The sequence below is a fragment of the Pseudomonas sp. FW305-7 genome, assembly GCF_058786735.1.
Genome location: NZ_JBYSZA010000001.1, coordinates 287,650 through 345,320, shown reverse-complemented (window position 1 = coordinate 345,320; position 57,671 = coordinate 287,650). Strand labels below are relative to the sequence as shown.

Sequence of the window (57,671 nt, the reverse complement as noted above, 5' to 3'; positions counted from 1 at the left end):
CGACACGCAACTCGCCCAGCGTTTGCAGCACTCGCCGCTGTGGCGCCTCTATCAAGTCGCGGTGAAAGAGATCCGCACCCGCCGCGAGCAGGGCGCCGATACCTCGTCGGTTTCCGCTGCGACCATCGAAGCCATCCGCTGCTCCATGGACGGCGTGCGTACCCGTGAAAACCAGCAACTCAGCTCGAAACTCTCGACCCTGTCCAACGCCATCGCCGGCGGCCCGTACATCGGCCTGCTCGGCACCGTGCTGGGGATCATGGTGGTGTTCCTCGGCACGGCGATGGCCGGCGACGTCAACATCAATGCGATCGCCCCGGGCATGGCAGCGGCATTGCTCGCCACAGCGATGGGCTTGTTCGTCGCGATCCCGGCGCTGTTTGGCTACAACCGCCTGATCACCCGCAACAAGGAAGTCAGCGCCGACATGCGTGTGTTCGTCGACGAGTTCATCACCCGTCTGGCCGAGATGCACGGCGAGAGCCAGTTCAGTGAGGCATCGCATCAGCGCGGCCATCACGCCAACCACTCCGTACCGGCCTGAGGAGCACTGACATGGCGTCTGTAAATGCCTCCCACGACGATGACGAAGATGCAGCGGTGGACAGCATCAACATCACTCCGCTGGTCGACGTGCTGATGGTGGTGCTGGTGATGTTCATCCTCACCGCCACGGCGCAGGTCTCGGGGATTCAGATCAACCTGCCCAAGGCCAGCGCTTCGGTGTCGTTGTCCGAGGCCAAGACCAAGGCGATTTCGGTCAACGACGGCGGTCAGGTGTTCCTCGATGCCTACCCGGTGACCCTGGCCGAGCTGGAAGAGCGCCTGCGCATCGAGAAGGCGCAGAGCCCGGACTTCCCGGTGATCGTGCGCGGCGATGCGACGGTGCAATACCAGAAAGTCATCGAAGTGCTGGATCTGCTGCGCCGGCTCGAACTGTCCCAGGTCGGTCTTGTGACCGGCAAACCGAGTCAGGGCTGAGTCATGACTGCACAAATGCCCTTCGAGCCGCTGCCCGTGAAACGGTCGCCGTTGCGTTTTGTGAAATGGGGCGCCGGGCTGCTGCTCGGCGCCATCGCCGCGTATCTGCTGTGGCAATGGGCCAACGACATGAGCGGCATCCGCCGCGAAGCGCCGAAGGTGCCGACGATCATTCCGTTGCCGCCCCCGCCACCTCCGCCGCCGGAGAAACCACCAGAGCCGGAAACTCCGGTGGAAGAAAAAGTCGTCGAGCCTGAGCCAACGCCTGAACCGGAAGAGGTCAAGCCCGAGGAAGAAGCACCGCCATCGCCGGCGGACGATCTGGCCAATCCGATGCAAATGGACGGCGACGCTCAGTCCGGCAACGACGCGTTCAACATCGGCGCGGGCAAGGGCGGCGGCATGGCCGGTGCCGGTGGCGGACGACTGGGCAACGGCACTTACAGCCAGTTCCTCGCGTTCACCTTCCAGAAGCTGCTGCGCGAGAACCCTGATCTGCGCAACCTAGCGTTCACGTTGCAGGCCGATGTGTGGCTGAGCAGCGTTGGCGAGATCACCCGGGTCGAGCTGATCAAGTCCAGCGGCAACCCCGAAATCGACACTCAGGTGTTGGCGGCACTGCGTAACGCGCCGCACCTGAGCGAACGGCCGCCGGCCTCCATCACCCTGCCTGTGCGCATGTCCCTGCAAGGGCGGCGTCCGGGTTAACCGAATTCATAAAGCTGTATGAAAAGGAGTTGTGTGCAGATGATTTCCAACGTGAATCGATTGTCCCTGGCGGTCGGCATGGTCATTGCGACCCTGGTCGGTCAGGCCGTGGCAGCGCCTGCGCCCTCGGAAAACGCCACGATCAATCTGATCCGCTTGCTGGTCGAGCAGGGCATTCTGAAACAGGACAAGGCTGACGCGCTGATCGCTCAGGCGCAGAACGAAGCGGCGCAGGCCAAGCAGGCCGCTGCCTCCAGCGCTGTAGTGGCTGCCGGACCCGTCGCCGCGCCGGGCGATGTACGCGTGCAATACGTACCGGCCGCCGTGCGCGACCAGATCCGCGATCAGGTCAAAGCCGAAGTCATGGCCACCGCCAAACAGGAAAACTGGGCAGCGCCGAACAGCTTCCCGGAATGGGCTGCGCGCATCAGCTTCGACGGCGACATTCGTCTGCGTGACGAATCGCGCTACTACTCCGACAGCAACAGCAACGAGATCGTCGACTTCGCCAAGCTCAACAACAACGGCCCGTACGATGTGAACCCGAACAGCAGCACCAATCTGCCGCCGCTGCTCAACACCCGCGAAGACCGCACCAACCAGTTCCGCATTCGTGCACGTCTGGGCATGAAAGCGGAGATCTCGCCGCAATGGACTGCCGGCATCCGCATCGGCACCGGCTCTGACAACAACCCGGTGTCGACCACGCAAAGCCTCGGCGGCGGTTTCGCCAAGAAAGACATCTGGCTCGATCAGGGTTACCTGAACTGGAAGCCTACGGATGAATTGACCCTGACCGGCGGGCGCTTCGCCAACCCGTTCATGTCCACCGACATGCTCTATTCCAACGACTTGAACTTCGACGGTGTGGCGGCGATTTTCGATCACAAGCTCAGCCGCGACTGGGGCGTGTTCGGCACCGTCGGCGCGTTTCCGGTGGATTACACCAACGACACCGCCAGCAGCAACGGCTTCGACAAGGAAGAAAGCGACAACAAGTGGCTGTACGGCGCGCAGATCGGCGCCAAATGGGCGATCAACAGCAACAACCGCTTGAAAGGCGCACTGGCTTACTACCGTTTCGACGACATTCAGGGCCAGCGCTCCAGCCCTTGCGAACCGTGGGCCGGCGCCCCGGGATGCGACAGCGATGGCAGCCGCGCGGCGTTCATGCAGAAGGGCAACAGCGTATTCCTGCTGCGTGATATCACGCCGAACCCGCTCAACCCGACCACCACGCCGCAGCCGCAATTCGTTGGCCTCGCGTCCGAATTCAACCTGCTCGATCTGAACCTGGTCTGGGATGCCGACCTGCCAGAAGATTTCAAACTGCGTAGCCAGGGCAACTACATCCACAACCTCGCTTACGACGAAGGCGACATGCGCAAGCGCTCGGCCGGACAGATCGTCAACAACCTCGACAGCAATGGCGACATCGAAAGCGGCGCCAATGCGTGGATGGTGCAGTTCACCCTCGGCAGTGCGCTGGACCTGAAGAAGCAGGGCGACTGGAACATGTTCGCCGGCTACAAGTACATCCAGCCGGATGCCTTGCCGGACGGTTTCAACGACTCGTCGTTCCACCTCGGCGGCACCAACGCCAAGGGATACTTCATCGGCGGTAACTACGGTCTGGCGAAGAACGTTTACGCGACAGGTCGCTGGATGAGCACCGAAGCGGTATACGGCGCGCCGTTCGACATCGACGTCTTGCAGCTTGAGATCAACACGCGCTTCTAAGGCGCCGGGAGAGGGTGATGAAAATCCGCTTTTTATGGCTGGGGCTCGGCATGTTGATTGCCACCGGGGCAACTGCTGAAGGCATGGAAGAACGCCTGCGCACGCAATTGCGCAGCACCACGCAGCAGTTGCAGGCCCTGCAAAGTCAGCAGGCCCAGGCCAGCGCCGCGCAACTGGCGGCGCAGAACGAGGCGAAGGCTGCGCAGGCGCAAATCAGGCAATTGAGCGCTGAACTGGCCAAGGCCAAAGGCGTTGCCGAGCAACTGGCCGGGCAGCAGCAGAGCCTGCACAGCCAGGCGCAGGCGCAAGTGGCGGCCAGCAATGAGCAGACCGGCAAGTTCAAAAAGGCCTATGACGAGTTGCTGGTCATGGCCCGTGCCAAAGAGGCAGAACGGTCTAAGCTTCAAGCGCAATTGGCTGAACGTGACACACAAGTGCAGCAATGTTCAGTCAAGAATCAGCAGATGTACGGCGTCGCCAAACAGATCCTCAGCGCCTACGAAAACATCGATGTGGCCGAGGTGATGAAGATTCGCCAGCCCTTCGCGGGCAGTGCCCGGGTCAAGTTCGATGAATTGGCCCAGGGGTTCGGTGACGACCTCTACAAGACTCAATTCGACGCGCCGCAAGCCGCGCTCGCACACTGAAAACAAGGAAGAAACAATGACTAAATTGATCAGCCACGTATCGCCAAAATCCCTGACCGAAGTTCTGCAAGCAGCCGGTTATCGCGTCAACGAAACCGAACAAAACGGCATCGTTCAGTTGCTCAGCGCCAGCCAAGGCATTGGTTACGCTGTGCGTTTCGGCAACCCGGCAGTGGAGCAGGGCAGCTTTGTCGATTTCACTTTCAGTTGCGCGCTGCGCGTGCAGGGTGAGTTGCCGCAGGGTGTGGCCGAACAGTGGAACGCGACCCGTCGTTTTGCGCGGTTGTCGTTGCAGGGCGAGTTTCTGGTGATGGAAATGGACGTGGTGGTCGCGGCAGGCGTGAGCAACGATCACCTGCGCGGCAATCTGGAACTGTGGGATCGTCTGTTGCAGGAATTCATCGTCTATCTGCGTGATTTCACCCAGAACGGCGCCGCCGCGCAGACCGCCAAAGTGGCCGTGGCCGAGCAAGAGGAAGTCGCGCTGTGAAAAAGCCTGCCATGGTGATCAGCGCCGCTGCGGTGGCGCTGTTGGTGGTGGCCGTGGCGTTGGCCGTGCGACCGGGCAGTGACCCGGTCGCCGCTCAGCAATCGGCGCCGGTGGCGGCGGTTGCCGGGGGGCCGGCGGTGGCAAGGTTGGGCAATCAGCAGGTGTCGCCGGCCGAATTGCAGGCACTGCTGGCGACTGTCCCGGCCGAAACCCGCGAGCAACTGCGCGGCAATCGTGAGGCGCTGGAGCGCTGGATTCGTACGCGCCTGGCCGAGAAAGCGGTGCTGGAGCAGGCCGATGCCCAGGGTTGGGCGCAGCGGCCCGACGTCGCACGGCAGACGCGTGCGGCGACTGAACAGATTGTCTTCCGCGATTATTTGCGTTCGGTCAGCCAAGTGCCGGCCGATTATCCCAGTGCGGCCGAGTTGCAGCAGGCGTATGACGCCGGCAAAGCCAATTGGCAGACGCCGGCGCTGTATCGGGTCAGTCAGATTTTTCTGGCCGTGAATGAGCCGCAGAACCTTGAGGCAGTGCGCAAACAGGCGGGGGAATTGAGCAAGAAAGCTCAGGCCGCACCGGGGGAGTTTGCCGCGCTGGCGACGCAATATTCGCAGGATCGCGTCACCGCCGAACGCGGCGGCGACACCGGGCTGCAACCGTTGCAGCAACTGGTGCCGGAAGTGCGCGGCGCGGTGGCACGGCTCAAGGTCGGCGCAGTGTCTGACCCTGTGCAAAGCGCGGCCGGGTTTCATGTGATCAAACTCACCGAACAGCAACCGGCCCGTACGGCGACGCTGGATGAATTGCGCGATCAACTGACCCAGGCCTTGCGTGCACAACGGCAGGAGCAGATTGCCCAGGCGTACCTGGACGGCATGCTCAACACCGCGACCCTGAGTATCGACGGCGCTGAACTCAACAAGGTCCTTGAGGAAAAACTCTGATTTCACTTTCACCACAACCCCTGTGGGAGCTGGCTTGCCAGCGATAGCGGAATGTCAGTCTAGCGATGTTGAATGTGCCCACCTCATCGCTGGCAAGCCAGCTCCCACAGGTCCCTCACAGGGTTCAGATGTTTATCAAGTGCTGGAAGCCATCAAACAACAAAGATCGACAGGGAGTCATCGATGTCATTCACCGAACCCGCAGGACGACAGGGCAGCGCCGAATTTCGCTGGGCGCAGGACGCCAGCGAATCCTGGCTGGCGCAAGCCGCGACGATCGACGCCGAAGTCGCGCAATACTTTCTGGTCAGCGCCCGCTGCGGTTGCTTCATGCAAGCCGCGCGCAGTCTCAATGTGCGTTCGACCTTGTTGCGCAAGCAACTGGCGCAGCTTGAGCAAACCCTGCAACACACCTTGTTCAGCTTTCAGGGCAGCGCCCTGAGCCTGACCCGCGAAGGCCAGCAACTGCAGGCCAAACTGGTCGCCCTGGCCAACGAACGCAAACTGCCGGTGGTCGAGCAGCCATTGATACGTCTGGCCGTCGCCGAATCGATCCTGCATGACATTCTCGGCCGTGACTTGATCGCCCTGCTACGGCGCAACGCCAGCGTGCGTCTGGAAATCATCGCTCTCGACAGCGAGTTGTCCCTGCGTGCGGTCAGCGCCGACATCGTGCTGTGGCTCGCCCACGGCGACACCGCGCATCCCGGCCCGACCTTTGCCACCAGCGAACCGCAGCGTCTTGCGAGCCTGGCCTATCTGCCGCACATCGCCAAACGCTACTCCCGCGTTACCGCGCGCCCGGACAGCGCTGACGACCTCGCCGATTTCATGCTGGTGCAATGGCAGCACGATCGTCAGATCGACAGCTTCCGCCCATGGAACAACCTCGTCGAGCAACGCCTGGCCGGGGTGGTGCAGATGCAGTCTTACGAGCTGATGCTGGAAATGATCCGGTGCAGCGCCTGCATCGGCCTGCTGCCCATTTACATGAGCCGCTACGACCGTGGGTTGGTGGCATTGCCGGGGTTGTTCGAGGAGTCGATGCAGTTGCAGGCGTGGCTGGCGGTGAATGCCGAGTCGCAACATATCGCCGAAGTGCAGACGCTGGTGGAACTGATCCACCACACCTTCAATGAACGCCAGGAATGGTTCCAGAGCTGACCTTATTCCCTCTACGCCGACATTCCCTTGTAGGAGTGAGCCTGCTCGCGATAGCGGTGTGTCAGATTAACCAATTTCGACTGATACACCGCTATCGCGAGCAGGCTCGCTCCTACAAATATCTACCTATGGCAGACAACGTGTTGATCGGTTTAGAGTGGGCGGCCACACATCGATCACGGACCGATCCGCCATGCCCGAGCACAAACCCGCCATTCATATCGAGCGCTTCAACGAATCCCACGTCGAGGGCATCACCGCGCTGTACAACGATCCGGCCGTGACCCGGCAGGTGTTGCAAATGCCGTTTCAAGCCACCGAAATCTGGCGCAAGCGACTGATGCCGGACAACGAGCGTGTGGTGCAACTGGTGGCGCTGCACCAGGGCGTGGTGATCGGCAATCTGGGGCTGGAAAACTATTCGCGGATTCGCCGCAGCCACGCCGGCAACGTCGGCATGGCCGTTGCGGTGGCGTGGCAAGGCAAGGGTGTGGGCTCGGCCTTGCTGGCAGCGGCGCTGGACGTCGCCGACAACTGGATGAATCTGCACCGCGTCGAGCTGTCGGTGTACGCCGATAACGAGGCGGCCATCGGTCTCTATCGCAAGTTCGGTTTCGAGACCGAAGGCCTGTTTCGCGACTACGCGGTGCGCGACGGGCAATGGGTCGACACCCTGAGCATGGCTCGTTTGCGCAACCGTCCCAAAGCCTGAGTCAGTCGCCCAGCGCGAACGCCACCGCCGACTGCGCATGCAGTTCGGTGGTGTCGAGCAAGGGCAGGGCGCTGTGTTCGGGTTTGATCAGCAGGCCGATTTCCGTGCAGCCGAGAATAATCGCCTGGGCGCCACGCGCCGTCAGTGACTCGATCACCTTTTGGTAGATCTTGCGGGATGCCTCGCTGATCACCCCGACACACAGTTCGTCGTAGATGATCCGGTGCACCTGCTGGCGTTCAGCATCATCGGGCACCAATACCGTCAAACCCTGGGCAATCAGGCGCTGCTTGAGAAAGTCTTGTTCCATGGTAAATGCCGTACCGAGCAAGCCGACCGTTCGCGCGTCAATTGCAATCGCGGCGTGCGCGGCCGGTTCGGCAATGTGCAGGAACGGGATGCTGATCGCGGCCTGAATCTGCTCGGCGACCTTGTGCATGGTGTTGGTACACAGCACGACGCATTCGGCGCCGCCGGCCTCAAGCCTGCGCGCGGCATCCACCAGAATCGCCGCCGCGTCTTCCCAGCGCCCGGCATGCTGGGCTTGTTCGACCGGGCCGAAATCGACGCTGTACATCAGCACTTGTGCCGAGCGCAATGGGCCGAGACGATCACGGACCTGTTGATTGATGAGTCGATAGTATTCGGCGCTGGACTCCCAGCTCATGCCGCCGATCATGCCGATGGTGCGCATTGGACTTCCCTTGGTGATGAAGGTTGGGCTTGGGCAGAGTGTCCATTTGTTCGCGAGCGCATGCCAGTGCCAGGCAAACTGTACCGTTGATCCTTCTGCAAAGTGTCCCGGTGCCGGGTTCTGAGGTTTAACGTACGCCGGCGCTTCGATCTGTCACTATCGGAGAACGCAGGCTCACCGAGGAACGTACCGATGAACGACGTACAACAGCTGGGCGAAATGCTTCGTCACTATGCCGAGAGTGAAGCGCACAAGAAGCAATTGTTCGAAACGCAGTCACAGACCTGGGCAACCCGCATCAGCGAACTGTTCAGCCATATCCAGCAATGGCTGGAGCCGGTGCAGGCACCGAATCTGCTGGAAGTGAGCCGCGAGGTGTATGTCGCTTTCGGCCCGAGCACCCCGGTAGAGACTTCGACCTTCAAGACTGAAAAGCTGAGCATCGTGATCGCCGGCAAACCGGTGGAGTTCGTGCCCGACGTGATGGGCAGCGCGGGCCAGATTTCGCTGGCGGTGATGGGCCTGACGGCGGCGCGCTACGGCAGTATTTCGCTGGTGGGGTTGCCGAACGGCGAGTGGCAGTGGCGCAAGACCAATGGGCTGAAGGACCCGGATACCTTTGTGTTTGATGCGGATTTTCTGGCGCAGCAACTGCAGAGCCTGATTCCCCGGGACCGCACCTAGATCGCAGGGATTCACACATTTCTCAGTGTGAGCGAGCCTGCTCGCGAATGTGATACATCATTCAACATCGATGTCGAGTGATCTACCGTATTCGCAAGCAGGCTCGCTCCCACATTGGTTTTGGGTGACTTACATATCGAGGTTAATCCAGCCGGGTTTGGCTATTTCTGGCGCCACAGCCTTCACGGTTTTACCCGTGGCCAGCTCAACCCGCCGCGCCACCTCCGGATCATCGGCAAACGGCACCATGCTCGCATCCTCCAGACTCTGTGCGGTCTCCCGCCGCAGGCAGTACTCCACCGCCAGCCACAGAAAAACCACCCCCAACACATTGAAGAAAATATCCATATTCACCGGCTCCCTGTCTCAGGCGATCTGCGCTTCACGGTGGGCGATGGCCACATCGGCGACGCGTACCGTACGCCAGACGTTGTAAGCCATCAGCAACATGCCGCTGAGGAAGAACACCCCGCCGGCAAAGCGCACGATGAACCCCGGGTGACTGGCCTGCAGTGCCTCGACAAACGAGTAAGTCAGCGTGCCGTCCTCGTTGATCGCCCGCCACATCAGGCCTTGGGTGATGCCGTTGACCCACATCGAGGCGATGTAGAGCACCGTGCCGATGGTCGCCAGCCAGAAGTGCAGGTTGATCAGCGGCGTGCTGTAGATCTGCTCGCGGCCAAAGACCTTGGGCACCATGTGATAGGTCGCGCCGAAGGTGATCATCGCCACCCAGCCGAGCGCGCCGGCGTGGACGTGGCCGATGGTCCAGTCGGTGTAGTGGGAGAGGGCGTTGACGGTCTTTATCGCCATCATCGGCCCCTCGAACGTCGACATGCCGTAGAACGCCAGCGACAGCACGAGGAAGCGCAGGATCGGGTCGGTGCGCAATTTATGCCAGGCGCCGGACAAGGTCATCATGCCGTTGATCATGCCGCCCCAGCTCGGTGCCAGCAGGATCAGCGACATCGCCATGCCCAGCGATTGCGCCCAGTCCGGCAGGGCGGTGTAGTGCAAATGGTGCGGGCCGGCCCAGATGTACAGGGTGATCAGCGCCCAGAAATGCACGATCGACAACCGGTACGAATACACCGGCCGGTTCACCTGTTTCGGCACGAAGTAATACATCATCCCGAGGAACCCGGTGGTCAGGAAGAAGCCCACCGCGTTGTGCCCGTACCACCACTGCACCATGGCGTCGGTGGCACCGGAATACACCGGATACGACTTGAACCAGTCCACCGGAATCGATAGGTGATTGACCACGTGCAACATGGCGATCACCAGAATGAACGCGCCGAAAAACCAGTTGCCGACGTAGATGTGTTTGGTCTTGCGCTGCACCACGGTGGTGAAAAACACGATGGCGTAAGCGACCCAGACCACAGCCATCCACACGGCGCCGGAGAATTCGATCTCGGCGTATTCCTTGGTGGTGGTGTAGCCCATCGGCAGGGTGATCAGCATGATCACGATCACCGATTGCCAGCCCCAGAAAGTGAACGCGGCAAGTTTGTCCGAGTACAGCCGCACCTGGCAGGTGCGCTGCACCGCGTAGTAACTGGCGGCGAATTGCGCGCTGCCGGCAAAGCCGAAAATCACCAGGCTGGTGTGCAAGGGCCGCAAGCGACCGAAGGTGGTCCACGGCAAGTCCAGATTCATCTCCGGCCATACCAGTTGCGAGGCGATCCATACCCCCATCGCCATGCCCACGACACCCCAGAAAACCGTCGCGATAACGAATTGGCGGACGACCTTGTAGTTATAAGCCTGTCCGATTGTTGCTGTGCTCATGGTCAGTTCATCCACGGTTGCAAAGTCTTGCCAGGCCACCCGGTCTGGCATGGGTTGCACTGTAGAAACCCCACCGGAAACAAAACAGGCTCAGGAATCTTTCATTTATGCGGATCAGATTGAGGTACTGCCTGCGGCGTTCTGCCGCGTCCTGATACGGTTTTTATCGTTTCAGGTGAATCTGTTGCGTGCTGCGCCGTAGTGCCATAGTCCTCGCAAAATCTGTAGGAGTGAGCCTGCTCGCGATTGCGGTGTGTCAGACAACAGAGATGTCGACTGACACACCGCAATCGCGAGCAGGCTCACTCCTACAGGAATTGTGTGCGTCTTGATGAGGTGGCAGTTGCATGTACCAATACGATGATTACGACCGCGCACTGGTGTTTGAGCGCGTTGCGCAGTTTCGCGATCAGGTCGAGCGTTTCATGGCCGGGGAATTGAGCGAAGAAGAGTTTCTGCCGCTGCGTCTGCAAAACGGCCTGTACATGCAAAAGCATGCGTACATGCTGCGCGTAGCGATTCCCTACGGCACGCTAAGCGCCGAACAGATGCGCACCCTTGCGAGCATCGCCGCTGATTACGACCGTGGCTACGGCCACTTCACCACGCGGCAGAACATGCAGTTCAACTGGATCGAACTCGCGGAGGTGCCGGACATTCTCAAACGTCTGGCCCAGGTCAACATGCATGCGATCCAGACCTCCGGCAACTGCGTACGCAACATCACCACTGAAGCCTTTGCCGGCGTTGCAGCGGACGAGTTGATCGACCCGCGACCGCTGGCGGAGATCCTGCGGCAGTGGTCGACGATCAACCCGGAATTCCTCTTCCTGCCACGCAAATTCAAGATCGCCATCTGCTCGGCGAAGCAGGATCGCGCGGCGATCATGATGCACGACATTGGCCTGTACCTTTACCCCGGCCGCGACGGCCAGATGCTCCTGCGAGTGATCGTCGGTGGCGGATTGGGGCGCACGCCGATCCTCGGTTTGCAGATTCGCGACGGGCTGCCGTGGCAGCATCTGTTGTCGTATGTCGAAGCGGTGCTGCGGGTCTACAACCGCCACGGCCGGCGCGACAACAAGTACAAGGCGCGGATCAAGATTCTGGTCAAGGCGTTGGGCATTGAGGCGTTTTCCAAAGAAGTCGAGGAAGAATGGCAGCACCTCAAGGACGGTCCGGCGCAGCTCACCGATGGCGAATATCAGCGGGTTGCCAGCGCCTTCGTGCCGCCGACCTATCGGGCGTTGCCGGATACCGATCTGGACTTCGGCACGCGCCTCGCCGAAAGCCCGGCGTTCGCCCGCTGGGTGGCGCGCAACGTGCAGCCACACAAGGTGCCGGGTTACACCAGCGTGGTCCTGTCGACCAAGCCGGGCGGGGTATCGCCGCCGGGCGACGTCACCGGGTTGCAGATGCTGGCAGTCGCCGACTGGTCGGAGCGTTTCGGCTTCGGCGAGATCCGCATTGCCCATGAACAGAACATCGTCCTGCCGGATGTGCCGAAAGCCGATCTGTATGCCTTGTGGCAACTGGCGTGCGAGCGAAATCTGGGCAGCGCCAACGTTGGCTTGCTGACCGACATAATTGCCTGCCCCGGCGGCGACTTCTGCGCGCTGGCCAATGCTAAGTCGATCCCGATTGCCCAAGCGATTCAGGCGCGTTTCGACAACCTCGACTATCTGCACGATCTGGGCGACATCAGCCTGAACATCTCCGGCTGCATGAATGCCTGCGGCCATCACCATATCGGCAATATCGGCATCCTTGGCGTCGACAAGAACGGCAGCGAGTGGTACCAGATCACCCTCGGTGGCGCGCAGGGCAAGCACAGCGCACTGGGCAAAGTCATCGGTCCGTCGTTCAGCGCCGCTGAAGTGCCGCAGGTCATCGAGCGGATCATCGGCACCTTTGTGCGCTACCGCGAGAGTGAGGAGTTGTTTGTCGATACCTTGGCGCGGATTGGCCTGGAACCGTTCAAGGAGCGGGTGTATCCGAAAGCACTGGAGGTCTCGGCATGAATAATCTGCTGCGGCTGGAGCAGGGCGTAGCGCGGATGGTGGCGGATGATCCGTGGACATTGATTCGTGAACCATCAACACCGCGACCCGCAGGATTATTGATTCTGCCGCTGGCGCACTGGCTGGAAGCGCCGTCGACCCACGCTGTGTGGTTGGGGCCGGACGACGACGTCGAAAGCCTGGTTCCATGGTTGGCCTCGCTGCCGCTGATTGCCCTCGACTTCCCGAGTTTTCGCGACGGCCGCGCTTACAGTCAGGCGTATTTGCTGCGCAGTCGTTTCGGCTGGGCAGGGGAGTTGCGCGCGATTGGCGATGTGCTGCGCGATCAACTCAGCCACATGCGCCAGTGTGGCTTCGACAGTTTTGCCGTGCGCGAGGACAAATCGGCCGAAGATGCCCTGAAGGGATTGGCGGGAATGAGTGTGCTGTATGGCCGCTCAGTCATCGAACCACGTCCGCTATTCCGTCGACGCTGAGTACGGGATTTACTCCCTGTGGTGTGTAACGTTGTGGTGAGGGGATTTAGCGAAACGTCGCACCGCCCCGATGGGCTGCGCAGCGGCCCCTAAACCTGCCAACTGGCTCTCGCAGCTCAACCGCGTCCGCCGGGATTGCGACTGCTGCGCAGCCGATCGGGGATAAATCCCCTCGCCACAGGGTGTTACGCATGCAGGGGAAACCCTTACAACCTTCGCCGATCAGGCATTTTCCCTTGGGTCGATGATGGCCTTTTGTTAGAGTCGCCGTCGCCAGCGGGTTTTCGGCTGGACGATGGAACCGAAGAAGGGAGTCTGATCAGTGAGTCCGGGCAAGAAAATCCTCGGCCTCACAGCGTTTCTTTTGCTGCTGACGCTGTGGGCCAGTTACTTTTATGTATTCAAGGAAAACCGCGACGGCCAACTCGGCGGCGCGGGCGAAAGCACAGCGTGGTGCGGCACTCCGCCGACCAACGAAGCGGCGTTGCTGGGCAAGGATCAGTTGACCTTGCGCGTCACCAACAACCTGCGCGGCGAGTTCATGCTCAGCGGTTCGCTGGTGGTTTCCGAACGCACGTTCAACCGTTATGACCTGAGCCGCAACGAACTGCGCCTGCGTCTGGAACCGTTGCAGTGGACCTACGGCGCCACGCCGATCTTCCTTGAGCAGGTCAAGGTGCAGCCACTGAGCCGCAACCTCTCGGCCACCAACAAAAGTGCTTACGCGGAACTGGAGCCACGCCCGATCGGCGTTCAGGGCCAGGTCACCGAGTTCCCGTTCGATACCTACCGTTATGGCTATAAACCGGTGCTTTATTACCTCAAGGGCAGCGAACGCATCGACCTGCGCTTCAAGAACATCACCACGCTGATGGAGATGTCCAATACCTTCACACCGATCCAGAAGTACAACCGCGTCGACTACATCAACGAGAAAACCTCGATGATCCGTGACGAAGACTACAAGGCCTACGGCCCGCACGAATGCGCGTTCAGCGTCGAGCGCAAAGGTTCGTTCAAGGTGGTCGTGCTGATGCTTCTGCTGGTGCTGTGCCTGCCGTTGATGCTGGTGTTCTATCGTGACGCGCCAGGGATCGACTTCCTGGCCACGCTGGTCGGCGTTGCCGTGGTGCGAGGGTTGTTGATCGGGCCGGTGCAGGACTTCCAGCTGTACAACATCGACTTCCTGTTTGGCGCGGCGATTCTGATGGTCGGGACGGTGTCGCTGATCAAGGCGATGCGCATCCACAGCCGACGCGAAATCGCCCTGCGCAGCGGCGAATCTTCCTGGTAATCGCGTAGAGATCAAGAGCCCCTCACCCTAACCCTCCCGAAACGTCGGACCGCCCGGAGGGAGAGGGGACTGACCGAGTTGTCTTGAGTCCTGCACCGACGTGAAGAACCGAGTTGATTCTGGATTCAAAGCACTTCGTTCAGGTCGCTGTATCTCTCGAATATCCCACAATCGGTCCCCTCTACCTCTGGGCGGTCCGACGTTTCGGGAGGGCTGGGATGAGGGCCAACAATCCTCCGCCGATCACTTAAGGGCCGGATCCCCCATGTTCATCTTCTTCCAGCCCTGCAACAGCACCTGCGCTTTCGGTTCCTGACCGCTGTCGAGATACCACTGAATCAACGACAGCCGCGCATTGCGGTTGGCCGGCTGGACCTTGAGCAGGCCTTCCAGTACCGCGTACGCCTCTTCGACTTTGCCACTCTCGTGCAGGGCCACTGCCAGCACGTAACCGTACTGCGCGTTCTGCGGCTCGAGTTCAGCGGCTTTTTCAGCGGGGTCATCGCCTCGGCGGTTCTCCCGGCGCGGATCAGCCACAGGCTTTCGTCTCAAATGACGCGTGTGAGGCGCCGCGCAGTCTTGCATGAATTTTGTGATTTCGAATCGCAATTGCCGAGGTTTTGGCTATACCTGTAGCACCCCCTCAAGCAATACATTCAGGCCTTCTGACAGGAGTTACAGCATGAAGCTAGCAGTAATGATGGGCACGCTTTGCATCGCCACCCTCGGCGTGGTCGGCTGCTCGAGCAAAACCGTTGCTCCCGATGAATACTCCGGGTTTCTCAAGGACTACAGCCAGCTCAAGGAGGCCAAGTCGCCGTCCGGCGCCGAAGTGATGCGCTGGATCGATCCGAAAGTCGATATCAACAAATTCACCAGCGTCTATATCGAACCGACCCAGCTCTATCCAAAACCGCAACCGACCACGAAGATTCCGCAGCAGACCCTCAACGGCATCACCAGCTATTACGATCAGGCACTCAAACGCGAAATCGGCAAGTCGCTGCCACTGGCCGCCGGTCCTGGCCCAGGGGTGATCGTGGTGCGTGCGGCAATCACTGCGGTGAGCAGCAAGACCGAAGGCCTCAAGCCTTACGAAGTCATTCCGATTGCGCTGGTGGCAGCAGCGGTCAGTACCGCCAGCGGCATCCGCGATCAGGAAACCACCCTGGCCACCGAAGCGGTATTCCTCGACGGCGGCAACAACAAAGTCGTCGCCCAGGTGGTGCGCAAAGGTACCGGTAAACCACTGGAAAACGATTCGCAAGTGATGAAAGCCAATGACGTCAAAGGCGTGATCGATGGCTGGGCTTCGGACTTGCATCAGTCCTACCTCAAACTCAAGGCGAAGTAAGATCCGGCAGCGGGATCGTTCAGGGTGAGCGATCCCGCGTGCGGCCTCAAAACTCGGCTCTGGCCCTGCGGTTGTAGTAGCTGAGCAGCCCATCGTAACTGCGGCCGACCGTGTAGAAGTCGTCGCTCAGGCGCTGCGGTGGGGCGTGTTCCTGCCAGTCCTTGTGCAGGGTGTTCAACGCCTGTAGATAGACGGTCGACGGCTTGCCGATGTACAACCACAGATCCCGTGCCGCGTCAGTCTTGGTCTGGAAACCGCCACTCGTTTGCGCGACAAGAAAGGGTTCCCGACGATCCCAGGCTTGTTGCAGTTTTGCCGTGGTGTCGGCCAGCAGTTGCGGAGTCAGCGTGCGGTTTTTCATGGCTGCATCGAGCAAATCGATGGTCTCTCGCGCCTGGATCATATAGGCCAGCAAATACCAGTGGATGTCCTTGCCCACGCGTTCTTCCAGGCGCTTCAACTGTTCGGGTCGCTGCGCGGCATCGAGGGGCAGCAGGCTTTCTCTCAGTGCGATTGAAGCGCTGTTGTAACTGTCTGCCACGGGCGGAATAAAAACATTTTCGACAATGAGGGCCGCGGCATTCTGTGTCCCGGTGACAAAGCTCGCTTCCCGGTCAAACCGGCCGCTTGGTATCGTCATCGCCACCTGGTCCAGCGCGCGAGCGTAGGCATTTGCCGTTTGTGCCAGTTCCGGCTGATAGGCCAACAGCTCGAGCTTTTCAGCGAGACGCCTGGAGCACAGGTCACGCTGGATGTCGCGCACATTGTGCGCATCGCTGTCTTCGAAATCGCTGAGGCTGCGCAACCATTGCTCGGTGATCTGCCGAGGTGGCTGTGGGGTCTTGTAGAGGTCATAAGCCACGCGCCATTGCACGTCGACCCGATTAACGCAGGCAATCAGCGGGCTCAAGGCATTGGCTTGGGCGGTGACCGGCGCATCGCGTTGATCGAGCCAGAGGTCGAGTTGGGAGAAGGGGCGACTGGCGCCGGTCAAACCCATGACGACGATACCGATCACCAGACCGATCGGGAACAGCAGTTTGGTATTCATGGGTGCGCCTCCTTGCCGTACCACTGTTCAACGGTTGCCGGTGCGCTGCATTCAGCGGTGGTCGCCGGCATGCGACTGCACAAACGTTCGGTCCAGGGTTGCAGCCCCTGGTTGCGCTTGACCGTGCCTTGGCTGCCGATCACATTGATCACGCCGAGCACAACGATCAACAGCATGGTCGCGAGGGTCGTCAGACAGACTTTCAGCAGCGGGTTGGTCTGTTCCCAGGAAACGTGTGGCTTGACCTGCCGCCGACGTATCAGCCCGAAAGTCGCCAACGTCGTGGCGTACACTACGCCGGCGATCGGGCCGAAAAACCAGCTCAACCCGGCCACCATCAGTGCACAGGGAATCAGATCGCGCAGGACCCCGAACGGCGGTGACTCAGCGGCGAAACCCAGGCAAAGCCGCGCACTGAGCCGGTCATCCAGCACCCACCAGCGATGGGCAAAATCATGCACCAGCCAATTGAGGCCGGCGCCGATCACCGCAAACACCACCGTTGTGATCATGACGATATTGATCAGCCCGCTGAGACGCAGACCCTGGGGGATGAAGTGGGTAAATGCGCCGATCAGGCAGGCCAGCACGACGCCCACGTAAGTTGGCCAGTCGTTGAAACGGGTTTCCCAATCGCGCCAGAAGAACGCGGTGCCGCCGGGCATGTCCGCCCAGATCTCGGGCGTGTTGGCGTACAGCGCTGAACTCAACTGACGGCACTGGGCCCAGTCCTCCTCGTGCAGGCGCCGGGCCAGCGCCCGACGCTGACTGAAGGGGCTGTTGCCGAGCAACAGGCGTGCGGCGCGGTGTTGCGGCGTGGCGAGCGGTTCCTGGGCGAGCTGGCGCTGTCGCGCGAGAAAAATCGGCGCCTCATGGCGCGCGACCAGTCGCTTCCACTCGCTTTCGGGGCAGCGGTTCGACGGGCCTGCGTGCCAGTCCTGGCCGGCGCAAACCTGCTCGAAAATGTGCGCAGACCAGTAACGGCTGTCCAGCAGCAACTGACTCAAAAAGCGGTTGAACCATTGTCGGTGCACTTCGCCTTCAAGCCAGAGGACGTTGACGCGATCCTGGTAAGCCTGCAAAAAAGCTTCACTGTCTTGCTGCTCAAGTGCATCGCACAGGGGCTGGGTGACGCGCTCACGCTGTTGAGCCAGCAGCAGTTCAACGGATTCTTCGTCCAGCTCAAGGCGTTGCCAGGCACTGAACCAGTGATACTGCTGCACCGCCCAATCCACCAGCGGCCCGGACGATTGCGGTTGTTCGATGCAATGCTGCAACAGGGTTTCTTCGAGGATGTGCGCACACCCTTGCTCGACGGCGAGTGCGTGACGCTGGCGCAGTTCTTCGAGGCTGATACCGTCCAGCGAGCGCGTGACCAGTTGCAGGGCATCGGCTTCGACCACGGTCAGGCCGGTCAAGTCCCATTGGCTGGCGTCAGGCTCGGGGGCTTCACGGTCTGCGTGGAACTGTGCCCATTCCTTGTCATTGAGGGCTTGTTCATACGCATCGCGCAGGCGCTGAAACCCCTCCGGATCTTCGTCCGGACGGGTTTTTTTGAGCAGGGCGGCGTATTGGCGTTTGATACTGCGCGTATCGGCGTCGGCCGAAAGGCCAAGGACGGTCCAGCAACTCATTGCGTGTACAACTCCATGAAAACCTGCGACGCGGTCCAGTGGTGGCAATTTGATTTTGCGCACCCTACCTGTTTCGCGTCAGAAAGTCCTCAGACGTTGTTCATTTCTTGAGTTCGAGCGGTCGCATCAACTCCAGATACGGCATTTGATACCGGATGTACATTTAAACGTCAGTCAAAGATTTTTCTTCGCCTGCTCGCGAATGCGCTCTTCCTGCGCACGGGCTTCAGGGGTGAACTCGGCACCGAAGTCCTCAGCAGAGAATATCTGGCGAATCTCGATTTCAGACTCGCCCGGCATCGGGTTCGGGCAGCGCTTGACCCATTCGATGGCTTCTTCTTTCGATTTCACTTCCCAGATCCAGTAACCGGCCACCAGCTCCTTGGTCTCAAGGAACGGGCCGTCGATGACCGTGCGTTTGTCGCCGGAGAAGTGCACGCGGGCACCTTTACTGCTGGGGTGCAGGCCATCGCAATCGACCAGAATGCCGGCCTTGACCAGCTCTTCATTGAAGTTACCCATCGCGGTGATCAGTTCTTCGCTGGGCATGATGCCAGCTTCAGAGGCGGCGTTGGCTTTTACAAGGATCATGAATCGCATGGCGGTTACTCCGTGGAGTGTGGGGGATTCACTGCTTGGTCGAACGGGCAGGGCATGAATCGACAGGTTCACTGAATAAAGATGCAGTCCGGCGTTTTAACAAGCAGCAAAAGCACTGCTGACCACAGAGATCTCCTGTAGGAGTGAGCCTGCTCGCGATGGCGTCGTGTCAGTTAACAAATAGCTGCCTGATTCACCGCCATCGCGAGCAGGCTCAATCCTACAGAGGATCGGTTGCGCGGTTGTATACAATTTTTCCCGCAGGCACCCAACAATTTCCAGACAGGGCATAGGTCGTCGGACAATTTCGTGGTTAACTTCGGCCTCTTGCATGCTTTCCAATCAAAACATCAGAAGGACTCAAGTCATGGCTCAAGTCACCCTTAAAGGCAATCCGGTTCAAGTCAACGGCCAGTTGCCACAAGCCGGTTCCAAGGCGCCAGCCTTTTCCCTGGTTGCCGGCAATCTGTCCGATGTCACCCTGAAAGACTTCGCCGGCAAGCGCAAAGTGCTGAACATCTTCCCAAGCGTTGACACCCCGACCTGCGCCACTTCCGTACGCAAGTTCAACGCTCAGGCCAACGAAGTCGCCAACACCGTAGTGCTGTGCATCTCGGCTGACCTGCCGTTCGCTCAGGCCCGTTTCTGCGGTGCCGAAGGTCTGGAAAACGTGCAGAACCTGTCGACCCTGCGCGGTGCCGAGTTCATCGAGAACTACGGTGTGGCCATCGCTGACGGCCCGCTGAAAGGCCTGACCGCTCGCGCCGTCGTGGTTCTGGACGAAAACGACAACGTCCTGCACAGCGAACTGGTCAAGGAAATCGCTGAAGAGCCTAATTACGAAGCGGCTCTGGCCGTTCTGAAATAAGTGTTCTGAAACAAGCGGTTTACAATTGTTAACGGCCTGGCCCTGTCCAGGCCGTTTTCATTTGTGTATCAGTGTTTTGCCTCACACCTTGAAACGTAAGTTGAAGGTAAATTGCCGGTAAAGCTGCTTTGCTTTACCCCCACCAGTGCTTATCGTTCAGCCTCCTGTAAAAGAAGCCCACGCGCCCAATGGTTAATCAATCCATGCAATCGTCCCCCCGTCACTCCCGTCGCTGGCTGATCAGCCTGCTGGTCTTGTTGGTTATCGCCGTCCTGTGCTGGAAATTCTGGCCGGCCGGTTCAGCCCACAAGGAGGGCGCAGACAAGGCTGCGGCCGGGCACACCGGGCGTTCGGGGATGATGCGCCCAGGCTTCGGCGGTGGCTCCGGACCGATTCCGGTGCGTGTGGCGCCAGCGGTCACGGGTGACTTCCCGTTGTATTACAAGGCGCTGGGCACAGTGACTGCGTTGAACACCATCAACGTGCGCAGCCGGGTCGGCGGCGAACTGGTGAAGATCAATTTCGAAGAGGGCCAGATGGTCAAGGCCGGCGACCTGCTGGCGGAGATCGATCCGCGCCCTTACCAGAACGCCTTGCTCCAGGCCGAAGGCACCTTGCTGCAGAATCAGGCGCAGCTGAAAAACGCACAGGTCGACGTCGAGCGTTATCGCGGTTTGTTCAAAGAGGACAGCATCGCCAAACAGACCCTCGATACCGCCGAAGCGCTGGTCGGTCAGTACCTGGGCACGGTCAAGACCAATCAGGCAGCGGTCAACGACGCCAAGCTCAATCTCGAATTCACCAAAATCCGCGCGCCAATTGCCGGTCGCGTAGGCCTGCGTCAGGTCGACGTCGGCAACCTCGTCACGGCGAACGACACCACGTTCCTCGCGGTGATCACCCAGACCCAGCCAATCAGTGTTGCCTTCACACTCCCGGAAAACAGCCTGGAAACCGTGCTCGCCCGCTATCGCAGCGGCGCCAAACTGCCGGCCGAAGCCTGGGATCGCGGCGACACCAAATTGCAAGCCACCGGCGTGCTGCAAAGCCTCGACAACCAGATCGACGTCGCCACCGGCACGCTGAAATTCAAGGCCCGTTACGAGAACCGCGATCAGTCGCTGTTCCCCAATCAGTTCGTCAACGTGCACCTGCTCGCCGATACGCTCAAAGGCGTGGTCCTGGCACCGTCCGCCGCCATCCAGTTCGGCACCAACGGCACCTTCGTCTATGCGCTGGACGGTGACAGGAAAGTCACCATCCGCCAGTTGAAAATCGGCGCCAGTGACGGTGAAAACACGGTCATCACCGAAGGCCTGGCAGCGGGTGATCGCGTGGTGCTGGAAGGTACCGACCGCCTGAAAGAGGGCAGCGAAGTGGAGGTGGTCAACGACAGCAACCAAGTGCCGACCACGCCGACTGAACACTTGCAAGGCAAGTCTGCCGCGACCCCGACTGACGCCGCCGTCACTGACAAGGCCAAGAAGGGCGCATGAACATTTCGCGGCTGTTCATCCTCCGTCCGGTAGCCACTACCCTGAGCATGCTGGCCATCGTGCTGGCCGGTCTGATCGCTTATCGCTTGCTGCCCGTGTCGGCGCTGCCTCAGGTCGATTACCCGACCATTCGCGTCATGACCCTGTACCCCGGCGCCAGTCCGGACGTGATGACCAGTGCCGTCACCGCGCCGCTTGAACGTCAGTTCGGGCAGATGCCGGGCCTGACGCAAATGGCCTCGACCAGTTCCGGCGGCGCGTCGGTGCTGACCCTGCGTTTCAGCCTCGACATCAACATGGACGTCGCCGAACAACAGGTGCAAGCCGCGATCAACGCCGCGACCAACCTGCTGCCGACCGACTTGCCGGCGCCGCCGGTGTACAACAAGGTCAACCCGGCGGACACCCCGGTGCTGACCCTGGCCATCACCTCGAAAACCATGCTCCTGCCCAAACTCAATGACCTGGTCGATACGCGCATGGCGCAGAAAATCGCCCAGATCAGCGGCGTCGGCATGGTCAGCATTGCCGGCGGTCAGCGTCAGGCAGTGCGGATCAAGGTCAACCCGGAAGCACTGGCCGCCAACAGCCTGAACCTGTCGGACGTGCGCACACTGATCAGCGCCTCCAACGTCAACCAGCCGAAAGGTAACTTCGACGGCCCGACCCGGGTGTCGATGCTTGATGCCAACGATCAACTGACGTCGCCCAAGGATTACGCCAACCTGATCCTCGCCTACAAGAATGGCGCGCCGCTGCGGCTCAAGGACGTCGCGGAAATCGTCGACGGTGCCGAGAACGAGCGTCTTGCCGCGTGGGCCAACCTGAATCAGGCCGTATTGCTGAACATCCAGCGCCAGCCGGGCGCCAACGTGATTGAAGTGGTCGACCGGATCAAGGCCTTGCTGCCGAGCATCACCGACAACCTGCCGGCCGGTCTCGAAGTCACGGTGCTGACCGACCGCACTCAGACCATCCGCGCCTCGGTCACTGACGTGCAGCACGAACTGCTGATCGCTATCGCCTTGGTGGTGATGGTGACGTTCCTGTTTTTGCGCCGTTTCAGCGCGACGATCATTCCGTCTGTGGCCGTGCCGCTGTCGCTGATCGGCACCTTCGGCGTGATGTACCTGGCCGGGTTTTCGGTCAACAACCTGACCCTGATGGCCCTGACCATCGCCACCGGTTTTGTGGTCGACGATGCGATCGTGATGCTGGAAAACATCGCGCGCTTCATCGAAGAGGGCGACAGTCCGATGCAGGCTGCGCTCAAGGGCGCCAAGCAGATCGGCTTCACCCTGATTTCCCTGACGCTGTCGTTGATTGCGGTGCTGATTCCGTTGCTGTTCATGGCCGACGTGGTCGGACGGCTGTTCCGCGAATTCGCCATCACTCTGGCGGTGGCAATCCTGATTTCCCTCGTGGTCTCGCTGACTTTGACGCCGATGATGTGCGCGCGCCTGCTCAAGCGCGAGCCGGAAGAGCATGAGCAGGGCCGTTTCTACCGGGCCAGTGGCGCCTGCATCGACTGGATGATCGCTGCTTACGGGCGCAAGTTGCAGTGGGTGCTCAAGCATCAACCGCTGACGTTGCTGGTGGCCATCGGCACACTGGCGCTGACCGTGTTCCTTTATATGGTCGTACCCAAAGGTTTCTTCCCGGTGCAGGACACCGGGGTGATTCAGGGTATTTCCGAAGCCCCGCAGTCAATTTCCTTCGCCGCGATGGGCGAGCGTCAGCAGGAACTGGCCAAGGTCATTCTTCAAGACCCCGCGGTGCAAAGCCTGTCGTCCTACATCGGCGTCGATGGCGACAACGCCACGCTCAACAGTGGTCGCTTGCTGATCAACCTCAAGCCTCACGGCGAGCGCGATCTGACCGCTACCGAAGTGATTGCACGCCTGCAACCGCAACTGGACAGACTGGTCGGTATCCGTCTGTTCATGCAGCCGGTGCAGGACTTGACCATCGAAGATCGCGTCAGTCGCACGCAGTACCAGTTCAGCATGTCTTCACCTGACTCTGAGTTGCTCAGCCAATGGAGCGTGCGACTGGTCGAAGCATTGGCGCAGCGTCCGGAACTGACCGACGTCGCCAGCGATTTGCAGGACAAAGGCTTGCAGGTCTATCTGGTCATCGACCGTGATGCCGCTTCGCGCCTCGGCGTTTCGGTGGCGAACATCACCGATGCGCTGTACGACGCCTTCGGCCAGCGGCAGATTTCGACTATTTATACGCAGGCGAGTCAGTACCGCGTGGTCCTGCAAGCGCAGGCCGGGGAGAAGATCGGCCCGCAGGCGCTGGATCAGATTCACGTCAAAACCACCGACGGTGCGCAAGTACGCCTGTCGAGTCTGGCCCACGTCGAAGAGCGTCAGGCGCAACTGGCGATCACTCACATCGGCCAGTTCCCGGCAGTGATGATGTCGTTCAACCTCGCACCGGGTGTGGCGCTGGGGCATGCAGTGGACGTTATCGAACAGGTGCAGAAAGACATCGGCATGCCGATTGGCGTGCAGACCCAGTTCCAGGGCGCGGCCGAAGCCTTCCAGGCGTCGCTGTCGAGCACCTTGCTGCTGATTCTGGCGGCAGTGGTGACCATGTACATAGTGCTCGGCGTGCTGTACGAGAGCTACATCCATCCGATCACCATTCTCTCGACCCTGCCGTCGGCGGCGGTCGGCGCCTTGCTGGCGTTGCTGCTCAGCGGCAACGACCTGGGCATGATCGCGATCATCGGCATCATTCTGCTGATCGGCATCGTCAAAAAGAACGCGATCATGATGATCGACTTCGCCCTCGATGCCGAACGCAACCAGGGCATGGCGCCCGAGGAGGCGATCTATCAGGCGGCGCTGTTGCGGTTCCGGCCGATTCTGATGACCACACTGGCGGCGTTGTTTGGCGCCGTGCCGTTGATGCTGGCCACCGGCTCCGGGGCTGAATTGCGTCAACCGTTGGGTCTGGTAATGGTCGGTGGATTGCTGGTGAGCCAGGTGCTGACCTTGTTCACCACACCGGTGATCTACCTGTACTTCGATCGCCTGGGCCGTCGTTTTGGCAAAACCGATGCCGACACCGAAGAGGTGGCGGTATGACCCAGTACAAAACCTGTAGGAGTGAGCCTGCTCGCGATGAGGCCGCCGAATCCGACATCAGTGTCGGCAGACACACCGCTATCGCGAGCAGGCTCGCTCCTACAATGGAGCGGTGTGAAGTTGGGGATCGCGGTCAATGAATCTGTCCGGTCCTTTCATCAAGCGCCCGGTCGCGACAATGCTCCTGAGCCTGGCGATCATGTTGCTCGGCGGTGTGAGTTTCGGCTTGTTGCCGGTTTCGCCGTTGCCGCAGATGGACTTCCCGGTGATTGTCGTGCAGGCGAGCCTGCCCGGCGCCAGTCCGGAGGTCATGGCGTCCACCGTGGCCACGCCGCTGGAACGCTCGTTCGGCGCGATTGCCGGCGTCAATACGATGAGCAGTCGATCCAGTCAGGGCTCGACGCGGGTGATTCTGCAGTTTGACCTCGACCGCGACATCAACGGCGCGGCGCGGGAAGTGCAGGCGGCGATCAACGCTTCGCGTAATCTGCTGCCGAGCGGGATGCGCAGCATGCCGACCTACAAGAAGGTCAATCCGTCACAGGCGCCGATCATGGTGCTGTCGCTGACCTCGGACGTGCTGGAAAAAGGCCAGCTCTACGATTTGGCCTCGACCATTCTTTCGCAGAGCCTGTCGCAGGTTCAGGGCGTCGGCGAAGTGCAGATCGGCGGCAGCTCCTTGCCCGCCGTGCGTATCGAACTCGAACCGCAGGCGCTCAACCAATACGGCGTAGCGCTCGACGATGTGCGCAAGACCATCGCCGACGCCAACGTGCGTAGGCCCAAAGGTTCGGTCGAGGACGGTCAACGGTTGTGGCAGATTCAGGCCAACGACCAACTGGAGAAAGCCAAGGATTACGAGTCGCTGATCATCCATTACGCCGACGGTGCTGCGTTGCGCCTCAAGGACGTGGCCAAGGTCAGCGACGGCGTCGAAGACCGCTACAACAGCGGTTTCTTCAACGACGACGCGGCGGTGTTGCTGGTGATCAACCGCCAGGCCGGGGCCAACATCATCGAGACGGTCAACGAGATCAAGGCGCAGCTCCCTGCGCTGCAAGCGGTGCTGCCGGCCAGCGTGAAGCTGAATCTGGCGATGGACCGCTCGCCGGTGATCAAGGCGACATTGCACGAAGCCGAGATGACTTTGCTGATTGCCGTGGCACTGGTGATTCTGGTGGTGTTCCTGTTCCTCGGTAACTTCCGCGCCTCGTTGATTCCGACGCTGGCAGTGCCGGTGTCGCTGGTCGGCACCTTTGCGGTGATGTACCTCTACGGGTTCTCGTTGAACAACCTGTCGCTGATGGCGTTGATTCTTGCCACCGGCCTGGTGGTGGACGACGCCATTGTGGTGCTGGAGAACATTTCCCGGCACATCGACGAGGGCGTCAAACCGATGCAGGCCGCGTACCTCGGGGCCAAGGAAGTCGGCTTCACGCTCCTGTCGATGAACGTCTCGCTGGTGGCGGTGTTCCTGTCGATCCTGTTCATGGGCGGGATTGTCGAAAGCCTGTTTCGCGAGTTTTCCATCACCCTGGCAGCGGCCATTGTGGTCTCGCTGGTGGTGTCCCTGACACTCACGCCGATGCTCTGCGCCCGCTGGCTCAAGCCGCACACGCCGGGGCAGGAAAACCGCTTGCAGCGCTGGAGCCGCAAGACCAACGACTGGATGGTCGGCAAATACGCCACCAGCCTTGATTGGGTGCTGCGCCATCGGCGCCTGACGCTGCTCAGCCTGATCATCACTGTTGGCGTCAACGTGGCGCTCTACGTGGTGGTGCCGAAAACCTTCATGCCGCAGCAGGACACCGGGCAGTTGATCGGTTTTGTGCGCGGTGACGACGGTCTGTCGTTCAGTGTGATGCAGCCAAAGATGGAAACCTTCCGCCGTGCGGTGCTCAAGGATGACGCGGTAGAGAGTGTCGCCGGGTTCATCGGCGGCACCAACGGCACCAACAACGCGTTCATGCTGGTCCGCTTGAAGCCGATCAAGGAGCGCCAGTTGTCGGCGCAGAAAGTCATCGAGCGCCTGCGCAAGGAAATGCCCAAGGTGGCCGGTGCGCAATTGATGCTGATGGCTGATCAGGACCTGCAATTCGGCGGTGGCCGCGAACAGACCACTTCGCAGTACAGCTATATCCTGCAGAGCGGTGATCTGGGCGAGTTGCGCAAGTGGTATCCAAAGGTCGTCGCGGCATTGCGAGCGTTGCCGGAACTGACCGCGATTGATGCCCGTGAAGGCGCGGGCGCGCAGCAGGTGACGTTGATTGTCGACCGCGATCAGGCCAAACGCCTGGGCGTCGACATGAACATGGTCACGGCAGTGCTGAACAACGCTTACAGCCAGCGGCAGATTTCGACGATCTACGACAGCCTCAACCAGTATCAAGTGGTGATGGAGGTCAATCCGAAATACGCCCAGGACCCGGTGACGCTCAAACAGGTGCAGGTGATCACGGCTGACGGTGCGCGAATTCCGCTGTCGACCATCGCTCACTACGAGAGCAGCCTGGAAGACGACCGGGTCAGCCACGAAGGCCAGTTTGCCTCCGAGGACATTTCCTTCGACATGGCCGAAGGCGTGACGGTGGAGCAGGGTAGCGCTGCCATCGAGCGGGCGATTGCCAAACTCGGTTTGCCGGAAGATGTGATCGCGAAAATGGCCGGTACCGCCGACGCCTTTGCCGCGACCCAGAAGAGCCAGCCGTTCATGATCCTTGGCGCGCTGTTGGCGGTGTATCTGGTGCTGGGCGTGCTGTATGAAAGCTACATTCACCCACTGACGATTCTGTCGACGCTGCCTTCGGCCGGGGTCGGCGCATTGCTGTCGATCTATGCGCTGGGCGGCGAGTTCAGCCTGATCTCGCTGCTCGGGTTGTTCCTGCTGATCGGTGTGGTAAAGAAAAACGCGATCCTGATGATTGATCTCGCGCTGCAACTGGAGCGCCATCAGGGACTGTCCCCTCTGGAGTCGATCCGCAGCGCCTGTCTGCAACGTCTGCGGCCGATTCTGATGACGACGCTGGCGGCGATTCTGGGTGCCTTGCCGCTGCTGCTCAGCCGTGCCGAAGGTGCGGAAATGCGCCAGCCATTGGGCTTGACCATCATCGGCGGGCTGATTTTCAGCCAAGTGCTGACGCTTTACACCACCCCGGTGGTTTACCTCTATCTCGACAAGCTGCGCCATCGTTTCAACAAATGGCGTGGCGTGCGTACTGATGCCGCTCTGGAAACTCCGCTATGACTGACCGTTCGCTTATCCATCTGGCCACTGTTCGCGGCTCGCGTCTGTTGAGCCTGTCGCTGTGCGTGGCGATGCTCAGTGCCTGCGCTGTCGGCCCGGATTACCAGCGCCCGCAGACTGCCGAAATCGCTCAATACAAGGAAGCCGAAGGCTGGCGTCAGGCCAACCCGAGCGATTCGCTGGCCCGTGGCGCCTGGTGGGAACTGTATGGCGATCAGCAGCTCAACGGCCTGGTCGAAAAGCTCAACAGTTCCAACCAGACGGTCGCTCAATCGGAAGCGCAATACCGTCAGGCCCAGGCTTTGGTACGCAGCGCACGTGGGGCGTTTTATCCGAATGTCGATCTGAGCCTGGGCAAAACCCGCTCCAGCCAGGGTACTGGCAGTAGCAGTTCGAGTCTGAGCAGTTCTTCCAGCGGTATCCGCGACACCTACAACGCGCAGTTGGGTGTCAGTTGGGAAGCCGATATCTGGGGCAAGCTGCGTCGCGGGCTTGAAGCCGACAAGGCCAGTGCGCAGGCCAGCTTTGCCGATCTGGCGGCAATGCGTCTGAGCCAACAGTCGGAACTGGTGCAGAACTACCTGCAACTGCGGGTGATCGACCAGCAGAAACGTCTGCTGGAGTCGACGGTGGCAGCTTACGAAAAATCGTTGAGAATGACCCAGAACCAGTACCGTGCGGGTGTGTCCGGGCGGGACGCGGTGGCTCAGGCGCAAACGCAGTTGAAGAGCACCCAGGCTGATCTGGTCGATCTGATCTGGCAGCGGGCGCAATTCGAGAATGCCATCGCCGTGCTGACCGGGCAGGCCCCGGCGGATTTCAACATTGCGGAAACGCAGAGCATTCCGAACTTGCCGCAGGTGCCGTTGAGTCTGCCGTCGCAGTTGCTCGAGCGGCGCCCGGACATCGCCTCGGCCGAGCGCTCGGTGATTGCCGCCAACGCCAACATCGGCGTGGCGAAAGCAGCGTACTACCCGGACCTGTCCCTGAGCCTGAGTGGCGGTTATAGCAGCAGCACCTCAAAAGACCTGATCAGTCTGCCGAACCGGTTCTGGTCGGTCGGGCCGAAACTCGACCTGCCGTTGTTCGACGGTGGCATACGTTCGGCGGAAGTCGACCGCACTGAGGCGGTGTATGACCAGACAGTGGCCAAATACCGGCAGACCGTGCTCGATGGTTTCCGCGAAGTGGAAAACTATCTGGTGCAGTTGAAGGTTTATGAAGACGAAGCGGCGGTGCGCCAGGAAGCCCTCGATGCCGCGCGGGATTCTTTGCGTCTGACGGAAAACCAGTACAAGGCCGGGCTGATTGCCTATATCGATGTGGTGGTGGTGCAAGCCACGGCGCTGAGCAACGAGCGTACTGTGCTGAACATTCTGCAGAGCCGATTGATTGCCAGCGTGCAATTGATTGCCGCGCTGGGCGGTGGTTGGGATGGCCAGCTTGATGTGAGCGATAACACCCGCTGAAGGCTGGCTTTGATCGTTCCCACGCAGAGCGTGGGAACGATCGGGTAAAGCCGTGAACACCGGGCTAGAGCCTTTTAGGGCAATGGAACAAGCGTTTCATCGGGTTGATGGCAAATTGCTCACTTTGTCAGTGCGTTCTTCTGCGCAATCAGTACAATCGCCGCATTTGCCCGACCGAGAATGGACGCTATCGGGGTTGGGTGGCCACGAGAATTCGCATGCTCATCGGTACTTATTCCTCCACGCTGGTTTTCATTTCGCTGTGCGTAGCAATCCTCGCTTCGTACACCGCGCTCGACCTCACCGGGCGCATCGCTACGGCAAAAGGGCGGGCAGTGCATTTCTGGACGGCCGGTGGCGCGTTCGCTATGGGTGTCGGCGTCTGGTCGATGCACTTCATCGGCATGCTTGCCTTCAAACTGCCAATCAACCTCGGTTATGACGTCACGCTCACAGCACTGTCGCTGCTGATCGCGATGCTGTCCTGCGGGTTTGCCTTGTGGCTGGTGAGCCAGCCGAAACTGCCGGTCCTGCAATTGGCGTTTGGTGCATTGATCATGGGCACCGGCATCAGTGCCATGCATTACACCGGCATGGCGGCCATGCGCATGACCCCCGGGATCGACTACGACCCGACGCTGTTCGGCGCATCATTGCTGATCGCCGTCGGCGCTTCCGCCGCCGCGTTGTGGATCGCTTTTCGTCTGCGCCAGCATTCACCCTATGTTCGGCTGATTCGCGCTGGTGCTGCTGTGATCATGGGCATCGCGATTGTGGGCATGCACTACACCGGCATGGCGGCCGCGCAGTTTCCCGACGGCAGTTTCTGCGGTGCGACGCTCAACGGTTTGAAGGGCAATGGCCTCGACAGCCTGGTGCTGATCACCACGTTGGCGGTATTGTCGATTGCCTTGCTGACTTCGATTCTCGACGCGCGCCTCGAAGCGCGCACGGCCGATCTGGCGCACTCGCTGACGGTGGCCAATCGCGAACTGACGCAACTGGCGCTGCACGACACCTTGACCGGTCTGCCCAATCGCATGCTGCTGGATGACCGGATCAATCAGGCGATGAAAAAGGTCAACGAGCAGGGCGGTTGCTTTGCGCTGATGTTCATCGATCTGGACGGTTTCAAACCGGTCAACGATGCCTTCGGCCATCACATGGGCGATCAACTGTTGCGCGAAGTCGGTGTGCGTCTGCGCGAAGACTTGCGCAGCCTGGACACGCTGGCGCGAATCGGTGGTGATGAGTTCGTTTTGCTGGTGCGCCTGAGCGAACCCAACGATGCATTGGGGCTGGCCGCGCGTCAGGTAGGCCTGATCGCCCAGTCGTTCCGCGTGGCTGAACATGATTTGCAGATCTCCGCCAGCGTTGGCATCGCCCTGTATCCGGGCAATGGCCAAACCGCCCAGGAACTGTTGATGAACGCCGACGCCGCGATGTATCACGCCAAGGGTGGCGGCAAGAATGGTTACAGCTTCTTCGACGCCTCGATGAACAACAACGCGCGCAAACAACTGCAATTGTTGCAGGACTTGCGCGCCGCGCTGGAACACAGCCAGTTCAGCCTGCATTACCAGCCCAAGTTCAACGCCGCCAACGGGCATCCGGTCGGCGCCGAAGCGTTGCTGCGCTGGCAGCACCCGAGCCACGGCATGTTGATGCCGGACAAATTCATTGATCTGGCGGAGAAATCCGGCCTGATCATCCCGATCGGCGAATGGGTGCTCAATGAAGCCTGCCGTCAGATGCGCGAGTGGTACGTGCTGGGCTACACCGACTGGCGCATCGCGGTGAACCTCTCGGCCTTGCAGTTCTGCCATGCCGGGCTGGTGCAAAGTGTTGCCAAGGCGCTGGCGACGCACCATTTGCCGGCCAACAGCCTGACCCTGGAAATCACCGAAACCACGGCCATGAGCGACGCCGATGCGAGCATGACGGTGTTGCAGGAGTTGTCGGACATGGGCGTCGACCTGTCCATCGATGACTTTGGTACTGGCTATTCGAGCCTGATGTACCTCAAGCGCCTGCCAGCCAATGAGCTGAAGATCGACCGCGGTTTTGTCCGCGATCTGGAGCACGACAGCGACGATGCCGCCATTGTTTCGGCGATTGTCGCGCTGGGCCAGGCGTTGGGGTTACGGATTGTCGCGGAAGGGGTAGAGACGGGCTCGCAGCAGGATTTTCTGACGCAATTGGGCTGTGATTCGTTGCAGGGTTATCTGCTCGGGCATCCGATGCCGGCAGATCAGTTCATGCAGGGCATTGTCCGGGGCGAGAAGCACACGACTGCTTGATCGCCACAATTCATATCTGATGAGGAAAACTCTGTGGTGAGGGGATTTAGCGAAACGTCGCACCGCCCCGATGAGTTGCAGAGCACCCCCAAAACATCCGGCACGGTTTGTCAGCAATATTTGATTCGCAGGGTTGGGGGCTGCTGCGCAACCCATCGGGGATGAATTCCCTCACCACAAGTGTTCAACTCAGGTTTCGCTTCGCACACACCTCATGCAAAACCCGCCAATGGCGGTTATTCTTCCCCCCGACTGTTACGTGTGCATTGGGGGGAAAGGCCAGCATGGATAAAGTCATTGTGATCACCGGCGGCGGGCGCGGGATTGGCGCCGCGACGGCGTTGTTGGCGGCCGAGCAGGGCTATCGGATCTGCATCAATTACCAGTCAGACGAACAGGCCGCGCATAGCGTGCTGGAGCAAGTCCGGGCGCTGGGCGCACAGGCTATCGCGGTGCGTGCCGACGTCAGCATCGAAGACGAAGTGGTCGCGATGTTCCATCGGGTCGACACCGAGCTGGGCCGGGTCACCGCACTGGTGAACAACGCCGGCACTGTCGGGCACAAATCGCGAGTCGATGAAATGTCCGAATTCCGTATCCTGAAAATCATGAAAACCAATGTCCTGGCGCCGATCCTTTGTGCCAAGCACGCGATCCTGCGCATGTCGCCCAAGCATGGCGGGCAGGGTGGCAGTATCGTCAACGTATCTTCAGTGGCTGCGCGTCTGGGGTCACCCAATGAATACGTCGATTACGCGGCGTCCAAAGGTGCGCTCGACACTTTTACCATCGGTCTGTCCAAAGAAGTGGCGGGCGAGGGGATTCGGGTCAACGCGGTGCGCCCGGGTTACATCTACACCGATTTCCATGCGTTGAGCGGTGATCCGGATCGGGTCAGCAAGCTGGAATCGGCAATCCCGATGGCCCGGGGCGGGCGGCCGGATGAGGTGGCGGAGGCGATTGTCTGGTTGCTGTCGGACAAGGCTTCTTATGCAACCGGGACGTTTGTTGATCTGGGTGGCGGGCGTTGATCTTCAGGATTTTTATTGCTTGTTAGGGCCTCATCGCTGGCAAGCCAGCTCCCTCAGTGTTTTGTATTGAACACAAGTTTTGTGATCGACTTCGAAACCTTTGGGAGCTGGCTTGCCTGCTCCCAGAACAATCGATGCCAGTCGCAAATATTGTGTACGACACTGAAACCTGTGGGAGCTGGCTTGCCAGCGATAGGGCCAGTGCAAACACCCTCAGCTTGTCAGAACGACCGCACAATCCGCCCCAGCGTCTCCATGGCTTTCTCCGAATCCTCGGTCCACGGGCTGCCATAGTTCAGTCGAATGCAATTGCGAAACCGCTGCGTCGGCGAAAAGATCGGCCCCGGCGCGATGCTGATGCCTTGCGCCAGCGCCATCTGAAACAACTTCAACGAATCCATCTGTGGCGGTAGTTCCAGCCAAAGAAAATAGCCGCCTGCCGGTTGACTGACCCGCGTCTGCGCCGGGAAATATCGGGCAATCGCCGCCAGCATCGCGCTCTGCTGTTCCTCCAGCGCATAACGCAGTTTGCGCAGATGCCGATCGTAACCGCCGTGTTGCAGGTAATCGGCAATTGCCGCTTGCGCCGGCATCGACGCGCACAACGACGTCATCAGTTTCAACCGCTCGATCTTCTGCGCGTAACGCCCGGCAGCGACCCAGCCGATGCGGTAGCCGGGGGCCAGGCTCTTGGCGAACGAGCCGCAATGCATCACCAGTCCTTCGGTGTCGAACGCCTTGGCTGGTTTCGGGGCCTGTTGGCCGTAATAGAGTTCGGCGTAGACGTCGTCTTCGATCAACGGCACCTGATGGCGGCGCAACAGTTCGACCAGTTCCTGCTTCTTGGCCTCCGGCATGGTCGCGCCCATCGGGTTCTGGAAACTGGTCATGCACCAGCAAGCCTTGATCGGGTGGCGTTCCAGCGTCTGCGCGAGTACGCCGAGGTCGATGCCGTCGCGCGGGTGCACGGGGATTTCCACGGCTTTGAGCTTGAGGCGCTCCAGCACTTGCAGGCTGGCGTAGAACGCCGGGGCTTCGATGGCAACCAGATCGCCCGGTTCGGTGACGGCTTGCAGGCACAGGTTGAGTGCTTCGAGGGCGCCGTTGGTGATCAGCAGTTCTTCCATCGGCAGCATCAGCCCGCCGACCATATAGCGCAGGGCGATTTGCCGACGCAGTTGCGGATTGCCCGGCGACATGTCGGTGACGACCATGCGCGGGTCCATTTCCCTGGCGGCGCTGGCCAGCGAACGCGACAGGCGTTGCAGCGGAAACAGCGTCGGGCTGGGGAACGCCGAGCCGAACGGCACGGTGCTCGGGTCCTTGATCGACTCCAGCACCGAGAACACCAGTTCGCTGACGTCGACTTCGGTGGAGTCGTTGACGTGGCTGCTGATTACCGGCTCCGAGAACGGGCTCGGGGCGTGGGTGTTGACGAAATAACCGGAGCGCGGCCGGGCGCGGATCAGGCCACGGCGTTCGAGCAGGTAATAGGCCTGGAACACCGTGGACGGGCTGACGCCGTAGGTCTGGCTGGCGTAGCGCACCGACGGCACGCGCTGACCGGGGCCGAGGACTCCGGAGCGGATCAGTTCAGCGATGTCGTCGGCGAATTTTTCGTAGCGTTTCATCGGGGCCCTTGGTGTTTGTTGGTTGTGCGGGGTGTCAGGGAACTGCCCCTCACCCTAACCCTCTCCCAGAGGGAGAGGGGACTGATTGGGAGATGCTCGCGAAACACACCGACCTGAAATTGCTTTGCTGAATCCATAATCGACTCGGTCTGTCAGGTCTATGTACCGCGCCAGACACCTCGAACGGCCCCCTCTCCCTCCGGGAGAGGGCTGGGGTGAGGGGGAGGATTCTAGCGGCTCAGCGATTCATCGGCGCCACAAACCTGCTTTTCGCCACGCTGTAAATCTCAGGCTCATCACTGTCGGCAATCTTGAAACTCAAGGTCTGTGAGCTGCTGCTCGGGCGTTCCGTGGTCATCGCCACCGACACCGGCACATCGACAATCTCGCCAGGCGCCAGGCTCAGCTCGGTCTTGCCTTGCAGCTGGAAGCCGTCGCCGTCGACCAGGCTCAGATTGTAGTCCTGACGCTGCTGGGTCTTGTTGATGACTTTGAGGGTGTAGATGTTTTCGATCTGGCCCTGACCGTTTTCACGGAACAGCCCGCGATCCTTGGTCACGTCCAGCGAGACCATTGGCCGCTCGACCAGCGCCAGGGCCAGTGCGCCGATCATCACCAGCAGCACCGCGACATAACCGATCAGTCGTGGCCGCAACAGATGCGTCTTGCCACCCTGCAATTCGCGCTCGGAACTGTAGCGGATCAAACCGCGTGGGTAGTTCATTTTGTCCATGATCGAATCACAGGCGTCGATGCACGCCGCGCAACCGATGCATTCCATCTGCAAGCCATCGCGGATGTCGATGCCGGTCGGGCACACCTGCACACACAACTGGCAATCGATGCAATCGCCGAGCCCGGCCTCGACCGGTTTCACATCGCGCTTGCGCGGGCCACGGTTTTCGCCACGGGCCACGTCGTAGGAAATCGCCAGGGTGTCCTTGTCGAACATCACGCTCTGGAATCGCGCATACGGGCACATGTGCATGCACACCGCTTCGCGCAGCCAACCGGCGTTGATGTAAGTCGCACCGGTGAAGAACAACACCCAGAACAGACTGACACCGCCGATTTGCAGGGTCAGCAGTTCTTCGGCCAGCGGCCGGATCGGCGTGAAGTAGCCGACAAAGGTCAGACCGGTCATCACACTGATTGCCAGCCACAGCGTGTGCTTGGCCGCACGCCGGGCCAGTTTGTTCAGGCCCCACGGCGCCGCTTGCAGTTTGATCCGCTGGTTGCGTTCGCCCTCGGTGATCTTCTCGCACCACATGAAGATCCACGTCCACGAACTCTGCGGGCAGGTGTAGCCACACCAGACGCGCCCGGCGAACACGGTGATGGCGAACAGGCCGAACGCGGCAATGATCAGCAGCGCCGAGAGCAGGATGAAATCCTGCGGCCAGAAGGTCGCGCCGAAGATGTGGAATTTGCTTTCCGACAAATCCCACAACACAGCCTGACGACCGCCCCAGTTCAGCCACACCGTGCCGAAAAACAGCACAAACAGAAAACCCGCACCGCTCATGCGCAAGGTGCGGAACAGGCCGGTGAAGCTGCGGGTGTGGATCTGGTTGTCGCTGGATTTGGCCGTCGCCTTCATTGGGCGTGCGGGCACACTTTTAATAGTTGGAGATGCTTCTACGGTTCGGACGGGGATTTGTTCGCTCATGGTCGTTCGCTCATCAGCCTCCATCAGGCCGATGCACTATGAGCGCCGATCTGTTTGCATAACAGACTCAGCTATTTCAATAAAAAGCGGATCAGATGGCGCTCGACACTAGTCCTGCGACAACTTGAAGCAGCCCGCAGGCAAAGGCGCAAACGCCTGACCCAGACGTTTGCGCGGGGTGTTGATCCAGGTCAGTCAAATCACCGAATCACTCTCGTCGGCTTTCAGGTGTTTGCGACCGTCCTTGGCGCCGGCAACAGTCAGAGCATCGGCTTCTGCTTCGGTGATGTAGACGCGCCGGGATTCGATTTCCACAAACGACATGGCTTTGTCGCTATCGGTTCTGACTTCCAACTCATCGCAAATACGAATTTCCTCGCCATTCTCAACGGTGAAAAAACAGACTTTTTTCTCGGGATTGGACTCATCGACTCGCAGGGTCATGGTGGCTGTCCTTTTTATGGGGATGTCTAAAGCGTTAGGGCACACGCTTTGCCGTTCGTTCTGCGCAACCGATTAATGGTCGCCGTTGTCCATCGTCTATCGAACCAATAACAAGGACTGCACGATGAACGCGTGGTGGCATGAAGTGTGGGGAACCCTGCAAGCGGAGTTCGCCGACGTTGGCGATGCTTCGCAACTGACGCGCATTACCGTGCGCCTGCTGATGGCAGCCATTCTGGGTGGCATTCTCGGGTTCGAGCGCGAACACAAGGGCAAGGCCGCCGGCGTGCGTACGCATATGCTGGTGGCGCTCGGCGCGGCACTGTTTGTGCTGGTGCCGCAAACCTCAGGCGCCGAGTCCGATGCGATGAGTCGAGTGCTGCAAGGCGTGATCGCCGGGATTGGTTTCCTCGGCGCCGGGACCATTCTGAAAAAACCCGAAGGCGATGAGGGCCACGTCAAGGGTCTGACCACGGCAGCCGGGCTGTGGATGACTGCGGCGATTGGTGTGGCGACCGGGTTGGGCAAGGAAGCGACGGCATTGCTCAGTACCCTGCTGGCGCTGGGGATTTTCAGCGTGATGCCGCGCATCGTAAAACTCTTCGAAAAAGAAGAGCAGAAGACGGATGACCACTGACCACTAACTGATGTTGATCATTCCCACGCTTTGCGTGGGAATGCCCCAATGGACGCTCCGCGTCCGCTGTGGGACGCGAGCGTCCCGGGCTGCATTCCCACGCAGAGCGTGGGAACGATCATGAGCATTCAGTGAGGGTTCAGAGGATCACTGGCGGCATGGTCGTTGGCGGCTCTTCTTTCGGCGGTGGCGTGGTGCCTGGCGGTTCCTGCTCGAGGACCGGTTGCGGTTCGGTTTCGGGAATCGTCGGGTTGTCGATGTTCGGATCGGGCGTTTCCGCCGGGAATGGGTTGTTCATCGGTAGACCTCCGTGTGGCACATGGCGTGAGAAGTGCTTAAGTGGATTGACCACCTCGTGGCGAATTCGATCCGCTTTTCGTGTCGGGCAATTTGCTCTGAACTTTTCCCGGTGCCGGTCGCTCGGAACCTAAGCGAGTTCATGACGGGGCCGGTGTCTTGTTGTGAACACTGATCCGGCACAAGAGCGTCCTTGGGGCGTTAAGGAGAGATGCTCAATGACTGCTGAAAGACCTTCGGAAGTGAGCTACAACCCGCACATGCCGCTGTCGCAGGCATTACTGCTGCCGCGCATCGTGATCGAAAACACCATGCCGACCCTCGATGGCGGGCAGTTCGCCGTGAAGTCGATTGCCGGCCGCGACGTGGTGGTCACCAGCAAAGTGTTCGCCGATGGCCACGACAAACTCGCCGTGCGCATTCGCTGGCGCGAGGAGGGCGAAGAGACCTGGCATAGCGAGGTCATGTCCGATCAGGGCAATAACGGCTGGCGAGGCCAGTTCCGCCCCGAGCATCAGGGCCGCTTTCTGTATTGCATCGAGGCGTGGATCGATCACTTCGCCAGTTTCCAGTACGAACTGGAGAAGAAGCACAACGCAGCCGTGCCGGTTTCGCTTGAGCTGCAAGAAGGCCGGACGATGGTGCAGCAGGCCGCCGAGCGCAGTGAAGGCCAGCTCAGCGAACAGCTCGCGGCGTTGCACCACGAACTGTCCGGACTGCTCGAAACCGAGCAGGTCGCGCTGTTTCTGCACTCGCACAGTGCGCAACTGATGACCGAGGCCGATCACCGTGCCTATCTGAGCGTCAGTGCCGAATTCCCCATGGACGTCGAGCGTGAACTCGCCGAGTTCGCCAGTTGGTATGAGCTGTTTCCGCGCTCGATCACCGACGATCCCAACCGCCATGGCACTTTTAATGATGTGCACTCGCGGTTGCCGATGATTCAGGACATGGGTTTCGACGTGCTGTACTTCACGCCGATCCACCCGATTGGTCGTGCGCATCGCAAGGGCCGCAACAATTCCCTGACCGCTGGCCCGGCCGATCCCGGCAGCCCATATGCGATCGGCAGCGAGGAGGGTGGTCACGAGGCGATCCATTCGCAACTTGGCACCCGTGAAGATTTCCGCCGGCTAGTGGCCGCTGCGGCTGAGCATGGCCTGGAAATAGCCCTCGATTTCGCCATCCAGTGTTCCCAGGATCACCCGTGGCTCAAACAGCATCCGGGCTGGTTCAACTGGCGGCCGGACGGCACGATCAAATACGCGGAAAACCCGCCGAAGAAATATCAGGACATCGTCAACGTCGACTTCTATGCGCCGGACGCGATTCCGAGTCTGTGGGTCGAGTTGCGCGACATCGTTGTTGGCTGGGTCGAGGAGGGCGTGAAGATCTTTCGCGTCGACAATCCGCACACCAAACCGCTGCCGTTCTGGCAATGGCTGATTGCCGATGTGCGGGCGCTGCATCCGGAAGTGATCTTCCTCGCCGAGGCATTCACCACACCGGCGATGATGGCGCGTCTGGGCAAGGTTGGTTACACCCAGAGCTACACCTATTTCACCTGGCGCAACACCAAGGCTGAACTGGCCACTTACTTCACCGAACTGAATGAATCGCCGTGGCGCGAATGCTACCGGCCGAATTTCTTCGTCAACACGCCGGACATCAACCCGGCGTTCCTGCATGAGTCCGGGCGCCCCGGTTTCCTCATCCGCGCGGCGCTCGCGACCATGGGCTCGGGCCTGTGGGGCATGTATTCGGGCTATGAACTCTGCGAAGCGGCACCCGTGCCAGGCAAGGAGGAATATCTCGACTCGGAGAAATACGAGATCCGCGTCCGCGACTTCAATGCGCCGGGCAACATCATTGCCGAGATTGCCCAGCTCAACCGCATCCGCCGGCAGAACCCGGCGCTGCACACGCACCTGGGCCTGAAAATCTACAACGCCTGGAACGACAACATTCTGTACTTCGGCAAGCGCAGTTTTGACGGCAGCAATTTCATTCTGGTGGCCGTCAACCTCGATCCAAATAACGTGCAGGAAGCGAATTTCGAATTGCCACTGTGGGAGATGGGCCTGCCCGACGATGCGACGACCCATGGTGAGGATTTGATGAACGGGCATCGCTGGGACTGGCATGGCAAGTATCAGTTCATGCGTTTAGACCCGGCTTACCAGCCGTTCGGGATTTGGCGGATTACTGCCTCTTAAGGCTCGCGACATTTGAATGTGGGAGCTGGCTTGCCAGCGATTGCGGTCTGTCAGCTTGCATCTTCGGTGCTGAACCACCGCTATCGCCGGCAAGCCAGCTCCCACATGGACCGTATTTCTTCAGTTAAGACATCTTCAGAATTTTTCAGGAGTTTCACATGGCGAAGAAACCCAAGGCAGCCACCTTTATCAAAGACCCGCTCTGGTACAAGGACGCGGTGATTTATCAAGTTCACGTCAAATCGTTTTTCGACTCCAACAACGACGGGATCGGCGACTTTCCCGGCCTGATCGCCAAACTCGATTACATCGCCGAACTGGGCGTCAACACCATCTGGCTGTTGCCGTTCTACCCCTCGCCACGTCGCGACGATGGCTACGACATCGCCGAATACCGTGGCGTGCACAGCGATTACGGCACCATGGCCGACGCCAAGCGCTTTATCGCCGAGGCGCACAAGCGCGGTTTGCGGGTGATTACCGAACTGGTCATCAACCACACCTCCGACCAGCACCCGTGGTTCCAGCGCGCACGCAAGGCCAAACCCGGTTCGGCGGCGCGGGATTTTTACGTGTGGTCGGATGACGATCAGAAATACGACGGCACGCGGATCATTTTTCTCGACACCGAAAAGTCCAACTGGACCTGGGACCCGGTCGCCGGCCAGTACTTCTGGCACCGTTTCTATTCGCACCAGCCCGACCTGAACTTCGACAACCCGCAAGTGATGAAAGCGGTGCTCTCGGTCATGCGCTACTGGCTGGACATGGGCATCGACGGTCTGCGTCTCGACGCGATTCCGTACCTGATCGAACGAGACGGCACCAACAACGAAAACCTCCCGGAAACCCACGACGTCCTCAAGCAGATCCGCGCCGAAATCGACGCCAATTATCCCGATCGCATGTTGCTGGCCGAGGCCAACCAATGGCCGGAAGACACTCAACTGTATTTCGGCGACACCGATGCGCACGGCCTCAATGGCGACGAATGCCACATGGCGTTTCACTTCCCGCTGATGCCGCGCATGTACATGGCGCTGGCGCAGGAAGATCGCTTCCCGATCAGCGATATTTTGCGCCAGACCCCGGAAATTCCTGCCAACTGCCAGTGGGCGATTTTCCTGCGCAATCATGATGAATTGACGCTGGAGATGGTCACCGACAAAGAACGTGACTATCTGTGGAATTACTACGCCGCTGACCGTCGGGCGCGGATCAACCTCGGTATCCGACGTCGCTTGGCGCCGTTGATGGAACGCGATCGCCGCCGTGTCGAATTGCTAAACAGCTTGTTGCTGTCGATGCCGGGCACGCCGACGCTGTATTACGGCGACGAGATCGGCATGGGCGACAACATCTACCTCGGCGACCGTGACGGCGTGCGTACGCCGATGCAGTGGTCGATTGACCGCAACGGTGGCTTCTCCCGCGCCGACCCGGCCAGCCTGGTGCTGCCGCCGATCATGGACCCGCAATACGGCTATCTGTCGGTCAACGTCGAAACCCAGGCCGGCGATCCGCATTCGCTGCTCAACTGGACGCGGCGCATGCTCGCCGTGCGCAAGCAATCCAAGGCATTTGGCCGTGGCACGCTGAAAATGCTCTCGCCGAGCAACCGGCGGATTCTGGCCTATACCCGCGAATTCACCGACGCCGATGGCAAACACGAAATCATCCTCTGCGTGGCCAACGTCTCGCGCAGTGCGCAGGCGGCGGAACTGGACCTGTCGGCTTACGTCGGCATGGTCCCGGTGGAGATGCTTGGCGGTAATGCGTTCCCGCCGATTGGCCAACTGCCTTTCCTACTGACCCTGGCGCCGTACGGCTTCTATTGGTTCGCCCTGGCCACCGAAAACCAGATGCCGAGCTGGCACGTGGAGCCGGCGCAGAGCCTTCCGGACTTCACCACATTGGTGCTGAAAAAGCGCATGGAAGAACTGCTCGAAGCGCCGTCTCGGGCGACGCTGGAGCAGGGCATTCTGCCGAGCTGGCTGCAGAACCGTCGCTGGTTCGCCGGCAAGGATGCGGCTATCGACAAGGTCAACCTGGCCTACGGTGTGCGTTTTGGTGATGCCGAACACCCGGTGTTGCTCAGCGAGATCGAAGTCACCAGCGGCGGCCAGACCAGCCGTTATCAACTGCCGTTCGGCTTCATTTCTGAAGATCAGGTCGGTCCGGCGCTGCCACAGCAATTGGCACTGGCCCGCGTGCGTCGAGTGCGTCAGGTTGGTTTGATCACTGACGCCTTCAGTCTTGAAGCGTTTGTCCGCGCTGTCCTGCAAGGCATGCAGAACAACACCGTGCTGGAATCCAGCGATGGCGAAATCCGTTTCGCACCCACCCCGCACCTGGAAAAACTCAACCTCGGTGGCGAATCCGAAGTGCGCTATCTGTCTGCCGAGCAATCGAACAGTTCGGTGGTAATCGGCAACAGCCTGGTGCTTAAGCTGATCCGTAAAGTCGCGTCCGGCGTACACCCGGAACTGGAGATGAGCGCTTACCTGACCGCTGCCGGATTTGCCAATATCTCTCCGCTGCTCGGCTCGGTGATTCGCCGCGACGCGCAGGGTGAAGACAATCTGTTGATGATCGCGCAGGGCTATCTGAGCAATCAGGGCGACGCCTGGGAATGGACGCAGAACAACCTCGAACGGGCGTTGCGCGATGAACTGGCCGATGCCATGTCCGAGCAGGAACAGCACTACAACGCCTTGGGCGAATTGAAGGACTTCGCCGCGATGCTCGGTCAGCGTCTGGGCGAAATGCACCAAGTGCTCGCCGCGCCGACCGAGAATGCCGATTTCGCGCCGCAAGTCAGTACGGCCAAGGATGCACAGGCCAGCGGCAAGGACGTTGCTGCGCAGGTCGAGCATGCGTTGAAACTGCTCAAGCAGCATCAGGGCGAACTCAACGCGGCGGATCAGAAACTGGTCAAGCGCCTGCTCGACGAGAAAAAGACCATCCTTGCTCATGTGCAGGATCTGGCGAAAAAGTCCGTCGGTGGTCTGCGTATTCGCGTGCATGGCGACTTGCACTTGGGCCAGGTGCTGGTGATCAAGGGCGACGCCTATCTGATCGACTTCGAGGGCGAACCGGCGCGGCCATTGAGTGAGCGTCGTGGCAAACACAGTCCGTACAAAGATGTCAGCGGCGTGCTGCGTTCGTTCGATTACGCGGCGGCGATGACCATCAACGTGCACAACGTCGATCACAGTGCGGAGTCCGAAGCGGCCCGTCATCGCGTCGCCGAGCGTTATTTGCGTGAGGCACGCGAGGCATTTGTTCAGGCATATCGCCGAGCGGCAGCTAGTCTTGATCATGCTTGGCAAGATCCTGAGGGTGCCGACGCCGCGCTGGCGTTGTTCGGTCTGGAGAAGGCGGCCTATGAAGTGGCCTATGAAGCCGAAAATCGCCCGACGTGGCTGCCCGTGCCGTTGCACGGTTTGTATGGGTTATTGACAGGGCTTAAACCCTTTTCCGATCTTGGTGGAGAGTAGTCATGAGTTTCTCGAACAAGGAACAGGGTCAGGTCAAAGAGGCATTGCTGCCGTCGGCGAAAGACATCGATGCGCTGGTACGTGCCGAGCATCACGATCCGTTTTCCATTCTCGGTCCGCACGGCGACGGTGCCGGCGGGCAATTCATTCGCGCCTATTTACCTGGTGCGCTGAGCGTTGTGGTGATCGATAAGGATTCTGGCGAAGAGCGCGGCCCCTTGGAGCCGAGCGAAACGCCGGGGCTGTTTGTCGGCCATTTCGATCAGGCGCGGCCTTATCGACTGCGTACCCGTTGGGCCGGTGGTGAACAGGAAGCGGAAGATCCCTACAGCTTCGGTCAGTTGCTCGGTGAAATGGATTTGTATCTGTTTGCCGAAGGTAATCACCGCGACCTCAGCGCCTGCCTCGGCGCGCAACTGATGACCGTCGATGGCGTTGATGGCGTGCGTTTCGCCGTGTGGGCGCCGAATGCGCGGCGGGTTTCTGTGGTCGGCGATTTCAACGTCTGGGACGGCCGTCGCCATCCGATGCGCCTGCGTCATCCGTCCGGGGTCTGGGAGTTATTCATCCCGCGCCTGCAAGCGGGGGAGTTGTACAAATACGAAATCCTCGGCAGCCACGGCATTCTGCCGCTCAAGGCTGACCCGATGGCGCTGGCCACCAGTCTGCCGCCGGACACTGCGTCGAAAGTCGCCGCGCCGCTGCGAGTCGACTGGCAGGATCAGGAATGGATGAGCGCTCGCCGCGAACACCAGAAGCATTCCGCGCCGCTGTCGATCTACGAGTTGCACGTCGGCTCCTGGCAATGCGAGCTGGATGATCTGGGTGAGGTTGCGCGCCAATACACTTGGCCGGAACTGGCCGAACGCTTGATTCCGTACGTGAAAGAGTTGGGTTTCACCCACATTGAACTGATGCCGATCATGGAACACCCGTTCGGTGGTTCGTGGGGCTATCAGTTGCTCTCGCAATTCGCCCCGAGTGCGCGTTACGGCACACCGGAGCAGTTTGGTGAGTTCGTCAACGCCTGCCATAAAGCCGATATCGGCGTGATCCTCGACTGGGTGCCGGCGCATTTTCCTACCGATACCCACGGCCTCGCGCAGTTCGACGGCACCGCGCTGTACGAGTACGGCAATCCGCTGGAAGGCTTTCACCAGGATTGGGACACGCTGATCTACAACCTCGGCCGCACCGAAGTGCATGGCTACATGCTCGCTTCGGCGTTGCACTGGTTGAAGCATTTCCACATCGATGGCCTGCGCGTGGATGCGGTGGCTTCGATGCTTTATCGCGACTATTCGCGCAAGGCCGGCGAGTGGGTACCGAACCGTCATGGCGGTCGGGAAAACCTGGAGGCCATCGACTTCCTCCGCCACTTGAACGACGTGGTCGAACTGGAAGCACCGGGGGCGCTGGTGATCGCCGAAGAGTCCACCGCGTGGCCCGGCGTCAGCCAGAGTACGCAGCAGGGCGGCCTCGGTTTTGCCTATAAATGGAACATGGGCTGGATGCACGATTCGCTGCATTACATCCAGCAGGACCCGGTGTACCGCGCCCATCATCACAACGAGTTGAGCTTTGGCCTGGTCTACGCCTGGTCCGAACGTTTCATCCTGCCGATCTCCCACGACGAAGTGGTACACGGCAAGCACTCGCTGATCGACAAGATGCCCGGCGATCGCTGGCAGAAATTTGCCAACCTGCGCGCCTACCTGAGTTTCATGTGGACGCATCCGGGCAAGAAACTGCTGTTTATGGGCTGCGAGTTTGGCCAGTGGCGCGAGTGGAACCACGATCAGCAGCTCGACTGGTATCTGCTGCAATACTCCGAGCACAAAGGCGTACAGAAATTGGTGGGCGACCTTAACCGGCTGTACCGCGAGCTGCCGGCACTGCACGATCAGGACGATGCACCGCAAGGCTTTCAGTGGCTGATCGGCGACGATGCGATCAACAGCGTTTATGCCTGGCTGCGCTGGAGCAAGGACGGCGAACCGGTGCTGGTAGTGGCCAACTTCACGCCCGTGCCGCGTCAGTCGTATCGGGTCGGCGTGCCTTTCGCCGGGCGTTGGAGCGAGTTGCTCAACAGCGACGCCGATACTTACGCCGGCTCCAACTATGGCAACGGCGGCGGGGCGTTTACCGAGGAAGTGCCGAGCCATGGCCAGGCGCTGTCGCTGGAACTGAATCTGCCGCCTCTGGCGGTGTTGATCCTCAGACCGGGGGGCTGATCCGATACCGCGTCGCGCCCGTCGCGGGCATGACATTCAACATTTCTGTTGGCTGATCCAGCGCCATCGCGGGCAAGCCCGCTCCCACAGGGAATTGCATTCCAGGCTGTTCTCACTGGAGAAATGCGATCCATTGTGGGAGCGGGCTTGCCCGCGATGAGGGCCGGACATTCAATAGTTGTATTGGCTGATCCACCGTCTTCGCGAGCAGGCTCGCTCCCACAGGGAATTGCATTTCAGGCTGTTCTCACTGGAGAAATGCGATCCATTGTGGGAGCGGGCTTGCCCGCGATGAGGGTCGGACATTCAATAGTTGTATCGGCTGACCCACTGCCATCGCGAGCAGGCTCGCTCCCACAGGGAATTGCATTCCAGGCTGTTCTCACCGGAGAAATGCGATCCATTGTGGGAGCGGGCTTGCCCGCGATGAGGGCATGACATTCAACATTTCTGTTGGCTGATCCACCGCCATCGCGGGCAAGCCCGCTCCCACAGGGATACTCATTCCAAATGTGGGAGCGAGCCTGCTCGCGAAGGCGCCAGCCCAGACACTCTGAAAATCCCGTTTCACCAGCGCATCCGCACACCCAGACTGCCGATCAACCCGTTCAGATCATTGTCATCGACATCACTGCTGTAATCGGCGCTGACATACAAACTCACCGCCGGCGTCACCCGCGCCACCAGACCCAAGCCCAGTTCGACGGTCGATGACTTGCGACTGCTGCTGATCTTGTCGACCTGATCCAGCGTCACCGTATTACCCGTATACACCGTGTGCCAGAGGTTGGTGCGCACGTACGGCTCGACCGGCAGGCCGCTCAAGTCATAACTGCCTTTCAAACGCGCACCGACGCGACCGCTCCATGCCGTCAGATCGGTTGACGAGGCATTGCTCGAGCCTGCATAGGGTGTATCGAGGGTGATGCGCTGATTGATCAATTGCGCCTGGGGTTCGACCACCCAGTTTTCGCTCAAGCCAATCGGAAAACCGCCCTCCACCGAGAAGGTCATCGCGCTGCCTTCAGTGGCCTGCCGCGCACCTTGTTCATTGCGGCTGAACCCGCTGACCCGGCCGCCGCTGGCCGACACATCGACGTGCCAACCCTGCGCGCCGATCAGACTGTAATAGGCCCCCAGGCTCTGGCCCTGCAGATTGAGGGTGTCGGTGTTCGGATCGGCGAGGGCGCGGCTGGTGATCAGCCCATTGCCATTGGCCTGAATCTGGTTTTCGCCGCCGATCAGGCCGATCTTCTGGGTGTCGCCGTTGCCGCTTTGCAAGGTCAGCACGGCGGGGCCTTTGAAGTCACCGCTGCCGGGCGTTGCGAAACCCGAGGACAACACGTCGGTTTGCGCCTGGCGGGCGCTACGTCCATACAATTGGTCCCAGGCACCCGGCGCCAGCTCTTCGGTGAGCAGGTTGGCGCCGCGCAGGTCAGGCCGGGGGCTGAAACGCTGCGGGTCGGGAGTGATGACCGTCGCGGGCAGGTTCATGACCGGTACGTTCTCTCGGTACCAGGGCGTGGTTTCATCCGCCGCAGGGCGGGCCTGCGCCTCCATGGATGAGCACAGCAAGATAGAACTCGACACTGTGCAAAAAGTGATTTTGATCTCGTGTGGTGTGAGTGAAATTTTCATGGAGGTCTACCTTGCAGGCGCATGCGGCATCTCGATGTGGCGTCTCTCCTACCCCGAACGAGGGGCGACCGAATGGAGCGAGGCGAACCGTAGGCGCTCGCTTTCGCGAGAGTCCGGAGGCTCGCCCCGGGTAGTGATTCCGGGGGTAGTAAGGTAGAGATAAGAAGAGTCGGGCCTGTGCGTCAAGAAATTGAACGATGAGCGGTAATGCCGAAACGCGTTACGCAAGCGTTTGTTTTTCTGCACATAACTAAGTGATTGTTTGTATGGAAAATCAATGCGCAGGCCCCGCGCCAGAGGTCTTTTATTGCCGACGGAAGGTCTGTTCGCGGATCGTGATACGGCAACGACCAGCCAAAGTGCACAGCATGTTGCTGTCAATACTGCGGCTGGTCGCGATGCCGTCGATGGCGATCAAAGATGCACTTCCACCGCCAACGGCAGGTGATCCGACAGGTGCGTCCACGGCTTGTTGCCGAGGATCTGCGGGTCATGACTGCTGGCGTTGCGCAGGTAAATCCTGTCCAGGCGCAGCAACGGAAAGCGTGCCGGATAGGTCTTCGCCGGGCGGCCATGATGGCGCTCGAACGCTTCGTGCAGATAATCGCGCCGGGCGAGGGCGGTGTTGCCTTGCAATTGCCAGTCATTGAAGTCGCCGGCGATGATCACCGGAGCATCGTCCGGCAACGATTCGAGCAACTGGCAAAGCAGCTGCAACTGCAATTGGCGATGGCTTTCGAGCAGGCTCAAATGCACGCAAATCGCGTGGACTTCGGCATGGCCCGGTACATCCAGCACACAGTGCAACAAGCCTCGCCGTTCGGGGCCGGTGATCGACACGTCGAGATTGCGGTATTCGCGGATCGGGTATTTCGACAACAGTGCATTGCCATGATGGCCGTCGGGATAGACCGCGTTGCGCCCATAGGCGAAATCACTCCACATGCTGTCGGCGAGAAATTCGTATTGCGAGGTTTGCGGCCATTCGTTGTAACGGCTCGAATGCCGCTCGTGCTCACCCACTACCTCTTGCAGAAACACCAGATCGGCCGAGGTACTGCGTACCGCCTCGCGCAACTCCGGGAGAATGAAACGCCGGTTGAGCGCGGTGAAACCCTTGTGGGTATTGACCGTCAACACACGCAGGCGATGAATGACGGGAGCATCGACGGCATGACGTTTGGGATCGCTGGACACGGTTACTCCTCTGAATCCTGAGTGCCTGTTCATGCGACTGATGGGTGAGGGCGGCAGTTCCGTCTGAAAACACCTTGATGTTGGACGGACGGTCAAATCCGATCGCTGATTCGTCAGCGACCGACCCACAATTGAACCCGCCCCAAGGCGCACAAGCCGGCGGATTCTGGCGTAGCTGTAGGCAATTACGCAAGGATATGTAGCCTGATTACGTGTCTTTGCGTGTCCTTTAAACGTAGGTGTTTAAAAGCCAAAAATCGCAGCCCTTGCAGAGTGGCCACAAATCCCTGTGGGAGTTGATTGCACTCCAAAATGGCAAATGTGTAAGCCCTGTAGGAGTTGCCGAAGGCTGCGATCTTTTGATGTTGCTCTTCAAAAAACAAAGTCAAAAGTTCGTCCGATCGCGGCCCGAGCCTGCGGCAGCTCCTGCAACGGAGGCGGTTTTAGACGAAGACAATTTCATACGGCAAACGCATCCGCTCAAGGATCACCGGCGGCAGCATCGGCGCGATGCCGATGGCCGGTTCGCCTTTGAGCTGGCTGGCGTAGGCGTGGGTGGCGTGGCTTTTGCGCGCGACGGTCCAGGTATCGAGGCGCAGTTTGCGTGCGCGTTCCCAAGGGATCAGTTTTTGGTCGCGCTCCGGCCAGTGCCATGCCCAGACCGGCACGTCGTGGAAGGTCGCACCGGCCAGTTCAGCGGCTTCGGCGCTGGCGCGACCGACCGCTTCATGATCGTCATTGCGGTCGCCGCGCCAGGTGCTGAACACCACGTCGCCGGGGCGCAGGTAGCGGCCGATGAACTCGGTGAGCTGGCTGTGCTGATCGTTCAGGGCGTTGTCGGTGAAACCGCCGCGCACCCATTTCAGGCTGTGCATTGGCAGACCGAGACGGCGCAGGGCTTCGACACTTTCCTGCGGGCGAAACACGCTCAGGCGTTTTTCCGACCATTGCCGGGAGCCGGGGTGACTGGCGCTGCCGTCGGTGATGGACAGCAACTGCAATGGATGGCCGAGGCTTGAAAGTAATTGCAGCAGACCGCCGCAGGTCACGACTTCATCGCCGGGATGCGGGGCGATCACCACGGCGCGGGCGCCGGGCGGCACAAGGCTGCGGGTATTGATGACAGGAATGTTGTCCAGTTGCGGGGCGCTGTTCCAGATTTGCGCCGACGGACTGTTTTCGGTGAGCGATAACGGTTTCATGGGTGCGACGTCCTTGTGTGGTCTCGCCCTCAGTCGTGCCCGTGGCCATGAATATCTGGCGCGGCCGACCCGTGAAGGCTGGTTGATTGCGGTGCGACGCTCCGAACCCTGGATTGCCGCGCAGCAGAGTATTGCTCATGAAGTGACGTTCGTCGCGTCACAGATCAATCTGATCCGTATTTTTTTGCTCTATCTGTGCCAGTTTTCGCAAATAGTCACCAAATCCGCCTCGCGCACGGCTGTCGAAACGAGCGCTGGTGTGAACTTGCGGGCGATGACTCCAGGCGATGTTTGCGCCAACCAGTTCCAGCTCGCGCACCAGTTGCACATCTTCATCGCACGCCAGTGGCTTAAAGCCGCCGGCCCAGCGATAGGCATCAGCGCTGACGCCCAGGTTAGCGCCGTGGATATGCCGATGGCCATCGCAGGCGCGGTAGTGGCGGTGGTAGCGGATTTGCGCCGCGGCATCGAATGACTCGTGCCAGCGCTCGACCGTGACGGTGCCGCACACCGCGTCGGCGCCCAGTCCGAGCTGGGCCACCAGCCAGTCATCGGCGACGCGGCTGTCGGCGTCCGAGCAGGAAATCCAGCGGGCGCCGCGCTCCAACAGCACCTGAGCGCCGGCAGCGCGGGCCTGGCCGACATTGCGCGCGTCGATGTGCAGGCTCAGCACCGGGTAGTTATCGACAATCTGTGCCGAGCGGTCGGTGCAGCTGTCGAGCACCACCAGCACTTCAACCGGTTCGCCCGCGAGCAAACCGTGGCGGCTCGCACGCATGGCGGCGCTCAGGCACTCATCGAGCAGGTCCTCTTCGTTGTGCGCCGGAATCAGAATGCCAATCATCGCAAACCCTCCAGCGCGGCCACCGAACGGGGCTCACGGCTCCAGACTTCAAGGATGAAATCCGCCTCTTGATGCAGGACCAGACGCGGCAGCTTGAGTTGCTCGTGGATCAAGTCGTGAACCTGCCGTGCGTTCAGCGGGCAACCATCAATGGGCTGGCGCCAATGGCAGGCGAGCAGTTGCCCGTCGGCCGTCAGGGAATCACTGATCCGGCGGATCACGTCTGTCAGATCCTTGCCGTCGAGGTAGTAGCCGATTTCGCTAAATACAATCAGGTCGAATTTTTCTTCCGGCCAGTCACCTGGCAAGCGACTTTGTCGCACCTGAGCGTGGTCAAACAGGCTCAGTCGGGTGGTCGCCAGTTTGACCGCGGCGCTCGCCGTGTCACAGCACAGCAAGCGGTCGCAACGCGTGGCCAGTTCAGCACTCAACTCACCGTTGGCGCAGCCCGGTTCGAAAATCGAGCGGTAATGCGGGCGCGGCAATGCGGCGAGAGTGATTGCGCGTTTGCGTTGCTCGTACCAGCGCTCGCGAAAGGCCCACGGGTCGTCGTTGCCGGCGAACAGGCCATCGAAGTAGCGATCTTCGACGCTCATAGAAACACCACCTCGAATGGCTGCAGCAGGCGATCGAGCACATAGGGCGCCAGCACCGGGCCAAGCCCTGCTTCGGGATCGCCTTCCAGTTGACTGGCGAAGGCGTGAACTGCATGGCGTTTGCGCGCCACCTGCGCCGGCGACAACAGAATCTTGCGCGCCCGTTGCCACGGCACAGCGGCGTCTTCGGGCGTTGCCCAGTGCCAAGTCCACACGGGCAACTCGTGACAAGTCGCACCGACTCTTTGCGCCGCCTCGGCACTGGCGCGGCCGACAGCCTCGTGATCGCAATGGCCGTCCTCGCACCACGTGGTGAAGACCACATCATCGGGGCGCAGGTGGCGTTCGATAAACTCGCTCAGTGCCTGTTCTTGAGCGGCCACTTGCGTATCGCTGAAGCCGCCGCGCAACCATTTCAGGCGATGCATGGGCACACCTAGCCGGCGCAATGCTTCGGCGGACTCCTGCGGACGGATCACGCTGAGGCGCTCGACGGGCCAGCGTTCGGAACCGGGATGACTGGCGCTGCCGTCAGTCACGGAGATCAACTGTAACGGGCGGCCAGCGGCGGCGAGCAGTTGCAGCAAGCCGCCGCAGCCGAGCACTTCGTCATCGGGGTGCGGGGCGATGACCACCGCGCGCGCGCCCGGTGGCACCAGATCAAGAATGTCGATGCTTTGCAGTTGCGCCAGATGCCGCGAGCCCTGCCATTGCTGCAGGGACGTGCCTTGGCCGACGATTGGATTATCTTTTTTGACGGCGTTCATAGCGTCCATGCCTCTTTCGGTTGCGCGGCGACGATGTGGCCGAGGGCCGCGAGGTCGCGTTCGGCGTGGCTCTGGCGCAGGAAGACCGGCAGGTCGGCGAGCAGCCGGGCGAAATGCCGATCCTTGCAGTAAGGCCCGGCACCCAGTGCGCGGCCGACGTCGCGGAGGACTTGCTCGGCAGACTGTTCAACCACTGCGCGGGCGCGCCGGGCCAGCAGTTCGGCGTTGGCTTGGGGGTGCGCATCAATGTGCAAAGCGCTGAAGCGCAGGACATCGGCCGCCGCCTGCAACGCCGCATCGACCGCGCCGAGATGGGCAAGGGCGTGCGGCTCTTCATGTTGCGCGCAGTGTTGGCGCAGCGCCTCGGCAATCTGCCGCGCGGCGCCGTACCAGCAGGCGGCAATGCCGATCCCGCCCTGCCAGAAACCCGGGCGTTGCAGGTAGTCGCCGGGGTTGCCGATGGCTTGGCCCTCGGCGCCCTCGAACACTACTTCGACGCTGCCGGTGGCGCCCATGCCCACCGCTTGCCAGCCTTGATCGGTAATGCTCACGCCCGGTTGATCGAGCGCCACCGCCACCAGTTGCTGCTGATCATCGGCATCCCACGCGGTGAGCAGCGCATGGCTGAGCACCGCCGCGCCGGAACACCAGGCCTTGCGCCCGTGCAGCGCGACCATGTGCCCGGCGGGGCGCACTTGTACCCGCGCCTGCGGTGGTTCCGCGGCCCACATGCCCCAGGTGCTGCCCGGCGTTGGCGAACCACCCAGTTGCTCGATGATCGACAGCGCGTCGGTGTGACCTTCATAGAGTTTGCACAGCCCCAGATCATGTCCGCCGACATCGGCCAGATGCCGGAAGCGCTCCAGCGTGTGGCCACTGCCCGGCAGCGGTAAACGATCCAGCCCGGCCTCGACCATCGCCCGCAGGCAACCGCCGAGGGCTACGATGTTGGCGTAGTCCGGTGGCCGGCGCGCGAGATAGTTCTGCAATTCCATATCAATCTTCTTCTTCGCGTTGCAGTTCAAACAGCAGCAACGAACGGCCGGTGACTGAATATTCGTGACCGAAGTCGAAGCGTTCCTGACCGCGAATCGACGGCTGATTGGTGTCGATCATGCAGGTCCAGAAACTGCCTTCAGGCACTTCCGGCAAGGTGAAGTTGACGATGTCGTGATGGGCGTTGACCACCAGCAGCAGGGTCGCGTCGGCGCCCTTGCGGCGAATGCCGGTTTCCTGTGCACGGCCATCGAGGAGCATGCCCAGGCACCGGTTGTGCGCGTCATGCCAATGTTCGGTGGTCATCTCGGTGGCATCGGGGGCGAGCCAGGTCACGTCCTTGACGCCGATGTCTTCGTTGTATTCGCCGACCAGAAAGCGGCCGCGACGCAGGATCGGGTAAGCCAGGCGCAACTTGATCAGGCGTTTGACGAATTTCAGCAGGGCTTTGCCGTCCTCGCTCAGGTCCCAGTTGACCCAACCGATTTCACTGTCCTGACAGTACGCGTTGTTGTTGCCGTCCTGAGTTCGGGCGAACTCGTCGCCGGCAACGATCATCGGTGTGCCTTGTGACAGCAGCAGGGTGGCGAAGAAATTGCGCATCTGCCGATGGCGCAGCGCATTGATTTCGGGATCGTCGGTTGGCCCTTCGACACCGTGGTTCCACGACAGGTTGTTGTTGCTGCCGTCCTGATTGTTCTCGTCGTTGGCTTCGTTGTGCTTGTCGTTGTACGACACCAGATCGTTGAGGGTGAAGCCGTCGTGGGCGGTGATGAAGTTCACCGACGAATACGGCCGCCGTCCGCGCTGGTTGAACATCTCGCCCGACGCGGTCATGCGGCTGGCGAAGTCGGCGACCTGGCCGTCATCGCCTTTCCAGAAGGCGCGCACGGTGTCGCGGAATTTGTCGTTCCACTCGACCCAGCCCGGCGGGAAGTTGCCGACCTGATAGCCGCCGGGGCCGCAGTCCCAAGGTTCGGCAATCATTTTCACCTGACGCAGCACCGGGTCCTGACGGCAGGCGACGAGGAAGCTGTGGCGTTCGTCAAAACCGTCATGATAACGACCGAGAATGGTCGCCAGATCGAAGCGGAAGCCGTCGACATGCATCTCGCTGGCCCAGTAGCGCAGCGAGTCGGTGACCATTTGCAGCACGCACGGGTGGCTCAGGTCCAACGTGTTGCCGGTGCCGGAATCGTTGATGTAGAAGCGTTTGTCATCCGGCATCAGTCGGTAGTACGAGGCGTTGTCGATGCCGCGCATCGACAGGGTCGGGCCTTGTTCGTTGCCCTCGGCGGTGTGGTTGTAGACCACGTCGAGGATCACTTCCAGATTGGCCTCGTGCAGGTGCGCGACCATTTCCTTGAACTCGGCGATCTTGCCGCTGGCGAGATAGCGCGGGTCCGGGGCGAAGAACGCGATGCTGTTGTAACCCCAGTAGTTGGTCATGCCTTTGTGCAGCAAATGCTGATCGTTGACGAAGGCATGGATCGGCAGCAACTCGACTGTGGATACGCCAAGTTTGCGGATGTGTTCCAGCACGTCATCGACCATCAACCCGGCGAAGGTGCCGCGCACATTCTCCGGCACCGACGGGTGACGCATGCTGATGCCGCGCACGTGGGTCTCATAAATGATCGTTTTGTCCCAGGGAATGCTGACGCGGTGGTCGTTGCCCCAGGTGTGCGCCGGGTCGATGACCTTGCACTTGGGCACGAACGGCGCGCTGTCGCGTTCGTCGAAACTGAGGTCAGCGTCGGGATGGCCGATGGTGTAGCCGAACAGCGCTTCCGACCATTTCAGCTCGCCGACCAGTTGTTTGGCGTACGGGTCGATAAGCAATTTGTTGTGGTTGAAGCGGTGACCGTTGGCCGGGTCATACGGGCCGTAAACGCGATAGCCGTAGATCAGCCCGGGATGCGCGTCGGGCAAATAACCGTGGAAAATCTCGTCGGTGTATTCCGGCAGTTCGATGCGTTCGAGTTCGACCTCGCCTGCGTCGTCGAAGATGCACAGTTCGACCTTGGTGGCGTTGGCGGAGAACAGGGCAAAGTTCACCCCCAGGCCATCCCAGGTCGCACCGAGCGGGAAGGGCAGGCCTTCGCGGATTCTCGAGGGTTCGGCGTGCGTGACGGGCTCGGCTTTGTTTGGACGGGTCATGATTGCTCCTGCAAAAATCGGGGGTCGTTCGGTTAAACCTGAACCTGTGGCAGAGTGATTTTGTGGTGAGGGGATTTATCCCCGATCGGCTGCGTAGCAGTCGCAAAACCATTGGATGCGGTGTGGCAGATGCTCCGCATTTGTTGTTTTTGGGGTCGCTTCGCAACCCATCGGGGATAAATCCCCTCACCACAGAGGTCTTCACCCACATGGCGGTTAGTATTTTTTGAGGACGAGTTGGCCCTCTGTGGCGAGCAAGCCCGCCACACGGTTGTTCAGTTCAATAAAACGGGTAGCGTCAGTTCGCCGGGGGCTTGCGCGCAGCTCGCGGCTTTTTCTCGACGGCTTTCTCGCCCGGGGGAATCACTTTCGCAGCACTTGCTGGCTTGGCTTTGGCCGGGGCTTTGGGTTTGGCGGCGGGGGCTTTCACCTCGGCGGTTTTGCCGGCAGCCTTGCTGCCCGCAGCCTTCGGCGATTTTTTCGGCGCCAGGGCTTCGGCTTCGGCCAGCTTGCGCGCCATTTCCCAGTGGCGATCTTCCTGGCCTTCGGGTTTACCCTCCGACTCCCAGATCTGATAGGCGAATTCGCGGATGCGTTTATCGTCGGTGCTCATCGCAATGCTCCTGAACTGAACTCATGCTTTACGTTAAGTGTTGGATAAAGAGATTGACCGGGACATCCCCCAGCGCGTCGCTGATATTCAGCTCCCTGTTTTTTGTGACTGCGCCGCTCGAAAAAAGTCCCTTCAGGTTTGTGTCGGAGGCGGCGAACGGTAAAACCACCCGCGTATCGCCCCAGCGCAGCGCATCGACCTGAGGTACAGCACTGTTTTCCAGCAGGGTTGCGCAACGGACCGGCACGATCACGATGGCTTGCATTCCCTCATGTTCACGGGCAAACGCGAGCACGTTGTGCGCTTGGCTGCCCAGTACCTCAAGGGCCTGATACGAACCCCGCCGGAACAACTCGGCGTGCTCGACACGCAAGTTCAGCACCTGGGCAATCAAGGCTTGCTTGATGCGCCCGTCACGCCAGTTCGACAGCATTTCCTCGACCGGCACGGGTGCCTGCAAGGTTTGCTCGCGAGCGGCGTAATCCACCGGCCGGCGGTTGTCCGGATCGACCAGGCTGAAGTCCCAGAACTCGTTACCCTGATACAGATCCGGCACCCCCGGCACGGTCATGCGCAGCAAGGTTTGCGCCAAGCCATTCAGCGCACCCGCCGCCGCGATGCTGTTGACGGTTTTACTCAGCGCCGCACGCAGCAGTTCACCTTCATCACCGGTCAGGAGTTTTTCGGTGAACGATTGCGCGGCGTTTTCATAGGCCTCGTTCGGTGCGCTCCAACTGCTTTGCAACTTGGCTTCGCGCAACGCTTTCTGCTGCCATTGCCAGATCCGTTTGGCGTAGTCGGCAAATCCGGCCTGATCGTCGTCGCGCAGCTCCAGCGGCCAACTGCCGATCAGGGCCTGATACAAAATCAGCTCGTCGCCGGTAGACGGCATCTGCTCGTCACTGCGCACCGGCCGGGCGAGGGCACGCCACAATTCGATTTGCTCGGCATACCAATGGCTGCGCTCGCTGAGTACGGCCAGACGCGCACGGGTGTCTTCGCCGCGTTTGTGATCGTGGGTGGCGGTGGCCAACAGGTTGTCGGGGAACGCCTCAAGGCGTTGCTGATTGAGGGCGTGGAAGTCGCTGAGCGGTGCGCTGAATTGCTCAGTGTTGTAGCCGACGTCATTGCGCGACAGCAGCACCGCCGAACGATACAGCGCGGTGTCTTCCACGGCTTTGGCGGCCGCCGGCGACGTCAGTTGCTGGAAACGCACGCATGCATGTTTGAGGATTTTTCTTGAACGGCCTCGGGGCTTGTGTCGCCACGGCGTGCCACCGAGCCAGGCTGCCAGACAATCGAGCACCGGCCAGTCGCCTTCGCCCAGCGTCTGCCGCGCACCGTCCATGGCCTGCTGAAAGAATTCTTCATCCTGGGCCGAGCGACCCATCGCGCTGATGTAAGTGCGGTACACCGGGAAATGCACGATCAGCGCCTGCAACGCCCGACGGATCGCGCCGAGGGTCAGGTCACGGGTCATCAGGTCATCGCGGGCGACCTGCAGCAAGGCTTGAGCAACGCTTTCGAAATCGCTGGCCAGCGAGCCATTGAGAATCTGCTGACGCGCCAGTTGCGCCTCTTCGATAAACGCCGCAGGGCGCTCGGTGCGGCGTTGCCACAAGTCACCGAGGACGTGTTCGCCGTCCGGATCGTGTTGCAGCAACGACAGCTGATTCATGAATTCGTAACCGGTGGTGCCGTCTACCGCCCAGTCGCGGCGCGGCGTTTCGCCGGCGCCGAGGATCTTCTCGATGTAGATCGGCAGATGCCGCCCCGGTGCGAGCAGATCGACACGGCGACGCAATTTGCGGCAGTAGCCACGTGGATCGGCGAGGCCGTCGATGTGGTCGATGCGCAAACCATCGACCAGGCCTTCGGCGATCAACTGGAAGATCTTGCCGTGGGTCGCTTCAAACACCGACGGGCGTTCGACGCGCAGACCGCCGAGTTCATTGATATCGAAGAAGCGCCGCCAGTTGATGTCGTCGGCGGCAGTGCGCCAACTGGCGAGGCGATAACTCTGCCGTTCCAGCAACTGATGCAGCTTGTGGAAGCCTTCATCGGTAGTGGAATCGTAGGCCGCGAGGTTGCACTGGATGGTGTCGAGTATCGCCGGATCGCGCGCCAATTGCCGCAGTTCTTCCTTTAAAGGAACGGCCAGTGAATGCGCGTCGGTCTGGTCGCTGAGCGCGCTGAAGCGCTCAGCCAGTGACCTCAGCGCAACGTCACCGTTAAGAAAATCAGCGTAATCGTTCGGGCAGATCGGGAAGTGGTGGTCGTAATGCTCGACATAAAAGCTGCCGCGCTGCGCATCAAACTGCAGTTTCAGCGTGCCTTCCTGCAATGCCACGCCGTAGTCACTGCCGAGAAACGGCAGCAGTAACTGGCCTTCCATCAACGGGTCCGGCGAGTGCCACTGAATGTCGAAAAACTCGCCGTAGGGGCTCAAGCGTCCCCATTCGAGGAGATCAAGCCACCACGGATTGTCATTGCCGCCGACCGCCATGTGGTTGGAGACGATGTCTAGAATCAGGCC

At 60.5% G+C, this 57,671-nt stretch carries 45 protein-coding genes and 1 pseudogene (2 of these 46 only partly in view); 25 read left to right on the top strand and 21 right to left on the bottom strand.

The genetic code is table 11. From position 1 onward, the window contains the following. The 9 genes from AC3WMT_RS01515 to AC3WMT_RS01475 form a co-directional block, all read left to right on the top strand. Nucleotides 1–544, top strand: the 3' portion of a protein-coding gene (locus AC3WMT_RS01515; protein ID WP_103302173.1) for a DUF2341 domain-containing protein. It extends 1,256 nt beyond the left edge of the window; 544 of the gene's 1,800 nt are visible here — the last part of the coding sequence; its start codon lies off the left edge, out of view; the stop codon is at nt 542–544. 11 nt (nt 545–555) lie between these two features. Next, nucleotides 556–981 carry an ExbD/TolR family protein gene (locus AC3WMT_RS01510; protein ID WP_007915482.1) on the top strand — a complete coding sequence of 142 codons (426 nt, stop codon included), beginning with the start codon at nt 556–558 and terminating at the stop codon, nt 979–981. 3 nt (nt 982–984) lie between these two features. Then, complete coding sequence (locus AC3WMT_RS01505) at nt 985–1,689, top strand: energy transducer TonB family protein (RefSeq protein WP_103302172.1); 705 nt, start codon at nt 985–987, stop codon at nt 1,687–1,689. 39 nt (nt 1,690–1,728) lie between these two features. Next, the gene (locus tag AC3WMT_RS01500; protein WP_103302171.1) at nt 1,729–3,429 is read left to right on the top strand and encodes a putative porin; all 1,701 of its coding nucleotides are present in this window, start codon (nt 1,729–1,731) and stop codon (nt 3,427–3,429) included. A 17-nt stretch (nt 3,430–3,446) separates the two neighbouring features. Further along, nucleotides 3,447–4,076, top strand: a complete 630-nt coding sequence (locus tag AC3WMT_RS01495; protein WP_103302170.1) for a DNA repair protein — start codon at nt 3,447–3,449, stop codon at nt 4,074–4,076. Between the two features lie 16 nt (nt 4,077–4,092). Beyond that, on the top strand, nt 4,093–4,566 hold the full coding sequence (locus AC3WMT_RS01490) for a YbjN domain-containing protein (protein ID WP_103302169.1): 474 nt from the start codon (nt 4,093–4,095) through the stop codon (nt 4,564–4,566). Beyond that, nucleotides 4,563–5,510, top strand: coding sequence for a peptidylprolyl isomerase (locus tag AC3WMT_RS01485; RefSeq protein ID WP_103302168.1), 948 nt, complete (start codon nt 4,563–4,565; stop codon nt 5,508–5,510). Before AC3WMT_RS01490 ends, AC3WMT_RS01485 begins: the two co-directional genes overlap by 4 nt. Before the next feature lie 183 nt (nt 5,511–5,693). Then, complete coding sequence (locus tag AC3WMT_RS01480; protein ID WP_103302167.1) at nt 5,694–6,674, top strand: LysR family transcriptional regulator; 981 nt, start codon at nt 5,694–5,696, stop codon at nt 6,672–6,674. Nucleotides 6,675–6,867: 193 nt separating this feature from the next. Continuing rightward, nucleotides 6,868–7,386 (top strand): GNAT family N-acetyltransferase, encoded by a 519-nt coding sequence (locus AC3WMT_RS01475; RefSeq protein ID WP_103302166.1) that lies wholly within the window; start codon nt 6,868–6,870, stop codon nt 7,384–7,386. Between the two features lies 1 nt (nt 7,387). Here the strand turns inward: AC3WMT_RS01475 and AC3WMT_RS01470 are convergent, their stop codons facing one another. Beyond that, complete coding sequence (locus tag AC3WMT_RS01470) at nt 7,388–8,080, bottom strand: aspartate/glutamate racemase family protein (protein WP_103302165.1); 693 nt, start codon at nt 8,078–8,080, stop codon at nt 7,388–7,390. Between the two features lie 192 nt (nt 8,081–8,272). On the opposite strand from AC3WMT_RS01470, the gene AC3WMT_RS01465 reads away from it, so the two are divergent. Further along, a complete protein-coding gene (locus tag AC3WMT_RS01465) occupies nt 8,273–8,764 on the top strand; it encodes a hypothetical protein (protein ID WP_103302164.1) in 492 nt (163 codons plus the stop codon). A 129-nt stretch (nt 8,765–8,893) separates the two neighbouring features. On the opposite strand, the gene AC3WMT_RS01460 is transcribed toward AC3WMT_RS01465, so the two are convergent. Both AC3WMT_RS01460 and ccoN read right to left on the bottom strand, forming a co-directional pair. Next, nucleotides 8,894–9,112, bottom strand: a complete 219-nt coding sequence (locus tag AC3WMT_RS01460; protein ID WP_103302163.1) for a CcoQ/FixQ family Cbb3-type cytochrome c oxidase assembly chaperone — start codon at nt 9,110–9,112, stop codon at nt 8,894–8,896. Between the two features lie 18 nt (nt 9,113–9,130). After that, complete coding sequence (ccoN, locus tag AC3WMT_RS01455; protein ID WP_103302457.1) at nt 9,131–10,558, bottom strand: cytochrome-c oxidase, cbb3-type subunit I; 1,428 nt, start codon at nt 10,556–10,558, stop codon at nt 9,131–9,133. A gap of 347 nt (nt 10,559–10,905) precedes the next feature. On the opposite strand from ccoN, the gene AC3WMT_RS01450 reads away from it, so the two are divergent. The 3 genes from AC3WMT_RS01450 to AC3WMT_RS01440 all read left to right on the top strand — a co-directional run bounded on the left by AC3WMT_RS01450 (nt 10,906) and on the right by AC3WMT_RS01440 (nt 14,349). Continuing rightward, entirely contained in the window at nt 10,906–12,579 is a 1,674-nt protein-coding gene (locus AC3WMT_RS01450) for a nitrite/sulfite reductase (RefSeq protein WP_103302162.1), read from the top strand. Continuing rightward, nucleotides 12,576–13,055 carry a DUF934 domain-containing protein gene (locus tag AC3WMT_RS01445; RefSeq protein WP_103302161.1) on the top strand — a complete coding sequence of 160 codons (480 nt, stop codon included), beginning with the start codon at nt 12,576–12,578 and terminating at the stop codon, nt 13,053–13,055. The genes AC3WMT_RS01450 and AC3WMT_RS01445 overlap by 4 nt, the downstream gene beginning before the upstream one ends. 322 nt (nt 13,056–13,377) lie before the next feature. Next, nucleotides 13,378–14,349 carry a hypothetical protein gene (locus AC3WMT_RS01440; protein ID WP_103302160.1) on the top strand — a complete coding sequence of 324 codons (972 nt, stop codon included), beginning with the start codon at nt 13,378–13,380 and terminating at the stop codon, nt 14,347–14,349. A 243-nt stretch (nt 14,350–14,592) separates the two neighbouring features. Here the strand turns inward: AC3WMT_RS01440 and AC3WMT_RS01435 are convergent. Beyond that, nucleotides 14,593–14,894 (bottom strand): annotated as a pseudogene (locus AC3WMT_RS01435) (tetratricopeptide repeat protein); the annotation flags it as partial. Nucleotides 14,895–15,031: 137 nt separating this feature from the next. Here AC3WMT_RS01435 and AC3WMT_RS01430 point away from each other — a divergent pair. Then, complete coding sequence (locus AC3WMT_RS01430; protein WP_103302159.1) at nt 15,032–15,703, top strand: DUF3313 domain-containing protein; 672 nt, start codon at nt 15,032–15,034, stop codon at nt 15,701–15,703. 46 nt (nt 15,704–15,749) lie between these two features. Here the strand turns inward: AC3WMT_RS01430 and AC3WMT_RS01425 are convergent, their stop codons facing one another. From AC3WMT_RS01425 to AC3WMT_RS01415, 3 genes are all read right to left on the bottom strand, one after another. Continuing rightward, nucleotides 15,750–16,754, bottom strand: a complete 1,005-nt coding sequence (locus AC3WMT_RS01425; protein WP_103302158.1) for a DUF3829 domain-containing protein — start codon at nt 16,752–16,754, stop codon at nt 15,750–15,752. Further along, complete coding sequence (locus AC3WMT_RS01420; protein WP_103302157.1) at nt 16,751–18,388, bottom strand: J domain-containing protein; 1,638 nt, start codon at nt 18,386–18,388, stop codon at nt 16,751–16,753. The genes AC3WMT_RS01425 and AC3WMT_RS01420 overlap by 4 nt, the downstream gene beginning before the upstream one ends. Nucleotides 18,389–18,562: 174 nt before the next feature. Further along, nucleotides 18,563–18,988, bottom strand: a complete 426-nt coding sequence (locus tag AC3WMT_RS01415) for a YciI family protein (RefSeq protein ID WP_103302156.1) — start codon at nt 18,986–18,988, stop codon at nt 18,563–18,565. Between the two features lie 367 nt (nt 18,989–19,355). Between AC3WMT_RS01415 and tpx the strand changes: the two genes are divergently transcribed. The 7 genes from tpx (at nt 19,356) to AC3WMT_RS01380 (ending at nt 32,494) form a co-directional block, all read left to right on the top strand. Then, entirely contained in the window at nt 19,356–19,856 is a 501-nt protein-coding gene (tpx, locus tag AC3WMT_RS01410) for a thiol peroxidase (protein ID WP_103302155.1), read from the top strand. 188 nt (nt 19,857–20,044) lie between these two features. Beyond that, on the top strand, nt 20,045–21,352 hold the full coding sequence (locus tag AC3WMT_RS01405) for an MdtA/MuxA family multidrug efflux RND transporter periplasmic adaptor subunit (RefSeq protein WP_103302154.1): 1,308 nt from the start codon (nt 20,045–20,047) through the stop codon (nt 21,350–21,352). Then, entirely contained in the window at nt 21,349–24,450 is a 3,102-nt protein-coding gene (locus AC3WMT_RS01400; RefSeq protein ID WP_103302153.1) for an MdtB/MuxB family multidrug efflux RND transporter permease subunit, read from the top strand. Before AC3WMT_RS01405 ends, AC3WMT_RS01400 begins: the two co-directional genes overlap by 4 nt. Nucleotides 24,451–24,586: 136 nt before the next feature. Next, the gene (locus AC3WMT_RS01395; protein WP_103302152.1) at nt 24,587–27,694 is read left to right on the top strand and encodes an efflux RND transporter permease subunit; all 3,108 of its coding nucleotides are present in this window, start codon (nt 24,587–24,589) and stop codon (nt 27,692–27,694) included. Continuing rightward, nucleotides 27,691–29,163, top strand: coding sequence for an efflux transporter outer membrane subunit (locus AC3WMT_RS01390; protein WP_103302151.1), 1,473 nt, complete (start codon nt 27,691–27,693; stop codon nt 29,161–29,163). The genes AC3WMT_RS01395 and AC3WMT_RS01390 overlap by 4 nt, the downstream gene beginning before the upstream one ends. Before the next feature lie 218 nt (nt 29,164–29,381). Next, nucleotides 29,382–31,463, top strand: coding sequence for a putative bifunctional diguanylate cyclase/phosphodiesterase (locus AC3WMT_RS01385; RefSeq protein ID WP_103302150.1), 2,082 nt, complete (start codon nt 29,382–29,384; stop codon nt 31,461–31,463). 284 nt (nt 31,464–31,747) lie between these two features. Beyond that, nucleotides 31,748–32,494, top strand: a complete 747-nt coding sequence (locus tag AC3WMT_RS01380) for an SDR family oxidoreductase (protein ID WP_103302149.1) — start codon at nt 31,748–31,750, stop codon at nt 32,492–32,494. Nucleotides 32,495–32,715: 221 nt separating this feature from the next. Here AC3WMT_RS01380 and mapR read toward each other — a convergent pair whose 3' ends face one another. From mapR to AC3WMT_RS01365, 3 genes are all read right to left on the bottom strand, one after another. Continuing rightward, on the bottom strand, nt 32,716–34,125 hold the full coding sequence (gene mapR, locus AC3WMT_RS01375; protein WP_008087199.1) for a GntR family transcriptional regulator MpaR: 1,410 nt from the start codon (nt 34,123–34,125) through the stop codon (nt 32,716–32,718). A 238-nt stretch (nt 34,126–34,363) separates the two neighbouring features. Further along, a complete protein-coding gene (gene ccoG, locus AC3WMT_RS01370) occupies nt 34,364–35,794 on the bottom strand; it encodes a cytochrome c oxidase accessory protein CcoG (protein WP_103302148.1) in 1,431 nt (476 codons plus the stop codon). Between the two features lie 195 nt (nt 35,795–35,989). Beyond that, a complete protein-coding gene (locus tag AC3WMT_RS01365) occupies nt 35,990–36,238 on the bottom strand; it encodes a DUF3203 family protein (RefSeq protein WP_103302147.1) in 249 nt (82 codons plus the stop codon). A 124-nt stretch (nt 36,239–36,362) separates the two neighbouring features. Between AC3WMT_RS01365 and AC3WMT_RS01360 the strand changes: the two genes are divergently transcribed. After that, complete coding sequence (locus tag AC3WMT_RS01360; protein WP_103302146.1) at nt 36,363–36,875, top strand: MgtC/SapB family protein; 513 nt, start codon at nt 36,363–36,365, stop codon at nt 36,873–36,875. Nucleotides 36,876–37,014: 139 nt separating this feature from the next. On the opposite strand, the gene AC3WMT_RS01355 is transcribed toward AC3WMT_RS01360, so the two are convergent. Then, nucleotides 37,015–37,173, bottom strand: coding sequence for a hypothetical protein (locus tag AC3WMT_RS01355; RefSeq protein WP_177431342.1), 159 nt, complete (start codon nt 37,171–37,173; stop codon nt 37,015–37,017). A gap of 217 nt (nt 37,174–37,390) precedes the next feature. On the opposite strand from AC3WMT_RS01355, the gene AC3WMT_RS01350 reads away from it, so the two are divergent. The 3 genes from AC3WMT_RS01350 (at nt 37,391) to glgB (ending at nt 45,122) form a co-directional block, all read left to right on the top strand. After that, the gene (locus tag AC3WMT_RS01350) at nt 37,391–39,388 is read left to right on the top strand and encodes an alpha-1,4-glucan--maltose-1-phosphate maltosyltransferase (protein WP_103302145.1); all 1,998 of its coding nucleotides are present in this window, start codon (nt 37,391–37,393) and stop codon (nt 39,386–39,388) included. 158 nt (nt 39,389–39,546) lie between these two features. Then, nucleotides 39,547–42,888 (top strand): maltose alpha-D-glucosyltransferase, encoded by a 3,342-nt coding sequence (treS, locus tag AC3WMT_RS01345; RefSeq protein WP_103302144.1) that lies wholly within the window; start codon nt 39,547–39,549, stop codon nt 42,886–42,888. A gap of 2 nt (nt 42,889–42,890) precedes the next feature. Continuing rightward, nucleotides 42,891–45,122 carry a 1,4-alpha-glucan branching protein GlgB gene (gene glgB / locus AC3WMT_RS01340; RefSeq protein ID WP_103302143.1) on the top strand — a complete coding sequence of 744 codons (2,232 nt, stop codon included), beginning with the start codon at nt 42,891–42,893 and terminating at the stop codon, nt 45,120–45,122. A 567-nt stretch (nt 45,123–45,689) separates the two neighbouring features. Here the strand turns inward: glgB and AC3WMT_RS01335 are convergent. The 10 genes from AC3WMT_RS01335 to AC3WMT_RS01290 form a co-directional block, all read right to left on the bottom strand. Next, on the bottom strand, nt 45,690–46,760 hold the full coding sequence (locus AC3WMT_RS01335; RefSeq protein ID WP_103302142.1) for an autotransporter domain-containing protein: 1,071 nt from the start codon (nt 46,758–46,760) through the stop codon (nt 45,690–45,692). A 414-nt stretch (nt 46,761–47,174) separates the two neighbouring features. Further along, on the bottom strand, nt 47,175–47,957 hold the full coding sequence (locus AC3WMT_RS01330; RefSeq protein ID WP_103302141.1) for an endonuclease/exonuclease/phosphatase family protein: 783 nt from the start codon (nt 47,955–47,957) through the stop codon (nt 47,175–47,177). 443 nt (nt 47,958–48,400) lie between these two features. Next, complete coding sequence (locus AC3WMT_RS01325) at nt 48,401–49,159, bottom strand: PIG-L deacetylase family protein (RefSeq protein WP_103302139.1); 759 nt, start codon at nt 49,157–49,159, stop codon at nt 48,401–48,403. 157 nt (nt 49,160–49,316) lie between these two features. Then, nucleotides 49,317–50,003: a glycosyltransferase family 2 protein gene (locus tag AC3WMT_RS01320; RefSeq protein WP_103302138.1), complete on the bottom strand. Its 687-nt coding sequence runs from the start codon at nt 50,001–50,003 to the stop codon at nt 49,317–49,319. After that, the gene (locus AC3WMT_RS01315; RefSeq protein ID WP_103302137.1) at nt 50,000–50,599 is read right to left on the bottom strand and encodes an SAM-dependent methyltransferase; all 600 of its coding nucleotides are present in this window, start codon (nt 50,597–50,599) and stop codon (nt 50,000–50,002) included. Before AC3WMT_RS01315 ends, AC3WMT_RS01320 begins: the two co-directional genes overlap by 4 nt. Further along, nucleotides 50,596–51,366, bottom strand: coding sequence for a PIG-L deacetylase family protein (locus AC3WMT_RS01310; RefSeq protein WP_103302136.1), 771 nt, complete (start codon nt 51,364–51,366; stop codon nt 50,596–50,598). The genes AC3WMT_RS01315 and AC3WMT_RS01310 overlap by 4 nt, the downstream gene beginning before the upstream one ends. After that, nucleotides 51,363–52,361 carry an acyl-CoA dehydrogenase family protein gene (locus tag AC3WMT_RS01305; protein WP_103302135.1) on the bottom strand — a complete coding sequence of 333 codons (999 nt, stop codon included), beginning with the start codon at nt 52,359–52,361 and terminating at the stop codon, nt 51,363–51,365. The genes AC3WMT_RS01310 and AC3WMT_RS01305 overlap by 4 nt, the downstream gene beginning before the upstream one ends. A gap of 1 nt (nt 52,362) precedes the next feature. Next, complete coding sequence (gene glgX, locus AC3WMT_RS01300; protein WP_103302134.1) at nt 52,363–54,522, bottom strand: glycogen debranching protein GlgX; 2,160 nt, start codon at nt 54,520–54,522, stop codon at nt 52,363–52,365. A 298-nt stretch (nt 54,523–54,820) separates the two neighbouring features. Next, nucleotides 54,821–55,135, bottom strand: coding sequence for a DUF2934 domain-containing protein (locus tag AC3WMT_RS01295; protein ID WP_103302133.1), 315 nt, complete (start codon nt 55,133–55,135; stop codon nt 54,821–54,823). A gap of 28 nt (nt 55,136–55,163) precedes the next feature. Continuing rightward, nucleotides 55,164–57,671, bottom strand: the 3' portion of a protein-coding gene (locus AC3WMT_RS01290) for a malto-oligosyltrehalose synthase (protein ID WP_103302132.1). It continues 261 nt past the right edge of the window; the window shows 2,508 of its 2,769 coding nt (coding positions 262–2,769); its start codon lies beyond the right edge, outside the window; its stop codon occupies nt 55,164–55,166.

Bases quoted from the DNA above. Each gene is read 5' to 3' on its own strand.
- ccoN (WP_103302457.1), bottom strand. From the start codon at position 10,558: ATGAGCACAGCAACAATCGGACAGGCTTATAACTACAAGGTCGTCCGC.
- mapR (WP_008087199.1), bottom strand. From the start codon at position 34,125: ATGAAACGCTACGAAAAATTCGCCGACGACATCGCTGAACTGATCCGC.
- AC3WMT_RS01420 (WP_103302157.1), bottom strand. From the start codon at position 18,388: ATGAGTTGCTGGACCGTCCTTGGCCTTTCGGCCGACGCCGATACGCGC.
- AC3WMT_RS01450 (WP_103302162.1), top strand. From the start codon at position 10,906: ATGTACCAATACGATGATTACGACCGCGCACTGGTGTTTGAGCGCGTT.
- tpx (WP_103302155.1), top strand. From the start codon at position 19,356: ATGGCTCAAGTCACCCTTAAAGGCAATCCGGTTCAAGTCAACGGCCAG.
- AC3WMT_RS01445 (WP_103302161.1), top strand. From the start codon at position 12,576: ATGAATAATCTGCTGCGGCTGGAGCAGGGCGTAGCGCGGATGGTGGCG.
- glgB (WP_103302143.1), top strand. From the start codon at position 42,891: ATGAGTTTCTCGAACAAGGAACAGGGTCAGGTCAAAGAGGCATTGCTG.
- AC3WMT_RS01305 (WP_103302135.1), bottom strand. From the start codon at position 52,361: ATGGAATTGCAGAACTATCTCGCGCGCCGGCCACCGGACTACGCCAAC.
- AC3WMT_RS01495 (WP_103302170.1), top strand. From the start codon at position 3,447: ATGAAAATCCGCTTTTTATGGCTGGGGCTCGGCATGTTGATTGCCACC.
- ccoG (WP_103302148.1), bottom strand. From the start codon at position 35,794: ATGAGCGAACAAATCCCCGTCCGAACCGTAGAAGCATCTCCAACTATT.
- AC3WMT_RS01320 (WP_103302138.1), bottom strand. From the start codon at position 50,003: ATGATTGGCATTCTGATTCCGGCGCACAACGAAGAGGACCTGCTCGAT.
- AC3WMT_RS01355 (WP_177431342.1), bottom strand. From the start codon at position 37,173: ATGAACAACCCATTCCCGGCGGAAACGCCCGATCCGAACATCGACAAC.
- AC3WMT_RS01430 (WP_103302159.1), top strand. From the start codon at position 15,032: ATGAAGCTAGCAGTAATGATGGGCACGCTTTGCATCGCCACCCTCGGC.
- AC3WMT_RS01510 (WP_007915482.1), top strand. From the start codon at position 556: ATGGCGTCTGTAAATGCCTCCCACGACGATGACGAAGATGCAGCGGTG.
- AC3WMT_RS01325 (WP_103302139.1), bottom strand. From the start codon at position 49,159: ATGAAACCGTTATCGCTCACCGAAAACAGTCCGTCGGCGCAAATCTGG.
- glgX (WP_103302134.1), bottom strand. From the start codon at position 54,522: ATGACCCGTCCAAACAAAGCCGAGCCCGTCACGCACGCCGAACCCTCG.
- AC3WMT_RS01460 (WP_103302163.1), bottom strand. From the start codon at position 9,112: ATGGATATTTTCTTCAATGTGTTGGGGGTGGTTTTTCTGTGGCTGGCG.
- AC3WMT_RS01315 (WP_103302137.1), bottom strand. From the start codon at position 50,599: ATGAGCGTCGAAGATCGCTACTTCGATGGCCTGTTCGCCGGCAACGAC.
- AC3WMT_RS01490 (WP_103302169.1), top strand. From the start codon at position 4,093: ATGACTAAATTGATCAGCCACGTATCGCCAAAATCCCTGACCGAAGTT.
- AC3WMT_RS01390 (WP_103302151.1), top strand. From the start codon at position 27,691: ATGACTGACCGTTCGCTTATCCATCTGGCCACTGTTCGCGGCTCGCGT.
- AC3WMT_RS01295 (WP_103302133.1), bottom strand. From the start codon at position 55,135: ATGAGCACCGACGATAAACGCATCCGCGAATTCGCCTATCAGATCTGG.
- AC3WMT_RS01395 (WP_103302152.1), top strand. From the start codon at position 24,587: ATGAATCTGTCCGGTCCTTTCATCAAGCGCCCGGTCGCGACAATGCTC.
- AC3WMT_RS01470 (WP_103302165.1), bottom strand. From the start codon at position 8,080: ATGCGCACCATCGGCATGATCGGCGGCATGAGCTGGGAGTCCAGCGCC.
- AC3WMT_RS01380 (WP_103302149.1), top strand. From the start codon at position 31,748: ATGGATAAAGTCATTGTGATCACCGGCGGCGGGCGCGGGATTGGCGCC.
- AC3WMT_RS01465 (WP_103302164.1), top strand. From the start codon at position 8,273: ATGAACGACGTACAACAGCTGGGCGAAATGCTTCGTCACTATGCCGAG.
- AC3WMT_RS01415 (WP_103302156.1), bottom strand. From the start codon at position 18,988: ATGCGATTCATGATCCTTGTAAAAGCCAACGCCGCCTCTGAAGCTGGC.
- AC3WMT_RS01310 (WP_103302136.1), bottom strand. From the start codon at position 51,366: ATGAACGCCGTCAAAAAAGATAATCCAATCGTCGGCCAAGGCACGTCC.
- AC3WMT_RS01480 (WP_103302167.1), top strand. From the start codon at position 5,694: ATGTCATTCACCGAACCCGCAGGACGACAGGGCAGCGCCGAATTTCGC.
- AC3WMT_RS01365 (WP_103302147.1), bottom strand. From the start codon at position 36,238: ATGACCCTGCGAGTCGATGAGTCCAATCCCGAGAAAAAAGTCTGTTTT.
- AC3WMT_RS01405 (WP_103302154.1), top strand. From the start codon at position 20,045: ATGGTTAATCAATCCATGCAATCGTCCCCCCGTCACTCCCGTCGCTGG.
- AC3WMT_RS01475 (WP_103302166.1), top strand. From the start codon at position 6,868: ATGCCCGAGCACAAACCCGCCATTCATATCGAGCGCTTCAACGAATCC.
- AC3WMT_RS01335 (WP_103302142.1), bottom strand. From the start codon at position 46,760: ATGAAAATTTCACTCACACCACACGAGATCAAAATCACTTTTTGCACA.
- AC3WMT_RS01425 (WP_103302158.1), bottom strand. From the start codon at position 16,754: ATGAATACCAAACTGCTGTTCCCGATCGGTCTGGTGATCGGTATCGTC.
- AC3WMT_RS01350 (WP_103302145.1), top strand. From the start codon at position 37,391: ATGACTGCTGAAAGACCTTCGGAAGTGAGCTACAACCCGCACATGCCG.
- AC3WMT_RS01360 (WP_103302146.1), top strand. From the start codon at position 36,363: ATGAACGCGTGGTGGCATGAAGTGTGGGGAACCCTGCAAGCGGAGTTC.
- AC3WMT_RS01505 (WP_103302172.1), top strand. From the start codon at position 985: ATGACTGCACAAATGCCCTTCGAGCCGCTGCCCGTGAAACGGTCGCCG.
- AC3WMT_RS01400 (WP_103302153.1), top strand. From the start codon at position 21,349: ATGAACATTTCGCGGCTGTTCATCCTCCGTCCGGTAGCCACTACCCTG.
- treS (WP_103302144.1), top strand. From the start codon at position 39,547: ATGGCGAAGAAACCCAAGGCAGCCACCTTTATCAAAGACCCGCTCTGG.
- AC3WMT_RS01385 (WP_103302150.1), top strand. From the start codon at position 29,382: ATGCTCATCGGTACTTATTCCTCCACGCTGGTTTTCATTTCGCTGTGC.
- AC3WMT_RS01500 (WP_103302171.1), top strand. From the start codon at position 1,729: ATGATTTCCAACGTGAATCGATTGTCCCTGGCGGTCGGCATGGTCATT.